The organism is uncultured Chloroflexus sp., assembly GCF_937951745.1.
GTDB lineage: Bacteria > Chloroflexota > Chloroflexia > Chloroflexales > Chloroflexaceae > Chloroflexus.
Genome location: NZ_CALFBQ010000028.1, coordinates 1 through 40795 on the forward strand (window position 1 = coordinate 1; position 40795 = coordinate 40795).

General features: G+C 58.1%; 32 protein-coding genes. 22 read left to right on the forward strand and 10 right to left on the reverse strand.

Annotation, left to right across the window (positions count from 1 at the left end):
* Positions 1-277: 277 nt before the first annotated feature.
* The 8 genes from Q1A59_RS07520 (at position 278) to Q1A59_RS07555 (ending at position 12118) form a co-directional block, all read left to right on the forward strand.
* Positions 278-556, forward strand: a complete 279-nt coding sequence (locus Q1A59_RS07520) for a pyrophosphorylase (protein WP_298403777.1) — start codon at positions 278-280, stop codon at positions 554-556.
* Between the two features lie 49 nt (positions 557-605).
* Complete coding sequence (locus Q1A59_RS07525; protein WP_298403780.1) at positions 606-1424, forward strand: hypothetical protein; 819 nt, start codon at positions 606-608, stop codon at positions 1422-1424.
* Positions 1421-3511 (forward strand): hypothetical protein, encoded by a 2091-nt coding sequence (locus Q1A59_RS07530; protein WP_298403783.1) that lies wholly within the window; start codon positions 1421-1423, stop codon positions 3509-3511. The genes Q1A59_RS07525 and Q1A59_RS07530 overlap by 4 nt, the downstream gene beginning before the upstream one ends.
* Positions 3512-3523: 12 nt before the next feature.
* Positions 3524-3856 carry a hypothetical protein gene (locus tag Q1A59_RS07535; RefSeq protein WP_298403786.1) on the forward strand — a complete coding sequence of 111 codons (333 nt, stop codon included), beginning with the start codon at positions 3524-3526 and terminating at the stop codon, positions 3854-3856.
* Entirely contained in the window at positions 3840-7583 is a 3744-nt protein-coding gene (locus tag Q1A59_RS07540) for an FtsK/SpoIIIE domain-containing protein (RefSeq protein WP_299644682.1), read from the forward strand. Before Q1A59_RS07535 ends, Q1A59_RS07540 begins: the two co-directional genes overlap by 17 nt.
* Positions 7584-8135: 552 nt before the next feature.
* A complete protein-coding gene (locus Q1A59_RS07545) occupies positions 8136-9524 on the forward strand; it encodes an FAD-dependent oxidoreductase (protein WP_298403793.1) in 1389 nt (462 codons plus the stop codon).
* Complete coding sequence (locus tag Q1A59_RS07550) at positions 9524-10666, forward strand: glycosyltransferase family 4 protein (RefSeq protein WP_298403796.1); 1143 nt, start codon at positions 9524-9526, stop codon at positions 10664-10666. Before Q1A59_RS07545 ends, Q1A59_RS07550 begins: the two co-directional genes overlap by 1 nt.
* Positions 10667-10960: 294 nt before the next feature.
* A complete protein-coding gene (locus Q1A59_RS07555) occupies positions 10961-12118 on the forward strand; it encodes a PP2C family protein-serine/threonine phosphatase (RefSeq protein ID WP_298403798.1) in 1158 nt (385 codons plus the stop codon).
* Between the two features lie 129 nt (positions 12119-12247).
* Here the strand turns inward: Q1A59_RS07555 and Q1A59_RS07560 are convergent, their stop codons facing one another.
* The 3 genes from Q1A59_RS07560 to Q1A59_RS07570 all read right to left on the reverse strand — a co-directional run bounded on the left by Q1A59_RS07560 (position 12248) and on the right by Q1A59_RS07570 (position 15152).
* A complete protein-coding gene (locus tag Q1A59_RS07560; RefSeq protein WP_298403801.1) occupies positions 12248-13429 on the reverse strand; it encodes an acetyl-CoA C-acetyltransferase in 1182 nt (393 codons plus the stop codon).
* 76 nt (positions 13430-13505) lie between these two features.
* Positions 13506-14789, reverse strand: a complete 1284-nt coding sequence (locus tag Q1A59_RS07565; protein WP_298403804.1) for a hypothetical protein — start codon at positions 14787-14789, stop codon at positions 13506-13508.
* A gap of 3 nt (positions 14790-14792) precedes the next feature.
* Positions 14793-15152 carry a hypothetical protein gene (locus Q1A59_RS07570; protein WP_298403807.1) on the reverse strand — a complete coding sequence of 120 codons (360 nt, stop codon included), beginning with the start codon at positions 15150-15152 and terminating at the stop codon, positions 14793-14795.
* 602 nt (positions 15153-15754) lie between these two features.
* Between Q1A59_RS07570 and Q1A59_RS07575 the strand changes: the two genes are divergently transcribed.
* Entirely contained in the window at positions 15755-16591 is an 837-nt protein-coding gene (locus tag Q1A59_RS07575) for a DMT family transporter (protein ID WP_298403810.1), read from the forward strand.
* Positions 16592-16641: 50 nt separating this feature from the next.
* Here Q1A59_RS07575 and Q1A59_RS07580 read toward each other — a convergent pair whose 3' ends face one another.
* On the reverse strand, positions 16642-17604 hold the full coding sequence (locus Q1A59_RS07580) for a CPBP family intramembrane glutamic endopeptidase (protein ID WP_298403813.1): 963 nt from the start codon (positions 17602-17604) through the stop codon (positions 16642-16644).
* A 190-nt stretch (positions 17605-17794) separates the two neighbouring features.
* On the opposite strand from Q1A59_RS07580, the gene Q1A59_RS07585 reads away from it, so the two are divergent.
* Positions 17795-18271, forward strand: coding sequence for a hypothetical protein (locus tag Q1A59_RS07585; protein WP_299644687.1), 477 nt, complete (start codon positions 17795-17797; stop codon positions 18269-18271).
* A 74-nt stretch (positions 18272-18345) separates the two neighbouring features.
* Here Q1A59_RS07585 and malZ read toward each other — a convergent pair whose 3' ends face one another.
* The 3 genes from malZ to proB form a co-directional block, all read right to left on the reverse strand.
* Entirely contained in the window at positions 18346-20187 is a 1842-nt protein-coding gene (gene malZ / locus Q1A59_RS07590) for a maltodextrin glucosidase (protein WP_299644690.1), read from the reverse strand.
* Positions 20184-21695, reverse strand: a complete 1512-nt coding sequence (gene gltX / locus Q1A59_RS07595) for a glutamate--tRNA ligase (RefSeq protein WP_299644693.1) — start codon at positions 21693-21695, stop codon at positions 20184-20186. Before gltX ends, malZ begins: the two co-directional genes overlap by 4 nt.
* Before the next feature lie 61 nt (positions 21696-21756).
* Entirely contained in the window at positions 21757-22863 is a 1107-nt protein-coding gene (gene proB / locus Q1A59_RS07600; RefSeq protein WP_298403824.1) for a glutamate 5-kinase, read from the reverse strand.
* Between the two features lie 17 nt (positions 22864-22880).
* Here proB and Q1A59_RS07605 point away from each other — a divergent pair, with 17 nt between their 5' ends.
* A complete protein-coding gene (locus Q1A59_RS07605) occupies positions 22881-23111 on the forward strand; it encodes a hypothetical protein (RefSeq protein WP_298403829.1) in 231 nt (76 codons plus the stop codon).
* A 7-nt stretch (positions 23112-23118) separates the two neighbouring features.
* Here Q1A59_RS07605 and Q1A59_RS07610 read toward each other — a convergent pair whose 3' ends face one another.
* Positions 23119-24915 (reverse strand): aldehyde ferredoxin oxidoreductase C-terminal domain-containing protein, encoded by a 1797-nt coding sequence (locus Q1A59_RS07610; RefSeq protein WP_298403832.1) that lies wholly within the window; start codon positions 24913-24915, stop codon positions 23119-23121.
* Between the two features lie 117 nt (positions 24916-25032).
* Between Q1A59_RS07610 and Q1A59_RS07615 the strand changes: the two genes are divergently transcribed.
* From Q1A59_RS07615 to Q1A59_RS18160, 10 genes are all read left to right on the forward strand, one after another.
* The gene (locus Q1A59_RS07615) at positions 25033-26466 is read left to right on the forward strand and encodes a cyclic nucleotide-binding domain-containing protein (protein ID WP_298403835.1); all 1434 of its coding nucleotides are present in this window, start codon (positions 25033-25035) and stop codon (positions 26464-26466) included.
* Between the two features lie 137 nt (positions 26467-26603).
* Positions 26604-27623, forward strand: coding sequence for a LacI family DNA-binding transcriptional regulator (locus tag Q1A59_RS07620; RefSeq protein ID WP_298403838.1), 1020 nt, complete (start codon positions 26604-26606; stop codon positions 27621-27623).
* A 153-nt stretch (positions 27624-27776) separates the two neighbouring features.
* Positions 27777-29114: an ABC transporter substrate-binding protein gene (locus Q1A59_RS07625; RefSeq protein ID WP_298403841.1), complete on the forward strand. Its 1338-nt coding sequence runs from the start codon at positions 27777-27779 to the stop codon at positions 29112-29114.
* Positions 29115-29250: 136 nt separating this feature from the next.
* A complete protein-coding gene (locus Q1A59_RS07630; protein ID WP_298403843.1) occupies positions 29251-30141 on the forward strand; it encodes a carbohydrate ABC transporter permease in 891 nt (296 codons plus the stop codon).
* A 14-nt stretch (positions 30142-30155) separates the two neighbouring features.
* Positions 30156-31082, forward strand: a complete 927-nt coding sequence (locus tag Q1A59_RS07635; protein WP_298403845.1) for a carbohydrate ABC transporter permease — start codon at positions 30156-30158, stop codon at positions 31080-31082.
* Positions 31083-31129: 47 nt separating this feature from the next.
* The gene (locus tag Q1A59_RS07640) at positions 31130-33292 is read left to right on the forward strand and encodes a glycoside hydrolase family 65 protein (RefSeq protein WP_299644699.1); all 2163 of its coding nucleotides are present in this window, start codon (positions 31130-31132) and stop codon (positions 33290-33292) included.
* 355 nt (positions 33293-33647) lie between these two features.
* Positions 33648-34304, forward strand: a complete 657-nt coding sequence (pgmB, locus tag Q1A59_RS07645; RefSeq protein ID WP_298403849.1) for a beta-phosphoglucomutase — start codon at positions 33648-33650, stop codon at positions 34302-34304.
* Between the two features lie 218 nt (positions 34305-34522).
* Positions 34523-35695: a CPBP family intramembrane glutamic endopeptidase gene (locus Q1A59_RS07650; RefSeq protein ID WP_299644702.1), complete on the forward strand. Its 1173-nt coding sequence runs from the start codon at positions 34523-34525 to the stop codon at positions 35693-35695.
* Positions 35696-36385: 690 nt separating this feature from the next.
* A complete protein-coding gene (locus Q1A59_RS07655; protein ID WP_299644705.1) occupies positions 36386-36850 on the forward strand; it encodes a GNAT family N-acetyltransferase in 465 nt (154 codons plus the stop codon).
* A gap of 1155 nt (positions 36851-38005) precedes the next feature.
* Complete coding sequence (locus Q1A59_RS18160) at positions 38006-38386, forward strand: lysostaphin resistance A-like protein (protein ID WP_367280875.1); 381 nt, start codon at positions 38006-38008, stop codon at positions 38384-38386.
* Positions 38387-38640: 254 nt separating this feature from the next.
* Here the strand turns inward: Q1A59_RS18160 and Q1A59_RS07660 are convergent, their stop codons facing one another.
* On the reverse strand, positions 38641-38880 hold the full coding sequence (locus tag Q1A59_RS07660; RefSeq protein ID WP_298403858.1) for a zinc-binding dehydrogenase: 240 nt from the start codon (positions 38878-38880) through the stop codon (positions 38641-38643).
* 344 nt (positions 38881-39224) lie between these two features.
* Positions 39225-39347: a hypothetical protein gene (locus Q1A59_RS07665; RefSeq protein WP_298403861.1), complete on the reverse strand. Its 123-nt coding sequence runs from the start codon at positions 39345-39347 to the stop codon at positions 39225-39227.
* Between the two features lie 496 nt (positions 39348-39843).
* Between Q1A59_RS07665 and Q1A59_RS07670 the strand changes: the two genes are divergently transcribed.
* The coding region (locus tag Q1A59_RS07670; RefSeq protein ID WP_299644709.1) for a Druantia anti-phage system protein DruA at positions 39844-40795 on the forward strand (952 nt) is incomplete at its 3' end.

The following is a 40795-nucleotide window of genomic DNA, read 5'->3' on the forward strand; positions in this document are numbered from 1 at the left end:
TGTGACCCTAGCGGCGACCGAGCGCCCTTCACTTGTGCGGTCTACCGTTTCGGTGAGACCGTTGCCCTCGCAACGCTGAGTAGTATAGCGAATGCCGCCGATTTTGTCAAGCGCGATTGCTCCACGCCGTTTTGTCGTATCAGGACGCGATCTTTCGCTAGATAGGCCGGCTTTCTTGCACCGGTAAATTGGACGAAATTTCCGCGAATCTTTTGGCGATCTCGCGCGGTTTCATTCATGCAAGGTGTTTTTTTACTGGCATTGACAGGAGGTTGGCATGAGCGATCGGGTACTTTCGACGGCAACGGCGCGTGAAGCGATTGAGCGGTTTCAGCGGATTGTGCAGGGGCCATTGTTGCAACAGATTGGCGATCTGAACCGGGAAGGACAGCTCTTGTCGGATCCGAACAATTGGGATGGGCGGCTAGCTGCGCAATTCCGCGCTCATTGGGCGGAAACGCACCAAAAGTTAATGGCTATTCAGGGGGCGTTGGAGGATTTGCGCCGGCAGGTAGCGCAGATTAACCAGAACATTATGCAGGCGGGCGGGCAGTAGCAGCAGATGGCCGGCGAGATTTGCTCTCGCCGGCCCATCACACGGAGCTATGGAACGAAACGGAGAAACCGAGATGTCACTCGCTTTTCAAATCAGCCATGCCGAGTTGCTTTTATTGCTAGGCCTACTCGAACTGCCGCGGCCCTTCGCACTTGGACAAGGCACATTGCCGGCACGGCCAGCGTTAGAGGGTGCGCTGAGCGCAGCAGTCGGCAGTTTAGTGGCGCGCAATCTCTTAGTCCTGCCTCCATCGCCAGAAAGCCCGCCCACACCCCATGCCGCCTTGGCTGACATGCTCCGCACCGCCGCACTCGCCGATAGCCTGCTCATTGTAGCCAGCGGCCCGCCCACCCAGCTTGGTCATATTAGCCGCGCCGGCAATCGGTTTGTGCTGCACAGCAGTCCGGCGCCTGATGTGCATCGGTTCGAGGCGATTACTGGCGTCGACCAAGTTACCGGCACGATGTTGGGGATACTGGCGCTGGTCAACCTGCGTGAACCAGAGTGCCAAACGCCGTTGCTGCTTAACGGCGAAACGCTGCTAACCGCATTCAATGCTTTGCAACACAACGATGAGCACATGGCGGTTTGGGCTTTAGAGCAGCAAGGCTATCCAACAACACTGGCGCGTAGCTTTGTAACAGCGATTGGTCCGCAACCGGCTCGCTATGCGTTGGCAGCTATCCGGCACATGCGACAACCCCAACCGGAAGCGCGCGGCGCATTGCTGATTGCCGGACGCAACGGCGGGTGGTGGGCAGTGCCGGCATCAGATCGCGACGATCGCTTGGCCTTGTGGCCGGTCGGCGGTGATAGTCTGCGCCAACGGATTGGTGAGCTTGGCGCTTGGATCTGTGAGGCTGCATGAATACTGTCGCTGCGATCCCTGCCCAGTTGCGCCAATATGCGACGGCCATTATTGCCGAACAGGAACAACTGCTAGCCGAAGCGCGCAGTCTGGCGACAGTACTGAGCCGTTTCAGCAGCCGGTGCCGCGAGTATGCGGTATCGGGGGTGGACGGTCTTAGCGATTCACTGTTTAGTCATTGCCGCGCAATCAACGAGGTAGCGGTATGGGTAGGCGATACCGCCAACCGGATCGAAGCCGCTGATCGCGGTGGCATAACTGCGCCGCTCCTTGGGGCCACGGTTGCGATGATGAGCGCCGGCATCGCCAATCGCTTAGCGGGGCGGCGCCCCTTTTGGCCGGGTTTGCCTACGCTTGATCTCGGCGCTCGCCTTGCCTTCCGGTTCATCTGGGAACTGCGTGCACCGGCACGGCCAATCGCGCCGGCCAGCTTAGGCGTGCGGATAGCGGCGCGGCTGGCGACGCAATGGTCAATGCAGACGGTACGCCGCTGGAACCCAACGTGGCTCAGCGGCGTTTGGCCCGCTTTGCGCACCGGAGCCGTGCAGCAAGGGCGCTGGCTAGCGCAAGCCGGCTTGGTGACGATTGCGCCATGGTTGCCATGGCCAACGGCGCTGCGTTTGATCGCCACCCAGCAATGGCTGGAGCAGGCGTTGGAACACCTGCAAATGTGGCTGATGCCGATCACCCTATTGCCCCAGCCCGGCTGGCCGGTACGTTTCCCTCTCGCCGGCTTCGGCGCATTGGCCGGATGGTTCGCGCCGCTTGTATGGCAGGCGACTCCCATCTTGTTGTCACCGGCGATGCAGCAACGGCTAGCCGATGCCTGCACTGAGCTTGTGCAGCGCGGCACAAGGCTGGTGTGGCAATCTGCATATCAACAAACCATGCGGTGGCTTTGGCCATGGCTGCCACTCTTGCCCAACCGCGCGCAGAGCTGGCATCTGTTACAGCAAAGTCTCGTGATGAGCGGCACGATCGCAACAAGCAGAGCCGATCTTGCGCTTCATCCGGCTATGCTCTGGCTCATCTGCGTCCAAGCAGGTGGGATGCTTGGCCTCATTAGCGGCCCACGTTTGCCTGCAATCATCCAGAATCCGGCTGACGTACCGAAGCTGTTAGAAAGCGGTTTTTGGATCGACGCATTTCAATATCTATCACTGGAGGAAATGCGCGCATTAGTGAGCCAGCTCGAACAGCTCAACCGCAATACACGCTTCAACCTGATGTTGAGACCGCTCACACGACCAACTACCGGGCCGGAAGCTGAACCAGATGGCTACGCCGATGTACACGCTGTCTTCCCGCCGAACGAGTGCATGGTCGATCCGAACCGTCCGTATCGGATCACACCGAGAGCGTTGCAGGCGACACCACACAGCTTGATCAGCCCATACCTCGGCGAAGAAGTTCGGGCAGCGCGGGTCGGCAAAGATGAATACGTCGTTGGAATCAGCGGTCTCAATCTCGACAATATGGCATACGGAACAAATGGATTGGTTTCGGTGATCGAGACGGCCAGCGGGAAAGAGCGGCTTGATCACAATGCCTACTACCAAACTGTGCGCGAGCGGATCATGCGCCTGATTGAGCAGATGCCGGCAGGCAGTACCCTTCATCTGATGGGACATAGTATGGGGGGCGGGATGTGCATTCTGTTAAGTAACGATCCAGTGGTGCAAGCTGCGTTGGCTCAGCGTCAGGTTCAATTAGCCAGCGTCGTTACGCTTGGCGCCGTGCGCCCGCACGGCGAATGGGATGACGCACCGTCAGAGATTAATGGTCAGCTAGTCACCGTGCGGCATTACGTTGACAGTGACGATACGCTCGCGAAATCGGTCGGTGCCGGGCACGATGACGCGCGCTACCGTGCTGTGGTATTCGAGCTAGACAACCACCAGCTCGATCAACCGAGTGTAGCGCATAGTGCCTACGAAACGTTCGACTACAGCCGACTGCCAGTTGAGGCACAAACGTTGCCGTTCACGATTGATCCCACCGAATTTGAGTTGCTGCCTCTACCGATATTGCCCGAACTACCGCCGGTCGATCCTGACTGGTTTCAGGAACCGCCGTTATCGGCATAGGAGGAGCTGTCTATGTCAGGCCGGAGCGATGTTTGGTGGGATTGGAACGCCGCCGATGAAGCAAGTGGCGCATTGCGGCGCATTGCGAGCGCGATCGATGCGGCGGCCCGGCAACGAGCGAGTACAGCCAGTGCGCTCCTAACCGGATGGGAGGGGCCGCGCCAGCGCGAGTGGGCTGCACGCCACGCTGCGCTACAGGTCGAAGCTATTCGCTTGCGCGAACAATGCTTACATGCGGCCAATGCTATCGCCCAAGCCAGCGCGCGGGCGCGCGCTGAGCAAGATCGGATTAACTACGAACGGCAAGCTACTCAGCCAGCAACCAACTATGCAGGACAACCCTAGTTCGTTTAACCGTCCACCCCGCCTGCGTCCGCGCTGGCGCGCCGAGACGGTGGAATTACCCGTTCCGCCCAACCCGCCGCAGCCACGCGCGGCAACAATGTGGCTACAGGCATTGTTACCGGTAATCGCAGCGTTGCTGTTCAGCGCCGGTGCGCTGATCGGCTACGGTTCATGGTTAGCAGCATTGCCGGCGCTGGTGTTAGGATTGCTCAGTAGCGGCATCACGCTGCTCAACGAGCGAGAAACTACCCGGCGCAACGCGCATACCCATGCTGAGCAGCAGACACTCTTCAACGATCGCTTGGCCGCAGCGCGCGCTCGCTTACGCCGCTTGCACGAAGAAGAGCGCGCTGCCCGGCGCTACTTAGCGCCCGATCCAGCAGAACTATTGCGGATCGCTGGGGCCGATGGTCGGTCACGCGCGCCGGAGCCACGGCTGTGGGAACGCCGGCTGAGTGATGATGATGCGCTAGAATTGCGTGTGGGCAACGGAACGTTGCCGGCGACAAGCCGCGCCGCGTTTCAGCCGGGAGCACCGGCTGACCGCCGGATCGACCAGCTTCTGGCCGAATACGCCAGCTTACATCAGGTGCCGATCTGCTTGCCATTGCGCCAGCTCGGTTCGCTCGGCATTGCCGGACCGCGACCGGCAGTGGTAGGGCTAGCGTATGCGCTGCTGGCGCAAGCGGCCACCTTGCACGCGCCGGCTGAACTGCGCATTGCGCTGATTGCGCAGAAGAATACGGCGACCGATTGGCAATGGATGGCGCGCCTGCCTCACAGCCAGACACCGGGCGAACCGCAGGCCGGGCGGATCTTGGCCGCGATTGAACCGACAGCGATCGACCGCCTTTTAACTTTCCTGCTAGACGAACTGAGCCGGCGGCGCGAAGCAGCAGCGGCCAACCCGGTGCCAGTCGTGATCATTGTTGATAGCGCCGCGCTAGTTGCAACGCACACCGCGCTCGGCCAACTCCTTCGCGATGGCGGCGCGTATGGTCTGATTGTCGTAGTATTGGCCGATGATTGGGCCAACGTGCCCGAATACTGCGCAGCAGTGGTCGAAGTTGACCAACGAATAGGAAGGTGGACACGGGCAGGCGAAGCATGGCCAGCCACTCCCTTCCAGCCCGACCTGCTCGATCGAGCCAGCATAGAGCAACTCGCCAACCGGTTGGCAACCATCCGCCTGACTGAAATCGGGGCCGGCCAGCATCTGCCACGCCATGCCCGCTTGCTAGAGCTGCTTGAGCTGCCGACCGGCGATGGCATTCCGCTGCGCTGGTTGCAACCGCCACCATTAGCATGGCACGAGACGCCAATCGGCGCTTTAGGGGAAGGAAAGCCGTTTTTCCTCAATCTGAACGAACAATGCCACGGTCCGCATGGCATTATCGCTGGCGCGACCGGCGCTGGCAAGAGTGTGTTGTTGCAAACCATCATTGTCGCGTTGGCCGCTACCCATGGCCCTGACCGGCTCAACGTGCTGTTGATCGACTTCAAGGGCGGCGCGGCGCTCGCTCCGTTTGCGCATATCCCCCACACCACGGGATTAGTGACCGATCTCGACGATCGCTTGGCAACACGTGCCATCGCTGCCATCAACAGCGAATTGCGACGGCGCAAGACTATGCTGCGCACCGTCGCCGAACAGTATGGCATCCATATCGAGAACATCGCCGATTATCGCGCACTAGCACGCCAACACCCGCTAGAACCGTTGCCGAACCTGTTGATCGTGCTCGACGAATTTGATGAAATGGCCCGCAGTTGTCCCGATTTTGTCAGCGCACTGGTGCGAGTTGTCAAGCAGGGACGTTCACTGGGAGTATATCTGTTGATCGCTACCCAACAACCGGCGCGGGTGGTCAGCGACGAGATCCGCAGCCAATTGAGCTACTTCATCGCTTTGCGGCTAGGCAGCAGCGAAGACAGCCGCGAAATGTTGCAACGTCCTGACGCCGCCTTTTTGCCGCCACAACTGCCCGGACGGGCATACGTGCGCAGCGGCGGCGAGGTGCGGCTCATACAAGTGGCCCGACTGGCTACTCAACCAGACGGCCAGAGTGATCTTGAAGCGATAACCCAACGACTCTGCGCAGCCGGGATCGCTCATCTAGCCGCGCTCAACTGGCAACCACCGCCTATTTGGCAGCCACCACTGCCGGCACATCTGACTCTCCATACGGCGGTGAGCGGCTTGCAGGCAGTGGCCGGTTTGCTTGACATACCGCAGCAGAGCCGGCAAATCCCGTTGGTGATCGATCTCAATACCGGTCATCTGGCGATCTTTGGCGGGCCAGCCAGTGGCAAGAGCGTGACTTTGGCCCGCATCATCCTCGACCTTGCCGGGAGATGTGCGCCCGATGCGCTCTGGTGCTATCTGATCGATGGCGATGGCCGGCTTTTGAGCGCCTTGACCGATCTCCCGCACGTTGGGGCCATGGTGCAACCCTTCGATCGCGAGGCGCTCATCACCCTCTTGCGCCAACTCGACAACCTCCTGCGCGAACGGCGCATGCGCGTGAGCGCCGGCCAACCACCGGGACCGCCGGTGCTGCTCGTCATTGACCGGCTAGCAGTGGTGCGTGATGAACTCCGCGACGCCTATGGCGAGAGCGACTTAGCCGAATTAGTCCGACTAGCTCGCAATGGGCGCGATCTAGGGTTACGCCTAATCGTGAGTGCCGAGCGGCCATCCGACTTCCCCTACCGGCTAGCGGCGCAGTTCGAGCAACGGCTGGCCCTGCGAATGCCTGATCTCAACGACTACGCCGATGCCTTTGGCCAGCGGCCGCCATCCCAACTGCCGCCAGCTATAGCCGGGCGCGGCTACTGGCAGCATAGCGAAGAAGGTCTGCTGGAAGTGCAGATTGCGCTGCCGGCAGGCGGCGTCGAAGCTAGTGACAGTCGCGAGCTAGCGCTAGCTATCCGGGCGCAAGTGACTACGTTAGCGCACACCACGCCGCTAATCGCCGGCGGCCCGCCGCCGTTGGCGTTGCTGCCCGAACGCTTGGCCAGAAGCGCCTTACCGGCGGCCAGTCAATGCATTGCCGGCCTGCGCCTACCATGCAGTTGGGCGGCAGAGCCGCCGGGGCCGGTAGAGCTGCACCTCAGCTCGGAAACACCACACGCACTGGTAATCGGGCCGCGTCGCAGCGGCAAAAGCACGGCCCTACTCACCCTAGCTCACAGCGCATTAACGGCATCACCGCCAGCACACTTGATCATCATCGACGGGCCGCGCCGCAGTCTGAACCGGTTGCGCGCGCTTACGCCAACCGTGCGCTACATCGCTGACGAAGCCGGACTGGCAATGCTAAACGATGAACTTAGCGCATTGCGCCGCGAGGCAACTAACCGGCAACTCTTGATCATTGACGATTACCACCTGTGTCGCGAACGCTGGCGTGACCACTTTACCCAGAGCTACAGCGCAACGCCCAATCTATTCAATCAGTTAGTCGAATTGGCTCAAACCGGCAACGAACCATTTCACTTGCTCATTGCCGCTGGGATCAGCTATGCCGATGATCCGCTGCTGCGGGCACTTGACGGTGCGCGCAACGGGATCGTACTCTGGCCGGGTCGTTACGACACCGGCACACGCTTGCTCGGCCTTAATCTACCACTGCCTGATCAACGCCCCAGTGAGCAACCGCCGGGACGGGCGCTGTTGGTGAATGGTGATGATGAACCGGTGATGATGCAGGTAGCGGGAGAATAAATCTCATAATGGAGCGTTTGAGGAGCGCGATAGATGTTTCCCGCATTCTTATGCCTTGGTTGTCCTCATCCCCTCTTTCTTGCTCTCCCACAAGGGGAGTTCAAGGGCGGACAGAACCATGAAGGCAAATATGGTTGATGACATTGAGCTACGCTGGTTCACCTTCACCCCCAGCCCTCTCCCACCGATGCGGGAGAGGGGAATGCAGCGCCGGGCTTTGAGGCATCGCACAGCGATCAACAGTTGTACTCTACCAATATTCTGTCCACCCTTCAACAAAAGGTGCGAAGAGAGGATTGGCATATCCGCCTGAGCAAACCCAATGCTACGCTCTGAAAGCTTGCCGAACAACGCGATAACGATCCGCTTTAGAAGAGCACGGCATAGAGATCACTGCTCACAACGGGGGAAAACAGCACTAAACGAACACCGGTTCAAGCAAGCGGTACAGCACCGTTTGACATGACGTAAGAGCCATGGTACATTGCGGGTATCTGTGCGGTATATCACAATCGGACAAGAGGCAACAAAACGACAACAAAGGAGTGCGCCGTGAGTGAACCTCTGGGAAGCGCTCAGCGTCCGCTGCGCGTCGCGATTATTGGCGCCGGCCCGGCCGGTTTTTACACTGTTGAAGCGTTGCTCAAACAAAAAGATCTGGTCTGCCAAATCGACATCTTCAACCGCTTCCCCACCCCTTATGGATTGGTGCGCGAGGGAGTTGCCCCTGATCACCAATCGATCAAGGCGGTGACGCGCATTTACGACAAGCTAGCCGCCCACGCCAACGTTCGCTATTTCGGCAACGTCACTTTTGGGGTTGATATAACCCACGCTGACCTGCGCTCCTATTACGATCAGATCGTCTACGCCGTCGGCGCGCAGTCAGATCGGCGCATGGGCATTCCCGGCGAGGATTTGTTCGGCAGCATGCCGGCAACCGCTTTCGTTGGCTGGTATAATGGCCGGCCCGACTACCGCGATCTTGAAGTTGATTTGAACGTTGAGCGAGTCGTGGTGGTGGGCAACGGGAATGTGGCGATGGATGTGACGCGCATTTTGGTGAGCGATCCCGATGAGCTGGCGAAAACCGATATTGCTGACCACGCACTGGCCGCGCTGCGCCAGAGCAAGGTACGCGAAGTGGTGATGTTAGGCCGGCGCGGGCCGGTGCAGGCCGCCTTCACCAATCCAGAATTGAAGGAGTTTGGTGAGCTGAAGGGAGTTGACATCATTGTCGATCCGGCCGACCTTGAACTTGATCCGCTGAGTGAAGCGGCGATGGCCGAGGATAAAACGGCGGCGAAGAATGTTGAGATGCTGCGCGAATATGCCGCCCGCGGCGCCACCGGCGCGCCACGCCGGATCGTCATGCGCTTCCTTGTTTCCCCTATTGCTATTCACGGGGTTGATGGCCGGGTGACCGGCGTCACGATCGAGCGTAACAGATTGGTGCAGGCTGCCGACGGCAGCTTACGCCCGCGTGGCACCGGTGTGACTGAAGAGTTGAGCTGTGGTATGGTCTTGCGCTCGGTTGGGTATCGCGGCGAGCCGTTGCCCGACGTACCGTTTGATGAAGCGAGCGGCACCATTCCCAATCGCGATGGCCGAGTGCTGAATGGGCCAAACGGTGAACCGATCCTCGGCGAATACGTGGTCGGCTGGATCAAGCGCGGCCCGTCAGGCGTGATCGGAACCAACAAACCCGACGCGGTTGCCACCGTCAACAAGATGCTGGCTGATTTGCCCAACCTGCCGAACACGCCGCCCGCCGGCGACATCACCGATCTGTTGCGCGAGCGCGGGGTTGATTTTGTCACCTACGCTGATTGGCAGCGGCTGAACGAGTATGAAATGGCGCAGGGAGCGGCACAAGGCCGGCCACGGGTAAAGGTGACGCGGGTGGAAGAGATGATGGAGATTATCCGAGCTGGCCGCTGATGCGCATTGTGATGATCGCGCCCTTCGGCATCAGACCGAAGGGCACCCTACTGGCCCGGATGTTGCCATTGGCGCAGGCGTTGCACCGGCGCGGCCACACCGTTACGATTTTGGCGCCGCCGGTGCATAATCCGGCTGATGGCGGCACAACCCGCGACTACAGCGGGGTAACGGTGACCCATACCCCCACACCACCTCTCGGCGGCCCGCCAGCAGCCCTCTGGCATACTGTGGCGCTCTGGAGCAGGGCGCGCCGGTTACAGCCCGATGTACTCCACCTCTTCAAACCCAAAGGATTCGGCGGGTTAGCAGTGCTAGCTCGTGGCAGAGTGCCGCTCGTGGTTGATTGCGACGATTGGGAAGGGTCGGGTGGATGGAACGACTTGCTACCATATCCGCCACCGGCCAAGGCGTTATTTGCGTGGCAAGAGCGCGATCTGCCGCGCCGCGCCGGCGCGGTCACGGTCGTTTCGCATACACTCGAAACCTTGGTCTGGGCCATGGGTGTGCCCCCGCAGCGCGTTTTTTATCTACCAAACGGCGCGCCAGCTACTGAACCGTTACCGCTGCAGCCTACACCTCACCCCACCATTCTCCTCTACACCCGCTTCTGGGAACTCGATTTGGCTGAAGTAGCAACCGCGCTAGCGACGATCCACCGCGCGCGACCTGACGCGCGCCTCTTGCTGATCGGCAAAGGCGAGCGCGGCGAAGAGCAGCAGCTTTTGGCGCTGGCCACAACGCAAGGTTGGGCAGCGATGATTGATAACCGTGGCTGGCAAGAACCGGCGGCGATTCCTCAATTGCTTGCCAGCGCCGATGTGGCGCTAGCGCCGATTCGCGATACGTTGATCAACCGCGCGCGCGGCATGGCCAAACTCGTGGAACTGCTCGCCGCGGGCTTGCCGATTGTGGCCAGCGATGTCGGCACGGCCCGCGACTACCTCGCGCCTGACGCCGGCATCCTGACGCCGCCCGGCGATGCGCAGGCGCTGGCCGCCGCAACCCTTGAATTGTTAGCCGACGAAACGGCGCGCACCCGCTTGCGCGCTGCCGCAAGAGCAGCGTCACACCGCTTGGCATGGCCGAACCTCGCCCCAATTGCTGAAGCAGCCTACCAGCAAGCCACTGTTCGCGCATAGCCAACCGCCGATGGACTATGGTATGATAGTCTCTTGGCTATGCACGTCATGACCAAGATGTCTGCTTGACAACAGACTTTGGCCCATCCAGACTATATCTAATCTAAGCGAAGCCAAGGATCGCGCTTCCCACAAAAGCTTCATTCCGGCATCTGATGGAGTGAGGTCAGCGAAGTGGCACACTAAAGATGCCGTATTGCCTGTGCTGTTGCGATGCGCCATTAACGAACCTAGCCGGATCGCCAATGATTTAATTGTTAGAAGATACTGAAACCGGTTTCGTAACTATCGCCTATGGCAAACCAACCTCCCGGCCGGATACTCGTCATTGATGACAGTGAACACAATCGATACTTGCTTGCGCGCCAGCTCGACCGGCGCGGCCATACGGTCGTCACAGCGATCCACGGGCGGCAGGGATTGGAATATGCGCAGCAGCAACCTTTCGATGTCATTCTGCTTGACCTCATGATGCCCGAAATGGATGGCTTTACCGTGCTTGATCAGCTCAAGTGCGACTCACAGATGCGCCACATTCCGGTCATCGTGATTTCGGCGATTGATGAGATCGACGATGTGGTGCGGTGCATTGATGCCGGCGCCGAAGATTACCTCACAAAGCCAATTAACACGACCCTGCTGCACGCCAAAGTGAATGCTTGTCTGGAACGAAAACGGTTGCGCGACCAAGAGCAAGCGCATCTGATAGCGATCCGCTATGAACTCGAGCTGGGGCGGCGCATGCAAGCCGATTTCTTGCCGGAACGTCTACCGCACATTGACGGCTGGGAGATCGCAGCAGCGTTTGTGCCGGCGCGAGAAGTAGCCGGTGATTTTTATGACGCCTTTATCTTGCCCGATCAACGGCTGGTTTGTCTGCTGGGTGATGTTTGTGATAAAGGTGTGGGAGCAGCGATCTTTATGGCGTTAACCCGGTCGCTTTTGCGCGCGTTTGCTGAACAAGCCGCGCTGAACGGCGACGATCCACTGCGCGCTGTAGCGATGACCAACGAGTATATTGCGCGCCACCATCACGCGAGTCGCACCTTCTCGACCATTTTCTTTGCGATCATTGATCCGGCCAGCGGAACCGTACAGTATGTGAATGCCGGCCACCCAGTGCCGATTTTGATCCGTGCCGATAGTAGGGTTGAAATGTTGTTATCGACCGGGCCAGCCGTCGGCTGGATCACCAATGCGCGCTTTACAACCGAGACAACCAAGCTAGAGATAGGCGATCGGCTCTTCGCCTACACCGATGGTGTCACCGAGGCGCGGTCACCCAACGGCGCGCTGTTTAGCGAGGAACGGCTGCTGGCAACGATCGATCCGGCACTCAACGGCGCGCGTCATCTCGAAGCCATACAACGGGCAGTGATGGCGTATACGATGCGCCAGCAGCCAGAGGATGATTTGACGATGTTGGTCGTCTGGCGGTACAGCGCGGCGTGAGGTGAGGGGTTGTTTTTACTATGCCGCTGCAGACGCCTACCCCCCTAGCGGCGCTCGTATCCCCCAACGCTGGCATTTAGTCCTCTGGTGAAGGAGCGACGTTGGCGAGCAACGTCGCTCCGGCTGAGGTTAGCGCACTTCAACTTCCAGCGCGACGGCTTCACCACCACCAAGACACAGGGCAGCGATGCCGCGTTTACCGCCGCGTTGCCGCAGAGCCGAGATCAGCGTCACCAGCACGCGCGTACCGCTCGCACCGATCGGATGGCCGAGCGCAATCGCGCCGCCATGGACATTCACCCGGTCAGCGTCGAGGGCAAGAGCACGGAGATTCGCAATGACTTGCGCCGCAAACGCTTCATTAATTTCAAACAGATCGTAATCGTCGAGCGTGCGCCCGGCGCGTTTCATCAACCGTTCGATCGCAAAGGCAGGCGCGGTGAAAACTTCAAGCGGCTTGACCGCTGCCTGCGCAGCCACTCCGATCCGGGCTAGCGGTTGCAAACCCAACTGGGCCGCCCGGCTGGCGCTCATCAACACCACTGCTGCCGCGCCATCGGTAATGCCGGGAGCGTTACCAGCAGTGACGGTGCCATCAGCGACAAACGCCGGTTTGAGCTTGGCCAGCGCCGCCAGCGAGGTGTCGCGCCGTGGCCCTTCATCAACTGTCACCACGTTAGTCTGCCCTTTCGGTCCCGGCACTGTCACCGGCACAATCTCCTCGTCAAAGGCACCGCGGTCTTGGGCTGCGATCGCGCGCTGGTGCGATTGCAGCGCATAAGCGTCTTGCTGTTCGCGGGTGACGTGAAACGTGCGCGCAATCCATTCGGCGGCAGCGCCCATATGATGGTTTTCAAATGCGCACCACAACCCATCGTGAACCGTGGCATCGATCACTTGGCCGTGACCTAGCCGATAGCCGTGCCGCGCCTGCGGCAACAAGTAAGGGCCGCTGCTCATATGCTCCATGCCGCCGGCCACCAGCACGTCGGCTTCGCCGGCCTTGATCAGCGCCGCGCTAACCATAACGGCTTTCAGCCCACTGCCGCAGACCTTGTTGACCGTCAACCCGCCAACCGAGTCTGGCAAACCACCGCGGAGCGCTGCTTGCCGGGCTGGTGATTGGCCCAAACCGGCGGTAACGACGCACCCCATGATACATTCATCGACCATTGCCGGTTCGATCCCGGCCCGTTGCACAGCAGCCCGCACGGCAGCTGCGCCTAAATCAATGGTGCCGAGGCCGCTGTAGGCGCTGTTAAAGCGGCCAATCGGCGTGCGCACTGCGCTCACAATGACTACATCGTCCATAAGCTGTTCCTCACAGTGCAGGAATAAATGGTGACAACCACCAGCAATGATACCGGATATTATAGCGGGCTATGTTTCAAGATACCAACCCGCGCAACTGCCGGTAGAGGGACACCACGCTACTGCCGTTGTCGTACCCCGGCGGCAGCCATGACGCTGGTCGCAACAGCCACAAACCAGCTTGCGCTGCCGGCGGGCGGGTGGGCGGGATGGTTGGATCGGGGAGCAGAGCGGTCGTCAACCCATCCAGCTTCTCGTTCGCCAAACTTGGCAGCGCGGTTGCAACGGCGGCTTGCAAGACCGCGCCGAGCGCCTGCCGTAGCTGGCGCCGTTCATGCGGAGTGGCGCGGCTCAACTGCGCGACTTCTGGGCTAGCGAGCCGCATCGCAACGGTCACACGCCGGTGCGTCTCCGTTTCAGCAGCCGGGGAGAGACTAATCGTCACCGGTAGCGAAGAACCGGCCACAATCTGGTAGAGGGGTGTGTCAGCGGGCAGGCGCGAGCGTTCAACAGCAAAGTAGCCGGTCGCGATGATTGGCGAACGCGCACCGGTGCGCGCGGCCAAGCGCCATGCCGCTGGGCCAAGGACAATGGCACGGGCAAACACCTCTTCGCCATTAGCGAAGCGCACCCCTGCCACCCGGATAGGCGTGGTGATCAGAGCCACTGCCCGCTGTTTAGCGCGCCATTCACCGCCAGCGCGGATCAAGGCATCGGTAAAGAGGCGGATGAGCGTCCCGGCATCGCCGGCCACGGTTTCAGCAGGGGGAAGGAGCGCCACACTACCAGCCGGCCACGGACAATGATCGCTTGCCGGCAGACCGCTGGCCGCAAGGATCGTATCCACAACGTTGCGCAGCGCCGGATCGACGATACCGTAGCGGCACAACATATCGCCTGCTGTCAACCGTTGCTGGCGCAGCACTTGCATTTGGGCCAGTGGATCAAACCGCTCGGCCAAGCGCAACGCCGCAGCAGCCGCCGTCTCTTGGGCTTGCCAGAAACGACCGGCGGCATCAGCTTGAGCAGGAAAGAGTGCGCGCCGGCTCCGGCGCCACTGGCCCAGATCGCTGGGCACGTCAATCACTCGCTGCGCTAGATACAGCCGCCACGCCGGGTCACGCCGCACAACCGGTAGGTAGACCCCCAGATACGCCGCGATCTGCGCATACGGCCCATCACGCACACCGGCCCACTGCGGCGGTACGGTATCGTACCAGCAATTACCGCAACGCACCACCGGCTGCAAAGCTCCGGCACCGGTAAGCAGCACCGCGTGGCCGTCGTTGGCTAAGAGCGCAGCAAGCGCCGCTTCAGCAGCGGTGTTGCCAACAATGATGAAATCGAAGCGTGCGGACAATGCTCATCCTCCGGTCTCGTAGAGCCGCGCCACCACGATCAAGAGCATCAACAAGATGCCGGCATACGACAACCCGACCACTCGCACAGGCCGGTCACGCACCGCCAGCGCGGTTGCCGGGATGAGGGCCACCGCCACCACACCGTAGATGAGGTGCAACGCCATCCGGGCAAGATCGGCCTGCCAAAGCAAGGGAAGCCCGATGGCCGCCTGCGCCATGATCAGCAGTTGCAATATCCCACTTAGCGGCTGCATCCCGCCACGATTGCGCCATGCTATCACCAAAGCCCAGAGCACGCCAACCGCGATCACGATGGTAATGGTGAGTTGTAACCGGCTATGCAAGGCAATGAGTCGCTCCATATCGGCGCTATTGTAGCACGACCAGCAGCGGGGCTAAATACGGTATACTGGAACAAAGCGGAACTACCGCTGAATATCATTTCGTGATGTTGAGAGGTTGTAATGGTGCGCACACGGTGTGCGCGCAGCGATCTCTTCTACTTGGGGACACTACCTCTTTGCATTGCGCGAAATGATATGCTGATCCCCACAATGATTTTATGTTAAGTATTAGCATTGTCGAATGCCTTATCGTCTTGATCCTTGTGGCGGTTGTGGCCGCGATTGCCTTTCGCGCCGGCTATTTTCGCGGGCGAAGGCAGTAGTTTCGCCGGTAGTGGCGATGGTTTGGCCCGCGGCGCCTGTGTCTGGCTGAAACTGGCGATTGATAGCTTGTGGCAGTGCCAATGATGCCAGCCGTTTAGAGAGGCGAATACTCGCAGCAGCACGCTCGCGCCATTGCAGGAGATTGATTCGGACGGGTTACGCCCTCGCAATGACAGAGGGCACGCTTTACGCCTTATGACGCTGGCATCGCTGCTGCCAACGGATTCGACGCTCGTGCGGTTTGTGCGCGACGTTAGGAGGGGAGGACCAGCAGAGAGGCAGCTTGAGACATTACTATGGGCATTATCTACGGCCTAATTGCTGCGTTAGGATGGGGAACCGGTGATTTCCTGATCACCCGCGCTACTCGCCAGCTCGGCTGGCAATGGACACTCTTGTTCGCCCAGATGGCTGGTATCGTGGCCATCGGTCTAGTACTCCTTGGTCGCGGCGATCCGCTGCCGCCATGGGGGCCGGATTGGTTGGCAGCGGTGGCGGTCAATCTGCTCAATGTCACCGGCACGCTGTTGCTCTACCGCGCTTTCACAATCGGCACGCTGGCCATCGTCTCGCCGATCTCGGCCAGTTTTGCGGCAGTGACGGCAGCGTTGGCGCTCCTCGATGGCGAGACGTTGGGCATGATCACGCTGGCCGGCACCGGCTTCGTGATCGGTGGGGTGATCGTAGTGTCACGCGGGCCGGGGACAGCGCACACCAATCTGCGCGGCGTGCCGGAAGCGATTGGGGTGGCGATCAGTTTTGGTCTCTTCTTTTGGCTGATCGGTGATATCACAGCGACCTTCGGCATCGCATGGCCAGTCTTGATCGGGCGGGTCGTGACGGTATTGGCAGCAGCGATGATCCTCGCCTTCAGCCGACCGGCGCTGCCGCAATTGACCGCGGCGCGCGGTGGTCTGATCATCGCGGCCAGCGTGCTCGACACCATCGCCTTCCTCAGCTTCAACACCGGGATTGCTACCGCCTACGTCAGCGTCGTCACGGCACTCGCCTCGATCTTCAGCGCTGTGACGGTTGTGCTGGCGTGGCTAGTGCTACGCGAGCGGCTGGCGCGGAGCCAATGGCTTGGCGTAGCCGGCATTTTGGTGGGGGTCTTATTGGTGAGTTTGCCGTAAACGACAGCGGGCGGTAGTCAAGCTACCGCCCGCTACAATCATCCGTTGCGCTAACGGTCAACGGTCACCGGCTGGCCTGCTGGATTCTGGCTAGTAGCCGGCCACCACCAAATGATCGCCATACTCATGACCAACACGATCGTTGTCACAAGGCCACCTTCTGGGCCAAATGGGCCGCCGGTAAACCAATCGGGGCCGGTCTCCATGAGATTGAACAGCATCCCACCACTCACCATTTGCCCGCTCACTTCGAAACCAAAGAGATTACCCTGCGCCCAATTCCAGACCGAATGGAAGGCACAAATCCCCCACAGCGACTCTTCACGGAGGGCGTAGAGTGCAGCGAAGAGACCATACAGACCGAGATTCAGTAGTGCGAGCACGCTGAGATTGGGATTCAACCCATGCATGACGGCAAAAAAGAGTGACGAGATCAGCACACCAACCCAAGGACGGTAGCGCGCCGCGAGGGTGGGCAACATCCAGCCGCGCGTCAGCACCTCTTCAGCCGCACCTTGGATCAGCCAGCCGGGGATGAGCACTAACAACACGCCACCAAGCGCGGCTAGGCCAACCTGCGCCGGATCACCAGCTTCTACGGCGACAAAGCCGAAAGGCGCCAGCAAGCCAACGACGGCACAGAATGAAGCTAGCCCCACGAGCAAGCCTCGTCCGTAGAAGAAGAGCGCCCGCTGTGGCTCGAAACCGATTGTTGCCATACCGCGTCGCTCATACAACCGAATCCACAACCACACCAGCACAATCATCGCGCCAAACGAGACGGCAAGCGTGAGTGACAGCCAGAACCCTGAAACGAGTGGGGGCAGGAGGTCGGATGAGGCACTGCTCATACCCCCTAACGCTAGCTTTGCCAGAACTATCGGAAACGCAAACACTTGCGAGAGAAAAACTATCAGTACGCCAATCCCGATCACGCCCCACCATGACGTTAAACGCCGACCACTGCGCGCGAGATCATACAGACGGTTGTGCGTGAACCACGCTGGAAGCATAAGCTATACCTTTCTCTGAATGATAACAAATTCTAATATCGTTATCAATATTAATATTGATGGTATTTCTTGTCAAGATGGTCACGCGGCTCTCACTGTGCTAAGATAAAGCTATGTTAGGTTCGAACATAGCATCTTCGCACTTCAGCGCGTAGGAAAAACATCTTCCAAGGGGAAAGGAGGGCACAGCGTGAGCGATCCACAACGCCCAGAGGACTACAGTCGATATCAACCTCCTCAGTCACCGTATCAGCAACCGTACCAGATACAGTATCAAGGGACGCCGGGGTACACCGGTACAACAATGCCCGGCACTGTCCAAGCCATTGGCATCATGGCGATTGTTGATGCAGTACTGAGTGGACTGAGCGGCCTTGTTTGGATGATCACAATCTGCGGCATTCCGCTCGGTATCTACTCGATTGCAGTGGCGATTGTAGCCGGTATGTATGCCTACAAACCGCTCCGCAATCCGCCCCAGCCGGTACAACCAAACAGGACGCTAGCGATTATGCAGATCGTTAACATTGTTACCGGCAATGTTATTTCAATGGTCTTTGGCATTCTCAGTCTGGTGTTTTACAACCAGCCTGACATCCAAGCGTATTTCGCCTATCGGAACAGCCAGCCATCACCGCCGCACCAATATCAGCCGCCATCATTTTGACACAGGATGGTTGGAATGACAGAAAGGGCGGGTATGACACCCGCCCTTTCCATTGATGCGACCCGTTACCACCATCATAATCGCCATACCTGCACACCGGTTGCTGGCAACCTGCCAATATCCAATCTCCCATTGCAGACAACCGTCTCGGCGCCGGTGAAGAGTTCGCACAGACGCACACCATCGGCAAGACCGGCGTGGCGCACCGGCAATGCCCGCAGTCCATCGTCGCTGCGGCGAGCAACGACAATCAGTCGCTCTTCCGGCGCTTCACGCTGGAAAGCGATCGTTTCGCCCTGCGCATAGAGCTGCTGGAAACCGCCCCAGCGCAATGCCGGCGCAGTGCGCCGCAGATGCGCCAACCGCCGCACAAAGGCACGTAGGTCGCGATCCCACTCCGCTTCATCCCACGGCATTGTGCGCCGGCAATCGGGATCACCGCCGCCGGCCAGCCCAATCTCGTCGCCGTAGTAGATGCAGGGCACACCGGGATAGCAGAAGAGTAACGTCATCGCTACCCGCACCCGCGCCAGATCGTCACCGACGATCGTGCGCAGCCGCGGGGTGTCGTGACTACCGAGCAGGTTAAACTGCTGCGTCGCCACTTGCCACGGAATCGCCGCCCGGAATGCCGTCCACTGGGCAGCGACCGTCTCGGCGGCGATCGGGCGCGGATCGGCTTCGGGCCGATTCGGGTTAACTTCAAACCCGCCTAGCCAGCGCCAAACGGGGAAGGTGAAGCCTTGATAATTCATCGTGGCGTCAAGCTCTTCCCCTTGCAGGTGAGGGGTGCCATCGAAGAAGTGTTCACCAAGCAGATAGGCATTGGGCTGTTCGGCCTTAACCGCTCGCCTCATACCCCGCCCAATCTTGTGGCCAAGATTGTCGGGGCCGAGTCGACCGAGCATATTAGCCACATCGATCCGCCAGCCATCGATACGGTAAGGCGGACGCAGCCAGCGTCGCATGATCGCGTCATGGCCGGCGTACATCACTTCCCGCAGACGCACGCTGCGGTAATTGAGCTTGGGCAGCGTCTTGACCCCCAACCAGCTTTCGTAGTCGTCAGGGTGACGGCGGAAGGTGAAAAACTCGGCAGTTGGCGCGCGCGGATCGATTTGCGCGGCCACAAACCACGGATGGGTAACACCGCAGTGGTTCGGCACAATATCGAGCACTAGATGCATTGCACGCTCGTCGAGCGCCTGCCGTAGCTGCACCAACCCCGCTTCGCCGCCGAGGTGCGGATCAATGCTGGTGTAATCTTCGACATCGTATTTATGGTTCGACGGCGCGCGGAAGATGGGGTTCAGGTAGAGGGCCGAGACGCCCAGATCGGTCAGATAGTCGAGGCGTTGGGCAATGCCCTGCAAATCGCCGCCAAAGAACTCGATAGAGCCAGTGACCCGCTGTGGAAGCTCATGCCAGCCTCGCGCCACCACCGGCCGCCCGTGGTAGAGGTATTCGCCGTCGCGTACATTGTTGCTCGGATCGCCATCCGCGAAACGGTCGGGAAAGATTTGGTAAAAAACCGTATCACGCACCCAATTCGGCGCGTGATAGTTGGCCAGTACCACGAAATCGTTCGCATCGGTCGGATAATGACGGGTTACACCGCCAGCACTATACCACCGCGTCCCATCCTCAGCGCGCAGCAAGAAACGATAATTGGTACGCAGCATACGGATCGGCAACTCGCCTTGCCACCAGCGACATACCCCGTCAACTCCAACCGCACGCAGCGGCGTGAGCTGCTGTTCACCATCGGGGCAGGTGCGAAGAAAGACAGCGCTCACCGGTGCATCAGCGTCAAGGCGAAGCCGGATCACGGCGGTATCGCCCAAGCGCCCGCTAAAGCGCAGATAGGCGGGCGAACCGTCGTGATGGATACTGGCCTCCCAGTGCAGCTCGCTCATGCCATCTGCTCCAATGCAGCAATCGCTGCTTTGATCCGCGCTAACGAGCGCTCGCGGCCCACGCCGGCCAGTGTATCGAACAACGGCGGCGCCACGCTACGCCCGGTAACGGCGATGCGGATCGCGCCAAAGAGCGGCCCCGGTTTCACGGCAAGCTGCTCGCACAACCCGCGCAACGTCACCTCCAACGCCGGCGGCGTCCAGTCTGCTTGCCGGCTCAACGCCTCGTGAGCCGCGCGCAGCATAGCGATGGTCTGCGCGGCATCGTGCTTCTTGGGGATCAGGTCAGCCGGGTTATATGTCTCGCCCGGCGTTACATCACGATAGAAGAAGCGGAGCAAGTCGGGCGCTTCTTGCAACTCCTCCAATCGCTCGTGGATAAGCGGGATCAGCCGCAACAAATAGGCGCGCTCAGCATCGCTCGCCGGATCGCCGATCAACCCAGCTCGCTGCATAAACGGCAACACCAGCTCAGCCACTTCTACCGCCGTTCGTTTGCGGATGTAGATGCCGTTCATATCGCGCAACTTTTCCGGGTTCCAGCGCGCCGGCGAAGGCTGGATGCGGTCAAGCGTGAAGCGCTCAATCAACTCATCACGGCTCATAATCTCGGTGACACCGTCGTAGCTCCACCCTTGCAAGGCAAGATAATTGAGCATCGTTTCCGGCAGATAGCCCCGCTCACGAAAACGGTGAGTCGCGACATCATCCTTACGCTTCGACAATTTACCCTTGCCATCATGGCGTAAGATCGCCGGCAGATGGGCAAAGATCGGGCGTTGCCAGCCAAAATAGTCGTAGAGCAAGACGTGGTACGGCGTACTCGGCACCCACTCTTCGCCGCGCATAACGTGGGTGATCTTCATGAGATGGTCATCAACCAGATGGGCAAAATGATAGACCGGCATCCCGCTCGATTTAATCAACACAATATCTTGCAACTGGTCATTTTGCACTACAATCTCATCACCACCGCGGATCAGATCGCGGAAGCGCGTTTCACCCTCGAGCGGCGTCTTCAAACGCACCGTGAACGGCTTACCACTTGCCGCCATTTCCTGCTGTTGGGCAAGCGGCCAGTCGCGTTCGGGGCCACGGAAGCGAAACGACTTAATCCCAGCGGCCTCGGCAGCAGCCCGCATCTGCGCCAGCTCCTCTTCGGTGGTAAATGACATATAAGCGAGACCAGCCTCGAGCAACTGCTCAACAAAGGGCCGGTAGATGCCTAGCTCAAACCGTTCCGACTGGACGTAAGGGCCATACGGGCCACCCACATCGGGGCCTTCGTCCCAGTCGATGCCAACCCAGCGCAGCGAAATACTAATATCGTCGGCAGCGCCGGGCACGAATCGCTTTTCATCAGTATCTTCGATGCGCAGAATGAACTGGCCGCCGTAGTGGCGGGCACAGAGCCAGTTAAACAAGGCAGTGCGCACACCACCGATGTGCAAGCTGCCGGTCGGGCTAGGGGCAAACCGCACCCGCACCGGCCCGTCAATTGAGGTCATGAGTTGCTCCTTATGAAACATTTCATAGAGACGTCGCGATGCAACGTCTCTACCAATGAGGTTATCCGGCCAACACGACCATATCGTCGCGATGGACGACTTCCGGCCCGTAATCATACCCTAAAACTGAGACGATCTGGTGCGAGCGCAGACCGGCGATCATGCGCACATCATTTGCACGATACTGAGTCAACCCACGGGCAATCTCGCGGCCATCAGGGGCAAAGATGCGTACCGTCTGACCACGATCAAACTCACCGCTCACCTCGCGGATGCCGGCGGCAAGCAGGCTCTTGCCGTAGCGAGTGAGTGCTGTCGCTGCGCCTTCATCAACGACAATCCGTGAGAAGCGCACCGTTTCGGCCAGAATCCAGCGTTGGCGTGCATCGGGGTGGGTCGTCGCGGCCGGAAAGAAGGTGCCGATCCGCTCGCCGTTAGCTACCCGCGCGATCACATCCGGCTCGTGACCGGCGGCAATGACCACCGTCACACCGGAGCGGGTGGCAAGATCGGCGGCCTGTATCTTGGTCTGCATCCCGCCGGTGCCGCGATGCGTACCGCTGCCGCCGGCCATAGCCCAAATCCGCTCATCGATCACAGGCACTTCGCGCAGCAGCTCGGCGGTAGGATCGCTGCGCGGATCGGCGCTGTAGAGACCGGCAATATCGGTCAGGATCAAGAGCAGGTCAGCGTCGATCAAGCCGGCCACCAGCGCCGAGAGATTATCGTTATCGCCGACTCGAATCTCGGCGGTCGCCACCGCGTCATTCTCGTTGATAATCGGCACAATTCCTTGCGCGAGGCAGAGCGTGAGCGTATTCCGCGCATTCAGATAACGGCGACGGTCACGCAGATCATCGCGGGTGAGCAGTGCCTGTGCAACCTGCAACCCGTACAGCTCGAAAATCTGCTCGTAGAGATGCATCAACCGGCTCTGGCCAACGGCGGCGAACACCTGTTTGAGCGGGATGTTACTGCGCTGCTGCGGCGCGACGCCGAGGCGTTCCTTACCAGCGGCAACCGCGCCCGACGAGACGAGCACTACTTCGTGGCCGTCTGCTTTGAGGCGGGCAATCTGGCGGGCCAACTCGACGAAATAGGGCCGGTGCAGCCGGTCAGTGCCGGCGGTTAGTACGCTAGTGCCTAACTTGACAACGAATCTCGTCATACTGGTATGTGGGACGTATGAATTCGATCATTGATCCGGTGTTGGAAGGAAAGCCGCACGACCGTGCGGCTTCGCATCCACCCAAGGAATGGTTTTGCTACCTCGTGCATTCGCTCTTCTATCCACAGGCAAGAGAGGAGTTTCGTCACCTCTCCAAGCGGGTCATTCCATCGAAAGCGATGTACAGAGACCTTCTTGCATCGTTCATCAATGTTCTGCCAAACGGAGCAACTGGAGCCGCACGATAGTACGGCTCTAGCGTTGTTTGATACCCAATTCGGATAACCGAGCCGGCGTGGGGTCACCACTAACATCCCAACCATGGCGCGCATAATACTCGGCTAGCAACGAGTCGAGCGGTGGCGTATAGCCAGCGGTCGGCCCGCTGCTCAGCGGTTCGCGCAGATAACGATCGGGCAAGGTATCTTGGCTATTGCTAGCGTAGCGGCGGGTAAAGAGCCGGTCAAGCGTGACAATCCGCTCGCCAATCCGCACCAAATCGGCACCGGTAACGGCGCGCCCGGTCACTGCGCCGATCAGCGCGATCAACTCACCGGGGGTGATCTGATAGGCCATCAGGCCGAGCCGGCGGCAGAAGCCGCTGGCATCGAGCACCGCCGCAAAGCGCTCGTGCCAAATCAAGCGCAACGCTTTCCCCTCGCTCTCACGCGGGCCGCTGGCCGGCGGCGGCAACCATGCCGGCGGTTCGGCCACCAATTCTTCAAAGGCCATCGCATAGCGATAATCGCCGCCGATTGGACTGGTCGCCATTGCCAAACCAATCTCGGTGAGCGCGCGCGGATCGAGCGCCGGCATTGCCAAGCCTTTCACCTGCGGTGCAAATGCCGCCGTTCCCCAAACCGCCTCTTGCATTTCTCCGACGCCTAACGAGAGAATATCCCGCTTCTCTTGACGCTGGCTGATGCGGTCGAGGGCCGCAATCACCGCTGCGCTGTCACCCCAATTGAGCGTGCGTTGGCGCACCAAACCCTCGTCTTGGGCTTCGGTCATAAAGACAATAGCTGCCGCTGCTGCCGCCGGATCAATCCCCAATCGCAAACAGCGATCGGCAATCGCTAGCATTGCATCGGGGTCGGTAATGCCCACACGAGCGGCAAAGCCGGCGATCAGTTCGAGGCTAGGCAACGGATGGGTCTCGCCGCTTTTGGTACGCAGATCGATATAGCACGGCAATGGACACTCGGCGCAACCACGTTCGAGCCGCCCGCCACGCCGCGCGATCTCGCTGAAGGTGCGAGCAATCGCCACGCCATCAGCCGGCGCACGGGCATCGCGACTGGTTAGCGCGCCGAGTTTAATTGCTGCCGGCAACAGACCAGCGCTGCCGATAGCCCGGATCGCGTTAGCGGTCGGATGCTGCTCGCCGCGCTGCCGAATCGACTGCAAAACCGCCTGCATACGGGCAAGGTCAACTACCGGCAACGGCGCGCGGTCGCGCACCACAATCGCTTTCAGTTTCTTATCGGCCATCACTGCGCCGGTGCCAGCCGGTTCGACCAGATACAATCCCTCGGCGACGATGCTGGCATACGCGACACCGGCCTCACCGGCTGGACCAACCGCCAGCACACGCACATTACCACCCAATTCAGTGGAAAGGGTCACAGCGGTCGCCACCGTGTCACGCCCAACTAAATGGCGCGCTGAACGCAAACGCACGGTATCGCCATCGATCAGCAGATAACACCAATCAGGCGCTTCACCGCGGATAATCAACACATCGACGTTATTGCGGCGCAGTGCAGCGCCCCAATGCCCCGGCGCCCAGCCATAACCAATCCCGCCGGTGAGGGGCGAGCGCGTGCCGACGGTAAAACCGCCGGTGGCAAAACCGACGCTGCCGGCCAGTGGCCCAGCGGCAAAGATCAGCAGATTCTCCGCCGACAACGGCGGGGTATCCGGTTCCAATTGATGCCAGAGCAACCAAGCGATCGCCCCGCGCCCGCCCAAATAGTCACGTTCCACTTCATCGGGCAACAACTGGCGAGCGTGGCCGCGAGCCAAATCAACGGTAAGACTGCGCAACGGCATGCAAGTATCCTATGTGGGTGCGATTTCCGCCGTTCTATTATACCGCTCCTCGGCAACGTGTATGGTACAATGCAAAGCAGATCACTCTATCCCCGTCATTGTACCGCAGAGCCAGCTATGTCGTCATTGAAGCGCCCCCCCCGCAACCAACTCGATCAAGCGCGCGCTGCTCAGCGCCAGCAGCGCCAACAAGCCGCGATTGCAGCCCTCGCTGCACTTGATTGCTTGCGCGGTGTGCCGACGACTGAGCTGGTCACACTTTACGAACGCGGCATCTTCCGGGTGTTTCCCAGCGGCGCCACCGTAATCGGCCAACGCCGCGGCTATCGCTACCTGTTCTTTTTGCTGCGTGGGTCATTACAGTTACGGCTGCGCGATAAAGACGGGCGGGAAGTCTTGATGGGAGTGCTAGGGCAAGGTGATTGTTTTGGCGAAGGGCCGCTGTTCGGCAAATTCTTCCGTCACATGAGCGCGCTTACCCAAAGCTCGTGCTATTTGCTGCAAATTGAAATTGCCACCCTGCGCGATGAACTAGCGGCATTACCACTCTTGGCCACCGCCCTGCGCCAAGTCTATCGCCGGCGCATGGTCGAGGCTACCCTCGCCCGTATGCCTGTCCTCAGCCAGTTGCTGCCGCTTGAACGGATCGCGATCGCTACCCGCCTGCAACCGCGCCACGTGCCGCGCGGCACGTTGGTCGTCAAGCAAGGCGAACCTGCCGACTCGCTCTACCTGATCGAGAGCGGGCAGTTGGTGATCGAGCAGAGCGGGCAGACGATCGCCAGTCTGAGCGAGGGCGATCTGTTTGGCGAAATCTCGCTGCTCACTGGCGAGCCGCACCGGGCCAATGCCCGCACCCTCACCACCACCGATCTGCTCGAACTGCCCGGCGCCGACTTCTACCGCCTGATCCAACAGTATCCGGCGTTAGAAGCCGATCTGCGCGCGATGGCCGAACGGCGGCTGAAACACTCAGCCGCAGTGCGCAGCGATACCGCGCGGGCCCGTGACATTGGGTTAGCGGTCAATCGCGGTCTCCTGCGCGCCACCCATATCCTTGTGCGCGACCCCACGCGCTGCCCGCCCGGTTGCCATCTCTGTGAAACCGGCTGCGCCACCCGTCATGGTCACACCCGCCTCCACCTCAACGGGACGCCGATCGACCGGTTCGACGTGCTCGAAACCTGCCGCCAATGCAGCGTTGGCGCGGAATGCGTCGAGGCATGCCCCGAAGACGCGATCGAGCGAGTTGACACCGGCGCCCTACGGATCACCAACCGTTGCACCGGTTGCGGCGAATGCGTCACCGCTTGCCCTTACGACGCCGTGCAATCGGTGCCGCGCGCCAAACACACTACCGGCCCGCTCTGGGATCTGTTTCGCCGGCTACAACAGCGCATCCGGCCCACGATTCCCCTCACCCCCACCGGCCCTACCCACCGCGCCGACAAATGCGATCTCTGCCACGGCTACACCGACCTCGCCTGCGTGACCGCCTGCCCGATCGGCAACCTGCGGCTGGCCCCGGTCGAAGAAATCGTACCGGTGTAGCGGCGTGCGAACGTTCGCCTGAGGAGATGCATGATCGTGTGTCTCTCTAGGCGAACGTTCGCTTTTTCCTCTTGACAACCGCAATTGACAGATGTATGATAAAGGCGAACGTTCGCCTTAAAAGAAACGCATCGCCTATGACAGCCACCAAAGTCACGCTCAAAGACGTAGCGGCACGCGCCGGGGTCAGCTACCAAACTGTTTCCAAGGTGCTGAACGGTGAGATGCAGGTTGCGCCTGAAACGATGGAGCGGATTCAGGCGGCGGTGCGAGAGCTTGGCTACCGGCCTAACCGCATTGCCCGCAATATGCGGGCCGGTCGCAGCTTCATGATCGGGTATTCGTGGACGCAAACCGAACCCGGTCAGGTAAATCATATTCTCGACCAATTCTTGAGCAGCATGGTGCGCGAAGCCGGCGTGGTTGGCTACTACGTGCTCCCGTTTCCCTTCCAAGAAGGCAAGGCGCAAGTCGAAACTTACCGCGATCTGATCAAAAGCGGCAATGTAGACGGCTTTGTGCTGTCGAGCGTGAATTATCACGATCCCCGGATTCAGTTTCTCTTAAAGCAGCAGTTTCCGTTTGTCGCGTTTGGTCGCTCCAACCCGGAATGGGATTTTGCGTGGGTTGATATTGATGGCGCAGCCGGCACGCGGCAAGCAGTGGAATATTTGATCGGACGCGGCCATCGCCGGATCGCGATCTTGGCATGGCCCGAAGATTCGCGGGTCGGCAATGATCGCTTGCAGGGTTACCTCGATGCCATGCAAGCTGACCAACTCGCGACCGAACCGGGCTATATCCTGCGCGGTGAAGGCACCTTTGAGGTTGGCCGGGCAATGACGTTGCATTTGCTTGATCTACCCGCCGATCGCCGTCCGACTGCAATCATGGCCCTAAACGACACCATGGCAATTGGGGCGATGGCCGCGGCCCGCGAACGCGGCCTGACGATTGGAACCGATCTGGCCATCATCGGCTTCGATGATGCGCCGATGGCACAGTATCTCTTTCCGCCGCTGAGCAGTGTGCGGCAACCGATTGCCGAGGCCGGCCGCAAATGCGTCGAACTGCTGGTGGCGCTCGTTGAGGGGCGAGAACCACAACAAAGGCAAGTACTCTTGCAACCTTCCCTCATTATTCGCGCTTCGTCCTGATAGCTCACGACAATTTGCGTTCCTGATCGTCAGCCGATGATGGTCGGGTAGCCGGCTATTGTGCAACAGAAGGAGGGTAAAAAATGGTCTGAACACGTATTACTTCTCACAACTTTCGATGGTATGTTTTTACACCTAAAAAAAGGAGTACGTATGAATCGCCTATTCAAATTCCTGCTCGTCTTGACGGTGCTGACCCTGAGCCTAAGCGCTTGTGGCCAGACTGCTACCCAGTCGCAACCAACGGAACCACAGACTGTACGTGAAACGGTGACGGTCAAAGAAACAGTAACGGTCAAGGAGACGGTTGTCGTGCCGGCTGAAAAGGTGACGGTACGTCTATCGGGTTGGGCCTCAAGCCCGGCGGAAACCGCGTTGCTTGAGTCGTTGCTGTACAAGTTTTCGGTCGAAAATCCTGATATTCTGGTCAAGTACGAGCCAATTACCGGCGATTACAAGCAGGTGTTGCTCACCTCGATTGCATCCGGCACTGAGCCAGACATCTTCTACGTCGATATCTTCTGGTGGCTAGAGCTGGCTGCCAACGATGCCCTGCTCCCGCTCGACGATCTCATGAAGGCTAGTGGCGTCTCGCGCAGCGATTTCATCCCGGCGCTGATTGATGCTTTCACCTACGAGGGCAAGACCTACGGCATTCCCAAGGACTTCAACACCCTCGGTATGTTTTATAACAAGGATCTGTTTGATGCTGCCGGTCTTGCCTACCCGACTGATGACTGGACATGGGACGATTTGCGCGATGCGGCGGCGAAGCTGACCGACCTGAGCAATCCGAACCGTCCGGTCTACGGCTTCTGCACCCCGCCCGATCCGGGCCGGTTCCCGGTCTTTGTCTTCCAAAATGGTGGCACGGTTATGAATAGCGACTTTACCGACACCACCCTCGATAGTGAAGCGGCAGTGAAGGCAGCCGAGTTCTACGCTTCGTTCCGCACCAATCAGATCGGCGCGCTGCCGTCGGATCTTGGCGAAGGCTGGCAAGGCACGCTCTTCGGCAAGGGCCAGTGCGCGATGGTCTACGAAGGTGGTTGGCTCATTCCCTATCTGCGCGATCAGTTCCCCAACACCAAGTATGGCGTGGTGATGCCACCAGCCGGGCCGGGTGGCGAGGGCAACTTGATCTTTACCGTGGCATGGGGTATCTCGGCCAATACGAAGAATGCTGAAGCGGCATGGAAGGTCGTTAACTTCTTGACCAGTGAAGCGAGCCAGAAGGCAGTGCTCGAGAGCGGCTTCGCCTTGCCGTCGCGCCAAGCGTTGCAGAACAGCGATTATCTGAAGAATAACCCCAACTCGGCGGCGATCTTTAATGGCTCGTTCTTCGGTGCTAAACCCTTCTTCTGGGGTTCGGTCGGTTCAGATGTCAATGATCAGATGTCCAAGGCGCTTGAGCGGATGTTCAAAGAGAACCAGCCGGCGTCTGAGGCAATGAAGCAGGCTGCTGAGGCGATCCGCAAGGCGATGCGCTGACGTGTATGGAGTGCGGTAGTCAAGTTGCCGCACTCCATAAGCTACGCAGGTGTTGAAAAGTCCGGTAGGTCTGACACGATAGAGCGGACATGCATTGGGGAGATACCCATACCCCGCCACCGACGGAGAAGAGGCTATGCGAACGAGAACCGACCGCCGCAAATGGGTTGATGCCTTGAATGGCTATCTTTTTATCTCGCCGTGGTTGATCATTTTCATTATCTTTAGTCTGATCTCGCTAGGATACGCGGTCTACCTCTCGTTCACCGAGTACAACTTGCTCAGACCACCGCGCTGGTGGGGTCTCGAAGGGTATCAGCGCGTGCTGGAAGATGAACTCTTTATCGCGAAGGCACTGCCCAATACCTTTAAGTATGTGCTGATCGTGGTGCCGATCCAGACTTTTCTCAGTCTGGTGCTGGCTTTCGCGATGGATCAGAATCTGCGCTTTCAGCGCTTTTTTCGCACCATTTTCTACCTGCCCTCAGTGACCTCATCGGTAGTGATTTCGCTCATCTTTATCTGGCTCTTCGCGCCGCAGGGCATCTTCAACCAAATCACTGGTCTGACGGTCAACTGGCTCGACGACCCGCGCACCGCGTTTTACGTGATTATGGGTATGAACATCTTCACCACCAGTGGTACGCTCATGCTCATCTTTTTGGCCGGTTTGCAAGATATTCCGTTAGCCGTCTATGAAGCGGCTGAGATCGACGGCGCGAACGGTTTGCAGAAATTCTTCTATATCACGGTGCCGATGTTGCGTCCGGTGATCTTTTTCGTGGTGACGGTCGGCGTGATCGGGTGTTTCCAAGTCTTTGACCAGATCTTCGTCATGACCAACGGCGGCCCGCTCGATAGCACCACCACCATCACCTATCTGATCTACAAGTGGGCTTTCCGCGATACCCGCATCCAGATGGGCCAAGCCTCGGCGTTGGCGGTGATTTTGACCCTGATCATTCTGGCAGTGACGCTGTTGCAGCGGCGGGTGATTGAAGGCAGCGGTAGTGGGGCTGAGCGATAGAAAGGCACGTAACGATGGCAGTGACGACCAGTTCTCCCCAAACGCAAGTCTACGCGCGCACCGTCTTCTTTGACCGCCTGCGCAAGTATCTCTTCTTTGCCATGCTGGCCTTTTGGGCTGCGCTCTCACTGGCGCCGCTCTACTTTACGCTGGTCTTTTCGTTCAAGCCGGTGGCCGATGTCTATACACCACCGATTTGGGCGCCAATTCCGTTCACCCTTGACAACTACATCACTATTCTCGGCACGTTCCAGCTCTTCCCGCGCTGGGTGTGGAACAGCGTCTTTATTTCGGTCATCATCACGATCTTCCGTGTCCTCTTTTGCGCGATGGCCGGCTATGCCTTCGCTCGCATCGAATTTCCGCTCAAGAGCTTCTGGTTCAACCTGCTCTTGATCTCGATGATGATGCCGGGAGTGGTCACGCTTATCCCCTCGTTCCTCATCATTGGGCCGGGTTTGATTCGCGGCGGCTTGCAACTCGGTGATTTGCGCATCCCGACCGGTTTTGGCCTGATCGACAACCCGTGGGGCGTCATCCTCCCCGGTATGGCTGATGCTTTTGGCGTCTTTATGATGACCCAGTTCTACAAGTCGTTCCCTAAAGAGCTGGAAGAGGCAGCGATGATGGACGGTTCGGGCCGGTGGGGAACCTTCTTCCGCATCGTGCTGCCGATCAGCCAAACTCAGTTGATTACGCTTGCCCTGCTCACCTTCCAAGGGGCGTGGAATAACTTTATGTGGCCACTGCTGGTGCTGCGCTCACCCGAACAGTTCACACTGCCAATTGGGTTGCAGTGGTTCCGCGGTGAATACTATACGCTCTACTCGGTCATTCTGGCCGGTTCGATCTTTAATACACTGCCCATCCTGATCATCTTCTTCGTCTTCCAGCAATACTTCGTGCGTAGCATTGCCGCCACCGGTTCAAAAGAGGGGTGATCTGGGGCATTGCACTGTTGCGTTACGGCTTAACACACAGGTGAACTATGTGGATTCTTTCTGAAGACACCTTCGATCCAGCCAAACAACACCACAAAGAGACTATCTTCACCATCGGCAACGGCTATCTCTCGACCCGCGGCGCGTTCGAAGAGGGCTACCCCAACGACCGGCGAGCGACGTTTATCCACGGTGTGTTTGACGATGCTCCTATCGTCGTCACCGAGTTGGCCAACGCTCCAGATTGGCTCGCTCTCCATGTCTTACTCGACGGCGAGAAATTCTCGTTAGCGACCGGAACCATTCTCGCTTACCGGCGCGAACTCGATTTGCAGAGCGGCGTGCTGCGGCGCGAGGTGCGCTGGCAGTCGCCGCAGGGCCGGGTGGCACGACTGATCTTCACCCGCTTCGCGTCACTGGCCGACGAACACCTGCTGGCGCTGCGCTGCGAGATCATCCCTGAGTTTGACGGGCAGGTCGAGTTGCGCGCCGCTATCAACGGCCAGACCGACAATGAAGGTCTGTTGCACTGGCAGCCGCTTACGCAAGGCCAGCTCACTGATGGTACGGTCTTTTTGCGCACTCGCACCCGTAAAAGCAGGATCGAGTTGGCACTGGCAATGCGCCTACTTGGCAACGCGGCCCAGACCGCTTTTTGGGATGTCGAGAATGTACCGACGGTGCAACAGGTCTATGTCGCGCGGGCTGGCCAGCCGATCGTGGTGACGAAGTTTGTGGGGATCGCTACCTCTCGCGATACTGCTGCGCCGCTTGAGCTGGCCCATCGCCACCTCCAAGCCACCCCCGATTGGGAGAGCGCGCTGGCCGCGCAACGGCAGGTATGGGCGCGCGAGTGGGAGCGCTGCCAAATAGTAATCGAAGGTGATGACGAGGCCGATCTGGCGGTGCGCTTCAGCATCTTCCAGTTACTGATCGCCGCTCCCCGCCGCGACAACCGGGTCAACATCGGCGCCAAAACCCTCTCTGGTTTTGGCTATCGCGGCCATGCCTTCTGGGACACCGAAATCTTTATGTTGCCGCTCTTTACCTACACCGCACCGGAGATCGCGCGCAATCTGCTTGACTACCGCTACTTCACCTTGCCGGCGGCCCGCGCCAAAGCGCGCGCCGCTGGCTATGAGGGTGCGTGGTACGCTTGGGAGAGCGCTGATACCGGTGAAGAGGTAACGCCGACGTGGGTGCCGGATTTCCACGACAAAAAGAAGCTGGCCCGCGTCTGGACGGGCGATCTCGCGATTCACATCTCGGCAGATGTGGCCTACGCCGTACAGCAGTTCTGGCAAGCGACCGGTGACGATCCATGGTACATCGAGCGTGGGGCCGAAATTGTGCTCGATACGGCCAAATTCTTCGCCTCGCGAGCCGAATGGCTGGCTGAACGCGGCTGCTATGGCTACACCGATGTGATCGGCCCCGACGAATACCACGATCACGTCAATAACAACGCCTACACCAACCTACTGGCGCAATGGAACCTGCGGGCCGGCCTCGAGACGCTGGCATGGCTTGATCAGCACGCGCCGCAAAAAGCCGCCGAACTGCGACGGCAACTCGATCTGACACCAGATCGTCTGCAACATTGGCAGACGGTCGCCGAAAAGATATGCGTGAACGTTGGTGCAAACGGTCTCATTGAACAATTCGATGGCTTTTTCCAGTTAAAAGACGTCAATTTAGCCGACTATGAACCGCGCACCAAATCGATGCACGAAATCTTCGGTATTGAGGAGGCTAACGAGTATCAGGCGATCAAGCAACCCGACGTGCTCATGCTGCAATTCCTCTTGCGCGAACAGTACAGCGATAGTCAGATTCGAGTGAACTACGACTATTACACGCCTCGCACCGATCACACCTACGGCTCATCGCTCGGCCCGCCGATACAGGCGATCGTCGCCTGCCAGATGGGAGACATCGCCGAAGCCTACGAACACTTCATCCGGGCGGCGCGAGCCGACCTGCGCGACGTGCGCGGCAATGCTGGTGACGGCATTCATGCCGCTTCAGCGGGCGGGGTCTGGCAGGCGGTCGTGTTCGGTTTCGGTGGACTTCGCATCCATCCCGATGGAACGTGGGCAGTCTATCCGCGCCTGCCCAGCCACTGGCGGCGGTTGACCTACCGTTTTACCTTGCGTGGCACAACTCATACGATTACGTGCTACCCGAATGGTCACTACACGATGGGTTGATGAATGAAAAGCCGCAAAGAGGGGTAACGCAAAGCCGCAAAGGTATTGGATGGCCGGTACAAGCGTGGTGATACGAACAATGACAAACCCATAGCGCCTTTGCATCTTTGTCACCGGCCCTCACCCCCAGCCCTCTCTCCTACCTGACGGCGAGCGATGGGGAGCGGCTGGATAGCGGGAGAGGCATGGTAGAGCGGAACGCAGCAGCGCCCATCTCCCGCACCAGTAGGAGAGGGCTGGGGATGAGGATGCGATCGCGCGTACCGTCGGAATTGCGAAGAAGGAGCAACATGCCAACGATCTTTGCACCTTTGCGTTTGGCCTCCTTTGCGCCATAGATAATGAGGACGGCTTGATGTCTATCAAAGGATTCATCTTCGATCTTGATGGCGTACTGACCGACACCGCCGAATACCATTACCGGGCATGGAAACGACTCGCCGACGAACTCGGCATTCCATTTACGCGTGAAGAAAATGAAGCGCTGCGCGGAATCCCGCGCCGCGAGTCGCTATTGATGCTGCTCAAAGGGCGCATCCTCCCCGAAGCGACGCTCAACGAGCTGATGGAGCGCAAAAACGGCTACTACCTCGAATACATTCGCGAAATCTCGCCCCGCGATGTCTTACCCGGCGCACGTGAGCTGCTGAGCGATATCCGCGCCGCCGGCCTAAAAGCGGCACTCGGTTCGGCGAGCAAAAACGCGCGCGAAGTGATCGAGCGGCTCGGTATTGCCGACCTGTTCGACGCCGTTGCCGACGGCTACAGCGTCACCCGGCAGAAACCGGCACCCGACCTCTTCTTACACGCTGCCACGCTCCTCGATTTGTCACCGGCTGAATGTGTGGTGGTGGAAGATGCCACTGCCGGCGTCGAAGCTGCGCTTGCCGGTGGATTTACCGTGGTTGGGATCGGCCCGGCTGAGCGAGTGGGCAAAGCACACGTCGTGTTGCCCACCTTAGCCGGTGTCCGACTAGATGACCTACTAGCACAGGTAGCGGTGCATACGTAACGTACAGACGCAAAGGTGATAACAGACGCCAAGATCGTCACCGCAAAGCCGCGAAGACCGCCAAGCACGCAGAGGGTACGTGGAACAGGATGCGTCAGCTCCCCTAGTACCCACCCCTAGCGTCTTGGCCTCTTTGTGCCCCTCTGCGCCCTTGCGTCCCAGCATCATATCTGGCACACTGCACGTACCACCATTCTGCTGCCAAAAGGAGATAACCGATGTCAGAACCGCTGGTACTCACACCCGAACAACCACCAACAATCCGCCGACCGGGCCTCTGGCTTGCCGGGATTGCGTTATACGTTCTGCTCGTCAGTCTTGGCGCTAGTGTTGGCGGCGAGCTAGGCATGTTTACCACCGCCAGCTTCAACGCGCTACCCTTCGTCGGATTGGCTGTGCTGGCCTATTTCGCCGGTTCGCAGTTCAACTGGGCATGGCTCGCTACCGGTCTCTGGTTGGCGCTCATGCTTAGCTTGGCATCACTCTACACCTTTGTTCTCGGTGTGATAACCCTGCTCGATCTACCACCGGGAGGGATCGATCCCGCCCAGCCACCGGCATTCTCACCGGCCGATGCGCTTAGCATCGTACTCTTAATCTTGGGTATTTTCGTTGCCATTGGCATTGGCACGCTCACCCTATTACCGCCGGTACGGCAAAGCTTAGCGCGTCTGCTGCCGATTGATCCCAATTCATTTGTCCATGCCGTCGCATTAATGGTGATTGTAAGTCTGACGCTGATGCTAATTGTGCCGCTGCTGGTGACCGGCAAACCACCATTGCTAGCGTTGGTTACTATCCTCAGCGGCAATGAGCTAAGCGATCTGAGCGCTGATGAACTGTTACGCAGCGAGATTTACGGTCTCGTATGGACGATCCCAGCGGCATTTCTGGCCGTCGGTTTTGGCATTCGCCGTGATCTGGCCGCTACACTGGAACGGCTAGGTCTAGTACGCCCGACGCTGCGCCATCTGCTCATTGGGCTGGGGATTGGGCTAGGATTGGCCGGCTTAATGTCACTCGTTCTACCCCTGATGGATACGCTGTGGCAGACGCTCGGGTGGCCGACCACTGACGAAGAAGCCTTCGGTGAACTGATGGCGTTCGCGATTAGCCCTATTGGGGCGCTGGTGATCGGCGTGACGGCCGGCCTCGGCGAAGAGCTAGGAGTACGTGGCGTCTTGCAACCGCGACTAGGCATCTGGCTCTCGAATCTCTTCTTCACCAGCTTGCACGCTTTTCAATACCACTGGGATGCGTTGCTGGTTGTCTTTGTGGGCGGGATGGTGTGTGGGTTAGTCCGAAAGTATACGAACACCACCACAGCAGCCATCGTACATGGCGTGTACAACTTTGTCATGGTGATGCTCGCAGTGGTGTTTGGTCAGTAGCGACAACGCGCAGTGCGGGGTGACGTTGCCTGAGTTGCTTATCCGTCGTGATGCGTAGCGCATAGCATCCCACGCCTACTTGACGTGGTTTCTGCCGTCCTACGCATGATTGAATGGCTAGGTGTGAGCGGCATATGCATACGCGGCTTTGGCTGGTTGGCTGTCTTCGGCAAGTCTTCGGAACAGCCATACGACGAGGAGGCGAAATCAATCTTGATCGGTTGGCGAACGCCCTCCCCGACTATGTACATACACCTGACAGGCTTCGCCTCGGGGCTACGCTCGGCTCACCTGTGGCCGATGCGTGTGCATAACATTCAATTTCGTTACTGAGGGAGCCGAATGCGCCCTTGAGTTGGGTCGGGAAGCCGCAGGCAGTCGCGATCTTCGCATCTCAGGGGGCGCAAGCGTCATCTAGCAATACCTGAAACCTCAGTGTGGTGGCCGAGTTGGAAATCGCCCTACCCTGTACTGTTCAACGGAGGTCGGCGGCTTTTTGAAAACCTGATCGAACCCTTGCCGCAGTTTCGCATTGAGCGAGTGATTAATAGCCAAGTTGCCACACCCTTGCGCTCTGTGCGTGAGTGAGGATAGCCCAACCCGCGCTGGCATCTAACGCCGCTGCACAGTGCAGGTGAAGCGCAGGCCGTTAGGCGTTTGTAAGAACGGTAACAGCATCAAGGAGTTGTGATGATAAACGTTGAGATAACTAAGGCGCAACCTGAAGATTCAGAAAGGCTCAAACAAATAGCGATAGCCGCTAAAAGGTACTGGGGCTATTCAGAGCAAATAATATTGGAGTGGGCTAAAACTCCCATTATTACCCCTGAAGAAATTTGCACAGATCAAGTATATTTGGCAAGTTTTAACTTAGCCATCATTGGCTGGTATCGTTTGAAAACGCGTTTACCTGCCGTAATATTAGAAGATCTATGGATTCTACCAGACTACATCGGCAAAGGTATAGGAAGAAAACTTTTTGAACATGCAATAAAACAAGCAAAATCATCTAGTGGACAATATCTTGAACTTGAAGCCGACCCCAACGCAGAACCTTTTTATAAAAGGATGGGTTGTCAAAATATTGGTGAAAGCATATCGGAATGGGGGCGAGCAATCCCGTGCATGAGATACAATTTGTACGAACAAGATTGAATTTTACAAAAGACCCAATTAAACACTTAGTCATTGAAGGTACAAATCAAGATGGAGTATGCCTAACAATTGGAGTACGGGTGCATATGTGTCGACTACTAACGGTTGATGGTGGAAAGGTGATGTAAAGTTATATTTTAGTTGCGAACTCATCGAAGTAGTCCAAGATACCTCTTGAAGCGGCCCGTCACATCAAACTAGCCGATAAGTGAAACCCTGAGACCGATAATAAAAGGGGAACATCCACGACTTCAGAATTTGAGCGTATCCATTTCGCTATGGAGTCTGGCAAACATTCAAGATGAGAAAAGTACACGTCCGCATTCTAAATGCAACGGGCAGCCCAACGGTCGGGTTTCAGGTGATGTTGCTCCACTACGCACCACAACGCCCCTGAACCCAACCGTTGGGCGCAGAGTTGAGCTTTATCAGGGAAATACGCGCTGAGCGCCTGCCGTTAGGTGTTGCGCCTGCGATCTTCTCCTAGCAGAGTGAGGGTTGGTCGTGGACGCTACGGCTCGGTCGCCTTGCCTGCCGTCGTCGCCCGCAACCGATTCCGAACGCTTCATCGCCCTCAGTGAGATTGGTCCGGCATAGGGCTGATGGGTCAGGGTGCGTGGGCTGACAGCCGGGCTGGATAGCAAAGTCCTTCCGCTATAGTACGGTGTACCGGTCGGCGGAGCGGGCTATCGGGTTGGTCGGGACGATTTGCCCGCAATGGCCTCGCTTAGCGTGGCGGTTGAAGCGCAGCGGCGTTCGGGAAGTTGCATCTTGCTCGCCGTTGTGTATAACAATTGTGAGTGTTGCAGTGGCGGTTCACCCTCCCCGCAGAAAAAACAGGTGCGTGAAGGCGAGCGGGTGTCGCGGTAGTTGGCGTCTGCGCCCAGCGAGCATTTCCAGCGGACAGCTCTGCTGTGTTCTGAATCGTAACTTCTGCACTCGGAGCGAAACGTATGATGTCATTAACGATTTACAGTATCCCTGTGGTCATCTACGCTCTTGTAATGAAATTGAAAGAGAGACTCAACAGTCGCGAAATTACGAGATGATTGGGTTTGACGTTAAGCCAAAGCCGCTACTACTTGTGGGTTCTCAGCTTTACTCTTCTAATGATTGTTGCATCATAGGGGTACTCTTCAACTCATTCCAACAAGCATGTTGACTGAGCAAAACTTAGGAGTGAGCCGATTTGTCGGTCAGCCATTGACAGCGACGAACATTCTGTCAGCCTTAGTCTACGGATTGTTTGAGACTGGACTAGGAGAAGAATTATTCTTTCGTGGACTAATCGGTAGTTGGTTGGGACGACGGACAAGACTCTGGATAGCCAATGCGATTCAAGCAGCAATCTTCACCCTGCCTCATTTGTTGTTACTGACCATTGAACCGCGCCTTTGGCCGATTGCATTCTCTTTACCCTTCGTTTCTGGCTTGATGATGGGTTGGATCAGACTAAAATCTGAGAGCATTGTACCGGGTTGGATAATGCATGGCTTGGTCAATACTTTCTCTATTATCACTGTGATGAGAATATGAAGTCTGTTCTTGCTAGCACTACAAAAATTGCATAGGGAGGTACCTACCAATAATCACCTTCAATTTCCATTGACCACCAGATTGAACAACTCTAACAGCATTTGTCGGTACCACTGGGGGGTTCGTAGTCATAGTGGGCAGGTCACCAAAGCAGGCAAATTTTTGTTTGCGGCTGAAAAATCGAGCGCGCATAGGAATCGACGAATTTTTTTGAACATTGTGCGCTGCTTCAGCTCCCCAAAAGCGACCGCCCCCTACCATAGAATCCTACCACCTCTGTCGCTCAAGACGTTAAACAGATTGATTTCATTATTCCCCGCTATGTCCATCACCACATCCACGCCGCCGACCGACGACTGGCGCACTCGCGTGACGACATCTTCAGTTCTGTAATCAATCGGCGTTGCACCCAATTTTTTGACGAGAGATAGTTTGCCCATCGAGGCTGAACTGTACATGTCCAACCCAGCCAGTTTTGCCAGTTGCACCACCATCGTCCCCACCCCGCCTGCGGCGTTGGTGACAAAGATTTTCTCGTCTACCTCACTTTGAGGGTACAGTGCGAGGAGGCGTAGGCAGTCAGCCTATTGAGAATCACCACCGTCGCTTCCGCAGAATCGAGCGCCTCAGGAACGGGAACTAGAAATTGCTGCGGAATGCAGACATATTCGCTATTGCCGCCCGTCTTAAACAGAATTGCCGCCACGGTCTGCTCAACCTAGACGGAAGCAACGCTGCTGCCGAGTTTATCCACAATGCCAATGACATCATTACTAGGCATTCTGGGTGTTTTGTTATTCTCCCCAAAATATTGACCGTACCACGCCATTATCTCCGCCTAGCCAATACTGCTGGTGATGACTTTGAGGTGCGCTTCGTCTGGCGCAGATTCGGGCAGGCACGCTTCGGGGAATTCCAGAACCTCAATCCCGCCGTGTTTGTTGACAACGACTTTCTTCATAGTGTTTCTCTTTTGTTGAAGTTGATGCCGCCAGTATAAACTTTGACGCCTTGTCAAAGTCAAGAGGATGAATGTATACATTGTGTTGGAAACGTCAGCTTTGTGCTACTGATATGCCGCACTCAGTTGAGAATAGCGCCTTTTTGGAAGGGAGAAACGCAATTCTCAACCGTAAGTTCTACAAAAGTGAGGTTTGTTGTAAAATTGGGTCATGTGAAGCAGTCGGCGGTGCCTGTTGACGGTTGGTGAATCTTGCGTTTATAAATTGGTGTATAATATTCGGTATATCAAAGAATGCTAGGTATCTTTTGACAGTTGGTGAATCTTGCGTTCGTAAAGGTTGCCCAACCAAGTGTGCAGTCGACTGGCGGGACTCGTTCCAACTTACAGGCATTGTTCTGGTTTAAGGCTTTTCCTACGCTTAAAGCTTTATCTCGCCTCACCCATTATCGGCTAAAGCAAACCGTTAGCCCAGCCTTGAAGGTGTGTTGGTTAGGTGTCGTTCCTCCTCAAGCACGATACGATAAAGACCGTTCGAGTGGATGCAGAAGAATTAAAGGAACTTGTGCTCGATAGGCTTAAAGAAGCCGGATTTGTGTTGGCAGAGGATGGTACGCTACACCCTCTTTCCGCTGATAAGGAGGGCTTGCGACGCATCCATAAGCCAGCTTCACAATTAGAAGTAATCACTCGTCAGCATTGGCTTCAGCGACATCTTCCTCGCTATCTTCCGTTCTTTGCAAATGGTGATGACATCACGCCGGAGCGTATCGATCCGGAATTGGTTGAAGTGGTCACAGAGCAACACCATCATCTCTTTCGCATAGCTCGATTACTTTGGTCTATCCCGTTCTCTAAAGGCTTCGGTCGCCGCTTGAGGTTCCTGATCGTTGATCGATCCAATCAGAAACTGATCGGCTTGCTGGCGTTGCAATCTCCACCACTTAGTTTTCCGGCGCGGGACCGTCTCTTCTGTTATCCTCCCGGCAGGAAGACAGAGTTGGTCAATCAGACGATGGACATTCAAACGTTAGGCGCTGTACCGCCGTACAATCGCCTCTTAGGGGGAAAGCTGGTTGCACTGACGGCCGCCTCGAACGAGATTCGGCGTGCGTATCAGCGGAAATACGCCGAGCGTGTGACCGAGATGGAGAAGCGCATTTTGCTTCCCCATCTCGTTGCGCTCACGACCACGAGCGCTTTTGGTCGGAGCAGCCTGTATAACCGCCTAAACTGTAACGGAGTGGCCATAGCAGAGTCTCTTGGCTACACGGAAGGTTACGGCACGTTCCACTTGATGGAACTTTACCCATTGTTCCGCGAATTTTTAGAAAGCCAGGGAATCTCAACACGGGGCGGCTTCGGCACTGGCCCACGCCGAAAATGGCAAACTATGGTGCGGGCACTGGATCGGTTAGATCTTCCTTCCAATCTGCTTCGTCACGGTG

What these genes read in the sequence shown, in the direction of transcription:
- Q1A59_RS07580 (WP_298403813.1), bottom strand. Translation starts at nt 17,604, where the DNA reads ATGCTTCCAGCGTGGTTCACGCACAACCGTCTGTATGATCTCGCGCGC.
- Q1A59_RS07655 (WP_299644705.1), top strand. Translation starts at nt 36,386, where the DNA reads ATGATAAACGTTGAGATAACTAAGGCGCAACCTGAAGATTCAGAAAGG.
- Q1A59_RS07605 (WP_298403829.1), top strand. Translation starts at nt 22,881, where the DNA reads ATGAATTCGATCATTGATCCGGTGTTGGAAGGAAAGCCGCACGACCGT.
- Q1A59_RS07555 (WP_298403798.1), top strand. Translation starts at nt 10,961, where the DNA reads ATGGCAAACCAACCTCCCGGCCGGATACTCGTCATTGATGACAGTGAA.
- gltX (WP_299644693.1), bottom strand. Translation starts at nt 21,695, where the DNA reads ATGACCTCAATTGACGGGCCGGTGCGGGTGCGGTTTGCCCCTAGCCCG.
- Q1A59_RS07620 (WP_298403838.1), top strand. Translation starts at nt 26,604, where the DNA reads ATGACAGCCACCAAAGTCACGCTCAAAGACGTAGCGGCACGCGCCGGG.
- Q1A59_RS07550 (WP_298403796.1), top strand. Translation starts at nt 9,524, where the DNA reads ATGCGCATTGTGATGATCGCGCCCTTCGGCATCAGACCGAAGGGCACC.
- pgmB (WP_298403849.1), top strand. Translation starts at nt 33,648, where the DNA reads ATGTCTATCAAAGGATTCATCTTCGATCTTGATGGCGTACTGACCGAC.
- Q1A59_RS07570 (WP_298403807.1), bottom strand. Translation starts at nt 15,152, where the DNA reads ATGGAGCGACTCATTGCCTTGCATAGCCGGTTACAACTCACCATTACC.
- Q1A59_RS07635 (WP_298403845.1), top strand. Translation starts at nt 30,156, where the DNA reads ATGGCAGTGACGACCAGTTCTCCCCAAACGCAAGTCTACGCGCGCACC.
- malZ (WP_299644690.1), bottom strand. Translation starts at nt 20,187, where the DNA reads ATGAGCGAGCTGCACTGGGAGGCCAGTATCCATCACGACGGTTCGCCC.
- Q1A59_RS07575 (WP_298403810.1), top strand. Translation starts at nt 15,755, where the DNA reads ATGGGCATTATCTACGGCCTAATTGCTGCGTTAGGATGGGGAACCGGT.
- proB (WP_298403824.1), bottom strand. Translation starts at nt 22,863, where the DNA reads ATGACGAGATTCGTTGTCAAGTTAGGCACTAGCGTACTAACCGCCGGC.
- Q1A59_RS18160 (WP_367280875.1), top strand. Translation starts at nt 38,006, where the DNA reads ATGTTGACTGAGCAAAACTTAGGAGTGAGCCGATTTGTCGGTCAGCCA.
- Q1A59_RS07540 (WP_299644682.1), top strand. Translation starts at nt 3,840, where the DNA reads ATGCAGGACAACCCTAGTTCGTTTAACCGTCCACCCCGCCTGCGTCCG.
- Q1A59_RS07560 (WP_298403801.1), bottom strand. Translation starts at nt 13,429, where the DNA reads ATGGACGATGTAGTCATTGTGAGCGCAGTGCGCACGCCGATTGGCCGC.
- Q1A59_RS07630 (WP_298403843.1), top strand. Translation starts at nt 29,251, where the DNA reads ATGCGAACGAGAACCGACCGCCGCAAATGGGTTGATGCCTTGAATGGC.
- Q1A59_RS07525 (WP_298403780.1), top strand. Translation starts at nt 606, where the DNA reads ATGGAACGAAACGGAGAAACCGAGATGTCACTCGCTTTTCAAATCAGC.
- Q1A59_RS07625 (WP_298403841.1), top strand. Translation starts at nt 27,777, where the DNA reads ATGAATCGCCTATTCAAATTCCTGCTCGTCTTGACGGTGCTGACCCTG.
- Q1A59_RS07535 (WP_298403786.1), top strand. Translation starts at nt 3,524, where the DNA reads ATGTCAGGCCGGAGCGATGTTTGGTGGGATTGGAACGCCGCCGATGAA.
- Q1A59_RS07665 (WP_298403861.1), bottom strand. Translation starts at nt 39,347, where the DNA reads ATGAAGAAAGTCGTTGTCAACAAACACGGCGGGATTGAGGTTCTGGAA.
- Q1A59_RS07610 (WP_298403832.1), bottom strand. Translation starts at nt 24,915, where the DNA reads ATGCCGTTGCGCAGTCTTACCGTTGATTTGGCTCGCGGCCACGCTCGC.
- Q1A59_RS07660 (WP_298403858.1), bottom strand. Translation starts at nt 38,880, where the DNA reads ATGGTGGTGCAACTGGCAAAACTGGCTGGGTTGGACATGTACAGTTCA.
- Q1A59_RS07530 (WP_298403783.1), top strand. Translation starts at nt 1,421, where the DNA reads ATGAATACTGTCGCTGCGATCCCTGCCCAGTTGCGCCAATATGCGACG.
- Q1A59_RS07640 (WP_299644699.1), top strand. Translation starts at nt 31,130, where the DNA reads ATGTGGATTCTTTCTGAAGACACCTTCGATCCAGCCAAACAACACCAC.
- Q1A59_RS07615 (WP_298403835.1), top strand. Translation starts at nt 25,033, where the DNA reads ATGTCGTCATTGAAGCGCCCCCCCCGCAACCAACTCGATCAAGCGCGC.
- Q1A59_RS07650 (WP_299644702.1), top strand. Translation starts at nt 34,523, where the DNA reads ATGTCAGAACCGCTGGTACTCACACCCGAACAACCACCAACAATCCGC.
- Q1A59_RS07520 (WP_298403777.1), top strand. Translation starts at nt 278, where the DNA reads ATGAGCGATCGGGTACTTTCGACGGCAACGGCGCGTGAAGCGATTGAG.